This window comes from Pseudomonadota bacterium, from assembly GCA_039193195.1.
In the GTDB taxonomy this organism is placed as follows: Bacteria; Pseudomonadota; Gammaproteobacteria; order Steroidobacterales; family JBCBZW01; genus JBCBZW01.
This window is the reverse complement of sequence record JBCCWS010000003.1, coordinates 172,267-229,937: the sequence shown is the minus strand read 5'-3', so window position 1 is coordinate 229,937 and position 57,671 is coordinate 172,267. Positions and strand designations below refer to the sequence as shown.

The window sequence follows — 57,671 nt, the reverse complement described above, 5'->3', positions numbered from 1 at the left end:
CAAATAGAAACGCTGCACCAATGAAGAAGGACAGGCGAACGGAGGCAGGAACCACCCCCTCCGGGGCTTCACTGCTCACGCCGAGGAGATTCGTCAGGAGCCAGGGTGCCGCCGAGGCCAGCGTGGCTCCCACGCCGATGAACCACGCCTGCATCGCAAAGCCACGCGTGCGCTGCTCGCTCGGCAGCATGTCACCGACGAAGGCGCGAAAGGGCTCCGTGGCCACGTTGAGCGAAGCATCGAGGATCCACAGGGTCGCAGCGGCCACCCACAAGTACGGCGAGAGCGGCATGATGAGCAGGGCGAGCGTGGTGAGAATGGCGCCAGCGAGGAAGTAGGGTCGGCGGCGTCCGAGGCGCGTCCACGTGCGGTCGCTGAAATGGCCGATGATCGGTTGCACCAGTAGGCCCGTGAGGGGCCCGGCCAGCCACAGGATTGGCAAGGTTTCGATCGAGGCGCCAAGGGTCTGGAAGATCCTGCTGACGTTGGCGTTTTGCAGCGCGAACCCGATCTGAATGCCAAAGAAGCCGAAGGAGATGTTCCAAATCTGCCAAAAGCTGAGGGCGGGTTTTCGCATGGTGGAATGCTCGTCGGCGTCTTGCAAGAATTTTCAATGAATGGTGGCGCAGAAGTTCCTTCTTGTCGAGTTTCCCTTATTTTGCAGCGCGGTAAGTGGATTCTCAGTTTGCATTGAGATGTAAACCATGCGACATAGAGGGCTCTGACTACCGCGCCGAGAGGGGAGCACTATGGCCGTCACCGATCCATCGAACCCTGCCGCTGATGCGCGCGAGGAGGCCCAGCCTGGGTACGTCGGCCTGATCTGCCTGGTGGCCACCATAGGCGGCTTTCTGTTTGGGTTCGATAGCGGCGTCATCAACGGCACGGTCGATGGCCTGCGCGAGGCCTTTGCCTCGAACAGTATCGGCACCGGTTTCAACGTGGCGTCCATGCTGCTCGGCTGCGCCGCGGGCGCCTTTGGCGCGGGTCGATTGGCCGATCGTTTCGGGCGTCGCGCCATCCTGCTGGTGGCGGCCGCATGCTTCATGGTCAGTGCGTGGGGGTCTGGAGCGGCGGGGTCGTCCCTCGCGTTCGTGCTCTATCGCATCGTCGGCGGCTTGGCGGTCGGGGCTGCCAGCGTGCTGGCCCCAGCCTATATTTCCGAGGTAGCCCCAGCGCGCATCCGCGGCGGCTTGATCAGCTTGCAGCAGATCATGATCATCATCGGCCTCACGGTGGCCTTCGTAAGTAACTACGCGCTGGCGCTGGTCGCGGGTTCCTCGACCGCGGAGTTCTGGCTGGGCTTTCGCGCGTGGCAGTGGATGTACTGGGTTGAAATCCTGCCAGCTGCAGTCTTTCTGCTAGCCCTGTTGCTCATTCCGGAGAGCCCGCGTTATCTCATGCTCCGGGGCGAGCGGGAGCGCGCCCGCGGTGTGCTAGCACGCTTATTCGGTACCGGGGAAGCTGCGCGGAAAGTGACGGAGATCGAAGCTTCCCTCGCCCAGGATCATCACGCACCCACCTTAATGGATCTCATCGATCCGGCGACCCGTCGCGTGCGTACACTGGTTTGGGCCGGGATTGGTTTGGCGGCCTTCCAGCAGCTGGTCGGTATCAACGTGGTGTTCTACTACGGTGCCGTCCTGTGGCAGTCCGTGGGGTTCGCTGAGAGTGACGCCCTGCTCATCAACATCGTCTCCGGCGCGGTCAGCATCATCGCGTGCTTGCTGACTATCGCCTCGATCGATCGCATCGGACGCAAGCCCTTGCTGCTGGGAGGATCGATAGGCATGGCCGTTACCCTCGCTGGAGTCGCCATCGCGTTTGCCTCCGCTTCCGTGGACGGCGATGGTCAGCTCGCCTTGAGCGAGCGCATGGGGCTGCTGGCGCTCGTCTCGGCGAACGCTTACGTGTTCGTCTTCAATATGAGCTGGGGGCCGGTCATGTGGGTGATGCTTGGCGAGATGTTCCCGAATCAGATACGCGGCTCAGCCTTGGCCGTGAGCGGATTCGTGCAGTGGGGCACCAACTTTGCGATCACGATGACCTTTCCGATCATGTTGGCGACCATCGGCCTGGTCGGCGCTTACGGGTTCTACTGCCTGTGCGCCACGATTTCCGCCGTCTTCGTCGTGGTGTTGGTGCGCGAGACGCGGGGCAGGGAGCTGGAGGCGATGACGGGCTAGGCGCGAGGGCGTGACGCAGTCGCCACCCGGCGTGGAGCTCAGGAGCCCTGCGACGCGGCGCATCCAGCCTGTCGAAGGAGCGTCCTAATCCGGCGCCAAAGCTGGCCAACACTCTTGGAGCGGGGGCGATGCAGGTAGCTGCCATCATGACCGCCCGGGCGGTAGCGTGGATCCCATGGTCAGCTGGCGCGACGTGTTGAAGCTGCTCAAAACGCGCAGCAAGGCTCTCGAGGCCTTCGCCTGCTCGCACCGCGCATCCGCGCCCTGACGGTACCCATTGATCGGTCGCCTCGGCGACCCACCTTGCGCTGATCGCGTTAGGCTCTGCGGTTGCGGGGCCCGCGCACGGGCCTCGATTGCGAGGAGCCCGCAGTGACACCCCGAACTTCCCCCTCGAGCACGTGCTCGGCCTTTGTTGCGCTGGCGTGCGCGGCGTCCTTCGCCTGCGCCAACCCCCTGCCGGAAGCGGTAACCTACGATACGACTGTGCCCACCGGTGAACAGGTCTTTGGTTTCGAGGTGGGTGAGCGACACCTCAGCCACGACGAATTGCTTCGTTACTTCGAGGCCGTCGCGGGCGCTAGCGAGCGCGTGCAATTGGTCGAGATCGGCAGCACGCACGAGATGCGCCGTCACGTGTTGGCGATCATTTCCACGCCCGAGAACTTAGCTCGCCTGGAGGACTTACGCAGTGCCCACGTGGCCTACGCTGACGGCCTGGCCGAGACGCCAGGCCCCCTCGTGGCCTGGTTCGTCTACTCCGTGCACGGCAATGAGACCAGCGGTGCGCACGCGTCCACCTACACGGTATACCATCTGGCCGCCGCGCCGCTCGACGCGCTAGAAGTAAATCTTGGAAATACGGTGGTGATCATCGAGCCGTCGGCCAACCCTGATGGCATGCAGCGGTTCACCAGCTGGGTTAATGCTCATCGCAACCGAATCGAGGCTAGCGATCCGAATCATCGCGAGCATCGCGAAGCGTGGCCTAATGGAAGAACTAACCACTACTGGTTCGACCTGAATCGTGATTGGCTCCTGCTTCAGCACCCGGAGTCCCGGTCGCGCGTCGAGTGGTACCAGCGCTGGTTGCCGCACGTGGTTGGCGACTACCACGAGATGGGGACATCGGCCACCTACTTCTTTCAGCCGGGTGTGCCCTCGCGGAACAACCCGCTCACCTCTGCTCGCACCGTTGAACTCACGGCGCAGATCGCACGGTTTCACGCCAGGGCGCTCGATGCCTTCGCCCAACCCTATTTCACGCGGGAGGCTTTCGACGACTTCTACTACGGCAAGGGATCGACCTACCCAGACCTGCAGGGAAGTGTCGGCGTCCTGTTTGAGCAAGCGAGCGCCCGAGGCCTAGCGCAGCGCTCGCCGAACGGGACGGTTACCCTGAAGCAGGCGATTCGAAACCAGTTCGCCACGTCACGCTCCCTGCTGGCAGGTGCCCAAGCCAACCGCCAAGCCTTGGCCATCCATCAACGCAGCACGCGGCGCGATGCGCTCGCCGCTGGCAAAGCGACGGGCGGTGGTTGGGTGTTCTCGACGCCGGGTGACCCGCACCGAGGCTACTCCCTCGCACGCTTGCTCGCTGGTCATGACATCGAGGTGTTCCGTCAGGCGCAGGCACCGCAGCACGCCTTCTTGGTACCTGCGGAGCAGATTCGATTTCGCCTCGTCCAGACCTTGTTCGAACCGGTCACCGAGTTCGCGGACCCCACCTTCTACGACGTCTCTGCGTGGAACGCGGACCTCGCCTACGATATCGACGTCACGCGGGTGAGCGCGCTACCGGCCCGCGGTGAGCGAGTGCTTCGCACGAGCCCCCTCGCTCCTGGGGCGTTGCACGGCGATTCGGCAACGGCCGTCGCCTACGTGCTCGATTGGCAGCGCAGCGAGAGCCCGCCAGCGGCCGCCACCTGGTTGCGCGAGGGCTTGCGTCTGCGGGTGATGACCGAGCCATTTGGCGCTGAGGTCGACGGTCAGATGATCGCCTTCGAGCGCGGCGCCGTAGTGGCGCTAATCGGGACGCAAAGCAAGTCGAGGAAGACACTCGATGAACTCGTCGCCCAGGTCATCGATGAAGAGCGCGCCCACGTGTACGCCCTGAGCACGGGCCTGACCCCTGTGGGCCCGGACCTCGGGGGGCGCAGCACCGCCGCCATCGGCAAGGCCAAGTTGCTGCTGCTAGCGGGGCCAGGCACGTCCGCCTACGAGGTAGGGGAGATTTGGCACCTCACCGATAAGCGCCTAGGGCTGCCGACCACGCTCGTCGAGCTCGACCAACTCGAGCGCTTATCGCTACGTGCGTACTCGCACGTGCTGATGGCAGACGGCGACTACGAAGATCTTGATGCACAGGTTGGCGAGCGCTTGCGCGACTACGCGTGCGGAGGCGGCACGGTGATCGCTCAGCGTCGAGCGGCGAAGTGGTGGGCGGAGCAGCCCGTCACCCGCCTCAGAGTGAGCGAGTTGCCGCCGTCAGGGTTGCCAGCAAGCTACGGGGACCGCGCCGAAGTGCTTCAGCGCGAGCGTATCGCCGGGGCGATCTTGGCCAGTCGAGTCGACCTGACCCACCCCCTGGCCTTTGGCCTGCCGGACGAGCGGTTACCGATGTTCCACAAGGGAGAGCTGCGCTTTCGTCGCGTCGCGGATCGTTTCGCGAACGTAGCCGTGTACGACGAGGAGGCACCAGTGCTCTCGGGGTTCGTCTCCCCCGAGAACGCCAAGCGTTTGGGCGGGAGTGTGGCGGTGATCGCCGAGCCTGTGGGACGTGGTCGCCTTATCCTGTTTGCGGATGTTCCCAACTTTCGCGCTTACTTCCGCGGCTCGCAGCGCATGTACAGCAACGGGTTGTTTTTTAACTCGGCCATCGAGTTCGACCGGGCGATCGTCGACCAGGCCGAGCAGCGCTGCCGACGCGAGCAGGCCACGGATATGTCATAACGCGGATGCCCCTTCGCCTGCGACGCCTCCGTAGGGTCTCTCCCAGTCGACCGTTCATCAGGATGGGTGTGAAGAACCCGATAGAAAGGCCACTAGGCAAGAGGGACAAGGAGTCGGAATCGCGCTTGATGTCCGTCCTCCCTCAAGGATCAAGCAGGCGTGACCGGGACTTCGCCTGCGCAGTTCGTCTGGATGGTCCCCCGCGCGCTCTCATTGGCACCCCGGTCAGCCAACCTTCGCGGGCGCGCGGACCCCGGATCATCCAGGCGTTTTTTTCTCCGGTCTGGCGCTCCCCCCCGCGCCGGACCTTTTTTCCCCGCCTACTGCGGGTTCGGCGGCGTAATAGGGTCGATGTACAGCACGGGTGAGATGTGCGTGCGCCCGCCACTGTCGCGCATCAGCAGCTGCACCGGCTCGGCCACCGGGCACTTCACGTTGGCCATGGCACCGAAGTCCAAGGAATCGAGCGTTGGGAAGGGCAGCACGAATGCATCGTTACCGCACTGGAGGGTGATGTCCGTGAAGCTCTCGGCGAGCTGGGGGTCGATCTCGTAGTAGAAGGTGCCGGGGCTCATGAACTGCACGAAGCAGTTGGGGCAGGGCAGGTCGCCCGGCTGCGGGTCCACCCAAGGCACCGAGTTGATCCCGTGGTACTGCTTTGCAAGGCACGGGTTTGCGGGGATCCCTTGCAACGGGTCGTAGTGGGTAACAATGCCGTCGCAGCCCGGATCCACGAGCGTGTCGGTGATGGTGGCAAAGTCCGAGGTGGGCGCGATGTCGTCCACGCCCGTGAGTTCCAAACGGATCGGCGTGGGGCAGCTTGGGTATGACCCCGCGCAGTTGTCATCGCGCACGCACTCGATGGTGGCGCACAGGGTGACGCGCCGAACGTTGGGGACAGGGTTGGGGCAGGCGTTGGCACCGCCGCCCCGACCGTTGAGACAGAAATCCGCTTCCCGCCCGACGTCCGTGCCCGAGAGGGCGATGCGGTCCAGCAGCTGCCTGGTCGGTAGCGCGTTCTTGAAGCGCCAGGCGACGGCGGCGGCGGCGGACACGACGGCACTCGCCACGGAGGTGCCCGTGAGGGTGATGGTCGGCGTGTTGGGGATCGCCAGCGACTCCGTCGCGGCGTGATCGGCGAAAGCCACTAAGGTCGGCTCTCCGCCGTTCGGTCGCCCATTGAAGATGATCGAGTTGTCGACCCGTACGCCGCCGATGGCCACCACTAGGGGGCGGTCGTTCTGCGAGGTGAGTTGTGAAGGGAAGGCCCAAGGCGGTGTGTAGCCGCCCTGCTCGATCAGCTGTAAACGGCATTGGAGGAAGTTCGGTGCGGCCCTTTGCTCCCACGCTGCTGGGTACATGGGGCCACCGGGCTCGTTAGGGCCGCCGTGCTGATTGCCGGCCGCGGCCAAGACGAGCGCTCCGCGGCAGCTCGCATCCTGCAGGGCGGAGTAGACGGCGGCCACGGCAAGGGGCATCGCGTTGAAGCCCTGGTTGCCGCCAAAGCGCCGGTTCCAGCCAAGGGAGAGATTGAGGATGAGGTGTTGCTGTTCGCCCATCCCCCGCGGGGTCGTATCGTTCGTCCACTCCGCCACTTCGTTACGAATGGCGCGCGCGAGGTCGGTCTGGGCGCCGAACCAGCCGCCGTTGAGCCCGTTGCGGCAGGCGCTATCCTTGCTGCGCTGATCGAAGCACACGTTGCCCAAGGTCAGGCGCGTACGCACGTCCGCTGCGCAGTCGCCTGCCGCGCCGTTGCAGATCATGCGCTCGATCAGCGTGGCGAGCGTATAGCCGTGGGCTGAGGTGTATTGGGTGAACAGCTCGGGGTTGGCGCCCGAGGGCTGGGTGTCGAGCAGGGTCAGGCGTACCGAGTCGCCGTCGGCTGGGAAGCTCAGGGGATCGATCGGTTGACCGACTTCGCGCAAGAAGTGCTCACTCAGCTGGCGGAATAGGCGTGGCGGGAGTTGGCCCTCAGCTTCCGCCGATAGCGCCATCTGGTCGGGTTCGACGGCGCTGAGCGAGCCGTTGCCAAGCAGCGCCTGTAAGTTGTTGCGCAGCGTGTTGCTGAAGGGCGTGTCGTCAGGTAGCTCGTACACGCAGTAGCGGGCGAGTCCTGGGGGTGGCACGGGCAGTTCCGGATCCTCGAATAGACGTTCTTCTTCCCATCCGAACGCCGCGGGACACGGTTGTTCAGGGTTCGTGCTGATGCCGACCCAGCGCCAGAGGATGCGCGCATCGTTCGGATCGATCGGCGGGTCTTCTGGCGCCGCCAGGGCGGCTGCTGTGGTCAAACATGCGAATAATATGGCTAGGCCAGGGGCAGCCCGTCTAGCTGTCATTTGGAAGCGCATGTCGAGTCTCCTTTGCCAGTGCGTTGCTGGCCGGTGTTATTCGCTGTGTGAGCGTTGACGGTGTTCATAGGGTGATGTGTCGGAAGCTAAACCAGTCCGCTGCCGGCGCCTGGCGCGCCAGGGCGAGCTGCGCCTCGCGCAGGGACTCGCCTACGTCGGCGCCAGGGCGCCAGCGTTCGTAAAGGGCAGTGACCAGGGCGTTGGCGATGTCATCTTCTACCGGGCGAGTGGCGGCAATGACCGAGTGACTTCCCGCGGCAAGAAACGCATGGGCGATGCCGATGCCTTGGCTCACGTCGGCGTCTGCCTGCGCTCGCCCGGTCTCACAGCCAGACAGCACCACCTGCGTTGGGGCCCGGCGCAGGGCGAGGATGTCCCCCACCGTAAAGGCGGTATCGCCTGCGAGTGGTAGGGAGCTGTCCCATCCTCCGCGGCCGCCGAACATGGCGTGGCCGGCGTAGTGGAATAGGTCCGCCTGCTCCAGCGCCGCGCGCAGGCTAGGGAGGTTGGCGTCGCCGCCCAGGAGCACGTGGGGAGGCTGCGGCCGCTGCTGAGTGAGCAGGGTGGCCACCCGGTGCGCTTCCTGGCGCGCGGCCGGTAGGTCGCCGCGCGGGTCGCCGACTACGAGCGCTGCGGGCAAGGATAGCGCTGCAGGCCGCGTCGGCGAGGCGGCCGTATCGAGCGCGTAGCTCACGGGCACGTGGGCGAGCAGTGGTGCGTCGGTCCAAGGCAAGGCGTGGACGTCCAGATTGTTGAGCACGCCCGAGGTGAGTAGGCGGAGCTGCCGCGCCCCGTCGATGGCGGATGCGAACGGTTCCAGCAAGCAGGCACTCAAGAGGTCAGCGTGCCCTTGCGGATCCTCGAGGGCCTTGAGTGGGCACGCGATCTCCGTCGCCTCTAGCCCCTCGTCACTCTCGGCGAACGCGAGCCACCGCGCGTAGTCAGTGCCATCCTCGTGGGTCGAGAAGAACAACAGCTGAGTTGCTCCCGGCGGGCGCAGGCGCTTTTCGCCTGCCTCGGGCCCGGGGAGGCGGTCGAGCACGGCGAATGCGCCATCGAGGGTACGGCGTAGGTCGATCGCGAGCGTCTCGCGCGCGGCGCGCGTCGGGGCTAGCGCGTCGGCCGGCAGCATCCAGTCCTCAGCCACCTCGCCAGCCAACTGGTCGCGGGCGCGGACGTATGCGGACATGGCCGCTTGCCACTGCGCGCGCTCGTCCTCATCGAGCGCCGCAAGGCGATCCGATCGGCGCAAGCTGCGTAAGGTACGGCTGCGCGCCGCGCGGGCAACGGCATACGCCTGCCTGAGCTGTCCCTGGTCGATAAGCAAACGCAGGTAGGCGAGGGTGACCCAGCGGTGGCGGGTCAAGAAGGTCTCTCGCCCCGCATTGACCGGCACCTGCACGGTCTGCAGGGCGAGCAAGGCTTCCGCCCGAGCGTAGGCATCGAGCGCTCCTTGGAGTTCACCGAGCGTCTCCAACGCTTGCGCCCGTCCCGCTTGCGCGCGCCATTGCGCCTGGTCGTCGTAGCGTCGACGGGCGAGCGCAGCGAGGGCATCGTAGGCGCGCAGGGCAGCCTTGGGGTTATCGCGCCTCAGGGCAACCCGTCCCTGCGCATCGTGTAGCCAAAGGGCTAGCCCTGGTGCCAGATCCGGCTCGTCGCCCAGGGCGTTGAGAAGTCGAGCCGAAGCGTCGAGGTCGCCGGCGTGCAGGTAGGCGAGGCTCAGGTTGATTCGAGCGTTGGCAAGCTGCTCACGCGTCCGCTGACAGGCCGGGTCCTGGTAGGCGGCGAGCGCTTCGCGCAGAGGAGGTACCGGGTCGGGTGCTGCTTGGCGAGATTCCAGGGCGAGGAGTCGGTTCCAGCCGATGTTGTTGGCGAGCTGCGCCCGTGAGCACGAGCCCGCTTGTGAGCTCGAGCGGGAGGAAAGGGCGACCAGTAGCCGATCCGCTTCCTCGCGCCGACCGACTGCCTGCAGCTGCAGCGCCAACCACTGCTCGGCGAGCTGCTGATGGCCGTGGAGTTCGAGGCGCTTCGCCGTCGTCGCGGCACGCTGCAAGTGGGTCAGGGCGTTGCGGTAGTCGCCCACGTGGCTGGCGAGGGCGCCGGTGTAGTAGTCGAGGAGGTAGCGACCCCGTCCGCCTAGCTTGTCGAGCGCTGCGCCGCGCGGACGAATGCGCTCGAGCAGGGCGCCCGCTTGGGCAAACTCGCTGCGCTGTAGATGCAGGTAGAGGGCTACCGTCGCGCCGTCGATGAGCGCCTCCGGACGGTCCACTCGGGCGTAGTGCTCGATGGCCCGATGGAGCAGGGTCAAGGCGCCGTCGGCATCGCCTGCGGCCAAGTGTGCTTGACCGGCCCAATGGGATGCGTAGGCCTTGGCGAGGACGTTTCGCGGATGACTCTCGTCGTCGAGCAGGGGGGTAATCGCATCGATAGCCTGCTCGTGATCACGCTGCATCCGCAGTGCTCTGCCTTTGCTCAGCACGGGTTCGATCGCGCTGCCGCTAGCGATATCGAAGCGCCAGCGTGCTCGCCCCGGCGCGCTGGACCGCGTCGGCGTGAGCGTCACGGTGCCAGGCAGTCGCTGGGGCATTATCTCCAGGTACTGGCCGCCGTCGACGGTGTTTTGGGCCAAGACCTCACCGCCGACGATCTTCAGCTCCCCACTCGCGTGCGGGAGCCACAGATGCAAGGGAGTGTCCTCGCTCAGCAGGCAGATAGGGCCCGCCAGTACGCTGTCGCATCCGGTGAACAGTGGCGTCTGCCACTGGAGGTTGGTCAACGCATCGGAGGATGCGGCGGGCGGGGTGTCTTGGCGAGAGCACGCCCCTAGGGTTAGGGCGGTGACGGTGCTCAGGAGCAGGGCGATGGGCGCTGAACCTTGCATGGGCGACGTCGCTCGCTACTCGCTCAGGGTGAGGTCCAGCGCGAAGGCCTGCCAGGACTCGCCGTCGATGCCTCCGTACTCACCAATCAACCCGGTTAGCTTAGCGGCGGTGGGTAGCGCATCTTCAAGCCCAATGACGACGAAGAGTCGGGATGCGCCCGCGGGCAGGGGCAGCTGCTCGCCCACCCGGGCCTCGATGCGCACGGCGCCGCTGGGCGCGGTACGCACGAGGGCGGGATCGAGGTTCAGGGCTGTGGGGGTGGCTTGGGACGGTGACTGCAGGTACAGGCGTGTGCTCACCGCCGCCTCGGTTTGCGTGCCCGGTGTCATCAGCAGGCGTAGCTGGTTGCCGGGCGCCACCGCCACGGCGACGGGCGCAGGGCTGGTCGGCGTGATCCGTACCTCCTGGGTTGGATCTGCGCGCAGCTCAGCTGTCATACCGTCGACCTGCAGCACGTAGCTAGGCAGCGCTTGGCTGGGCGTGGGCCCGGTGAGTAGCGTGGGCAACAGCACAGCGAGCAACAGGCCTGCCGCCAAAGCGGAGGGAATCGCTACGGCAGGGCGCCAACCGCGGCGCTGCACCCTCGGCGTGAGCAGCGTGACCTTGGCGCTGGTTGTCTCCTCGCGCGCGGCGGCGGGCGCCGCCGAGCCGTCTTCGAGCGTCGCCGTCACCCGCTCGAGCAGGGTGCTTTGGCGCTCACCGCTGAACGGTGCGTAAGCCTCGACGATGCGACTCGCCTCCTCGCTGCTCTGCGCGATCGTCTCGAGCCGTGACCGCTCCTCAACAGTCAGCCGGCCCGCCGCGTGCTTCTCGAGGAGCACGTCCTCGAGGCCCAGGCGCGCCAGGTTCGACTGCCAGTCGGCATCGGCTTCGCGTCGTTGGGTCGCCAGGGAGATCAACAGATCGTCTTCTTCGTTCATGGCTGAGCGGTTGGTACTAGTGAGGTGGACTTCGCCCGCTGTCGGACGAATCTGACATGAGTTCCGCGTGGACCTGTCGGGCGGCCCGGCGCAGGCGGCTTCGCCAGGCGTAAACCGCCTCTGGTGACAGCTCCGTGGCAGCGCACACCTGGGGCGTATCCAGCTCCTGCACGTAGAGTAGCTCGAACAGATGGAAGCCCAGGGGCGTAAGGCTCTCGCGCAGGCGCCCGAGCATTCGTTCGAGAAGATCACCGGCGAGTACGCGCCGCTCCACCGCTGGGGTCGAGTCGACCGCCTCTGGCGCGTCCTCGTCGGCTTGCTGCTCGCGCCAGGGATTGCGTCGGGCACTGCGCATAGCGGAAATGGTGCGACGCTCCGTGACCAAGCCCACGTAGTTGTTCAGGGAGAGGCCGGCGTCGTCGCGCCACGCCCTCAGCACGTGAGCGTCATTGGTGAACAGCTCAACCAGTGCGTCTTGCGTGAGGTCTTCGACGTCGCGGCGCACGTCACGAGCCTGGCCGGTGCGCAGCAGGCAGCGCGCTACGCGCGCTTGCACGATGGGCGTGAGTCGGTCGAGCAGCGCCTTAAGCTGGGCACGATCGCCGGCAAGGGCGTCGTTGAGTAAGCGCGCGTCCGCTGGCGAACCGTTGGCTTGCGAGGCGTCGTTCATCCTTGATCCGTAGCGACAGTGGTACGCCAATCGTCGCACCCACGACGCAGCGGCGCTCGACACGCCCGTCAGTGCCGCCGCGTCCCGCCGCGTCGCCATTGTAGCCCCCAAGCGCCGGTGGGAGCGGCGGCGACCCGCCTCCGACTGTCGTGGATCACTCAAAAAATCCGTGAACTTCGGATTGGAGAGCAATGATGTGGGGTAGGTGCCTGTGGATGTTGTCATCGATTTCGCCTCGAGCGCCTCCGACGCGATGGCGACTCGCCCGGTGATGGTGTTCGCCCCGTGGCACCGATTTCTGACCTCACGCACTGCCGCATATCTCGCCTGTGCTGCGGGCGCAGCACGCGAACGACGCTTTACCTTGCCGAATCATCGGTGTGACACTGTCCAATCAGCGCAGGCGTTCGCCTGTGCCGATTGACAGGGAGGTCAGGGCGCGCGATTCCAGGATGGATGGGTCCGTGCCACTAATATCGATGAGGCGGGGTCGAACGTAGGGAGACGGTCGCACCTGCCTGTTTCAAGGGGACACTAGATGAATAGGACACTCGCGCGCGCGTGTGCTGTCGCACTGGGCACCACATTGATGCTGGGCGCCGGAGCAGCACTGGCGGACTACAACGAAGGCGGCGGCAACAGCGCTGGCCCTGGCACGACTAACCCACTTGCCGCTCCAGCAGTGCTGGCAACGGGGCCAGATTTGAACGCGGACGGCTACCTCAGCATTTCAGCGGATGAATACGGCTCCTGGGGCTCCTTCGAGTTCGACTTCTTGGACTTCTTCAATCCGGTGGGCTTCGATCTACAGCCGGTCGCCTTTACCTCTGGCTTCTTTTACTTCGAGCGCGACGCGGGCAAGCGCGAACTGCTCTCCACCATTCAGTCGTGGCAGGACGTGTTCGGTCCCGACGACTCGCTGACGAGCGTGATCACCTCCGCCAACGTGTCGAGCGACTCGAACGGCGACGGCGTGGATGACACCGCCGTAAGCCAGTTCGAGGTGCGCGGCGGGGGCACCCTTCTGCGCTTCGATCTAACGCAGACGGTCTCCGCGTCTGAAGGCAACCGGGCGCTCGTGCGCCAGGACTACACGATCACCAACCTCACAGACGACGCGGTCTCCTTCGAGATGGTGCGCACCTTCGATGGTGACCTGATCTGGCTGGCTGGCGATTTCGGCGACGACGAAGTGGGCACCATGGGCATCGGCGGCAACCTAGGCACCTACGTGTACCAGCAGGAAGTGGATGCCCCCGGCGACACGGCCGTGACGCTGAGCGGCACGTCGGGCGATGTCTACTACGGTGGCAAGAACGGCATCGAGCCGCCGGATGGACCGCCTGCCTTCGGCTTTGGTACTGACGTGCAGGTGTGGGATGCCTTCGGCGTTCCTGACAGCTGGCGCACCTATATCGCTGGCGTCGGCTACGAGACCAACGGCAACTCGGGTGCCTTCCCGCCCGGCTTCACCGATCCCGCGGACGGCTTCGTCGGTACGGAGTACACGGTGTCGCTGGCAGGCGGCGCGTCGGACACGATCACCGTGATCCACACCTACGGCGGCAATGAGCCGGCTGGTTGCGCCCTCAACATCGCCTTGGACCGCAACGTCGCCCGGGCGGGCTCCGTGGTGGCCTTCGACCTCGACATCATGCACAACCGCAAGGACACGGTGCGCGTGCCTTTCGAGGTAAGCCTGCAAACGGCTGACGGCCGCGTGCTGGCGTCCAAGCGTAGTCGCGCACAGGTGTATCGCTTCGGCGATCGCGTGCAGCAGCGCGGCTTCTTGGAGCTGCCGGCGATCGTGGTGCCGGGTCAGTACCGCGTGGTGGTGGGCATCAACGGTATGCAGCAGGAAATCGCTCTCGCGTCCCAGCCGCTGCGCATCATCCGCTGAGCTAAGCGGGCCTCGCTCGCTTTCGAGCCCCTCCTCGCTACCAGGCGGGGAGGGGCTCTTTCGTTGGTGCTCGTCAGTCCTGGACGATATCCACGATCTGATTCGGTGTGAGCGGCCCGCGCACGTCCCAGATGTTGCCCGCGGTCTGCGGCCCGTTGGGCCAGTCGATGGCGGCGAGTATGCGCGTGCCCGGCTCGATGTCACCGAGGCCGAAGGTCATCCAGGGACTGTCCATCGACAGGAAGCTCGAGCCTGCGTAGATCTCCCGCACCTGGATCGTGCGGTTCGGCGGTTCACCCACGATCAGCAGCACGCGCGCGCCGACCGCATCGCGGTTGGTGTCGATGCCGTTGCCCTGCAGGCGTAGGGTGATCCACGCGTTGTCGTTGACGGTCTCGTTGCGTAGCAGCACGGGCGTGCCCGTGAGCTGCGCAGAGCGTCCGTCGCCGTCCCAGCTATCGGTGGCGACCAGGATGTCCACGCGGCCGTCGTTGTCGTAGTCGGCCGCGGCGACCCCCGAGGTGTACCAGTCGGACATGTCGACGGTGGTGTCCGCGGTGTAGTCGACGAAGAGCGGCGTCGGCGGATCGTTCATCAGCAGCACGCCAGGGTTGTTTGGCCCCGTTCCCTCGAGCGGCGGCGGGCTGCCGCCAAAGAACAGGTCCGCGCGCCCGTCGAGGTCGAAGTCCTCGCCTACGGCGCCCCAGCCGAAGTAGTCCGCCGGGCTAGGGCTGGGGCCGTTCAGCTGCGTGAGCTCCGCCACGTCGTTGTAGCGTCCCTGGCGCTGGGACCAGTGGTAGAGGGCGTGGGGGCGCTGGCTGTTGCCCGTGTTGGTGATGAACCAGTCGATGCCGAGATCGCCATCGAAGTCGGCGCCCGCGATGCACATCCACGCGCTTTGCGCTTCCAGGCCCACCTCGTTGGTGATGTCGTCGAACAGCACCGTGCGGCCCACCGCGTCGATGCCGCGATTGTGGTACAGCTGCACCGGCGTTGGTCCGAAGGTCGTGAGCACGCCGTTGACCACGAACAGGTCCATGCGGCCGTCGCGATCGTAGTCGGAGAAGGCGGTGGCCAGGGCACCGTATTGGGTGTCGCCGATGATGGAGGCGTCGGTGATGTCGCGGAAGCGGATCTCGCCGTCGGCCGAGCGGTTGAGGTACAGACGACTCTTGTGCAGCTGGATCGTGGGGTCGTCATCGAAGCAGCCGTTCGGCGGGGAGCAGCCGATGCCGCGGGTGCCGCTGGCGGTGACGAAGAGGTCGAGCCGGCCGTCGCTGTCGATGTCGCCGAAGGCTGCGCTCATCGTGGTTTCAAAGCCCGTGAGGCCCACTGCCTCGTTGTCCGCTTCGACGAAGGCGTAGTCCGGCGCGCCTTGGTTGATGTATAGGCGCACGCCCGTGTCGACGGTCTGGATACCCGTGAGCGGATCTTCGCCGAGCATGCCGCCATCGCCCGTAAGGAACAGATCCTGATCGCCATCGTTGTCGATGTCCGCCGCGATGGCGCCGGAGTCGCCAGCACCGGAGGTCACGCCCTTGACGGCGGCCACATTGAGAAACGTGCCGTCGCCCTGGTTTTCGAACAGCGCGTTGTCGAAGCCGACCCGGCCCGCGACCTCGCCCGTCGCGTCCTTGCCGTTGGTGAGATAGAGGTCGAGCAGACCGTCGTTGTTGTAGTCGAACCATGCGGCACCGGCGAGGCCGTCGCCGCCGAAGCCGTAGGAGAAGTGTTGAAAACTGGTGAGCCCGGAGCTCGCCGAGGCGTCGGAGAACTGCACGCGCTCGCTCGCGTGGGGCCCTCCAAAGGCGAGTGTCGCTGCCGCGGCAACGCACCACCGTGTCGTTGTATTCATCGTTTACTGAAGACCCTAGTTAGCGGTTGAAGCACTTTATGTCTACCGCGCCGGGCGTCTCGGTGCCACGCGATCCGCCAAGCGTGAATCCAAATTATTGCCACCCTGCAATGCAGTCAATACATAACGCAAACGCACAGGTGTGCCGTATCCGCGAAAGAGCGTGTGATGCAGTGCCAGGCTAAGGAATGGATTGGGTCGAGAGCCCATTCAAGATGTCTAGATGCTGTCTCGATTCTGTTCAAGTCCCCGCACTCGAATCCCCGGTGGCATCGGTGTCATCGGGTCGAATGCCGCAACCGCACATTGCCACTGACCAGAATTCGATGCTTCGTGGGTCTTCTATTCCGTGAATTTACAGATTACATTCGGGTCACCGGCGGCATGGGAGCTACCGGACCAAACCTCAAATGAAAACTAATCGGGGATCACAATGAAGAGAATCCTTCTGGGACTAGCCGCACTGATGCTTTCCGCTGGTGCCCACGCACAAATCGGCCCGTACTGCATTACGTTCGACAACTTCTGCGACAGCATCACCATCGAGGCCGGCGAGTCCGGTGGCGCATGGGATCTGTTCTGTGACGGTGGCGCCAGCGCTGAAGGCGTGGGCGTGATCGCGCTGACGCAAAATGCTCGCGCAGTCACCTGTGGCACGCCGGGCAACTTTGCGTGTGCTGGGTTCGATGACTTCAGCTTTGTCTTCCGCGGCGGCGTGAGCGGCCTGTTCAACCTGTTCGGTCTGTCCACTGGTATTACCTACCAGAGCGATCAGCCGTACACGGTATTCCCAGGCGGCTGCGGCTTCGCTCCGGTTCGCAGCGACGCTGGGGCGTCCTGGCAGTAGAAAGAGTCTCTTACTGACGACCTGCGAAAGGGGCCTCCTTCGGGAGGCCCTTTTTTGTTTGAGCGCTAGCTTCCGCTCCTACCACCTCCAACACTCAAGCCTGCTAGACTCGACTACGCCTTTATACATAACGAAAATCGGGGTCACAACTCATGACTGCTAATAGGATTGCTAGCATTGCGCTGCTCGGTAGCGTACTTGCTAGCGCGGGCGCTCTCGCCGTGCCCGCTATCGACAGCGTTTCACCCACGGCCCAGCGCGTGCATGAGCGCATCGTGCTGCGCGGCAGTGGGTTCGGCACCTACCAACCCGGCGTCAGCCAGGTCACCTTCACCGCGGCCGGCGGTGGTGCGGTGACCGCAGGCGGTGTGCCCTACGTCTGGCGCGACGACTACATCTCCATCCGCGTGCCGGCCGGCGGCACCAACGGCCCGGTCAGCCTCGGCGGCGTGCAGGTGAGCGTGACAATGGCAGACGGCACGTCCGCGCCCGTCGCGGCGGAGATTATCAGCGCGGGCGGCGCCACCTTCGACCTGTTCGAAAAGACCCGCCTGGACGATGACTTCGACGTCTCCGGTTTCTTGGGCGACGGCAACTTCAACACCGCGCGCACCAAGGATGCGGACGTCGCAGACATCAACGGCGACGGCTACCCCGACATCATCGACAACAACTCCAACAACCAGGGCAATGGCACCCACGAGGTGCTGCGCATCAACCGCCTGGGCCTTTTCTTCACGCCGATCAACTTCGAACCGGTGAATGCCGCCGACACGGACGGTCCTTTCGTAACCACCGTGCTGCCTGGCGGTAACTTCGTTGGCGACGCGGTCTCCTACGACGCTGACTTCATCGACCTCAACAACGACGACCTGCCCGACTGGGTGCAGGCCGCAAGCCAAGCGAACACCTTTGTGCGCGTGGTGATGAACAACTTCAACGGCGTGCCGGGCCGTTTCGTCGAGGACTCGAACAACTGGTTCCCCAACCCCGACTTCCCGAGCGGGTCGCCCGATGATATCGGTCACTGGGACGTAAACTTCGACGGCTTCGTCGACGTGCTCGCGGCCTTTCGCTTCAGCACCCGTGGCCAGGTTTACATCAACGGCGGCGGCACGACTTTCAGCAATACGATTACCGCCAGTGCGCCGAGTGGCTCCATGCACGACGCGTTCTTCACGGACTTCAATGACGACGGCTTCCCGGACGTGGTGCTGGTGAACGAGAGCGGTGATGCCGCCCTGTTCCGCCACAATGGTCAGCTGCCCGTGCCCAACTTCGTATTCAACGGCTTCCTCGATGCCACGGGTTTCGCGGGCTCCGCCGGTGACTTCAATGCCGACGGTCTCGACGACATCATCATCGTCGGCTCCTTCAGCTCGGTCGTGTTCATCAACAACCCGCTCGCCCCAGGCAACTTTACCCGTCGCGTGCTGCCCGGCGCCGAGCAGTTCACCTACGACGTGGAGCTGGCGGACATCGACTTAGACGGCGACATAGACGCCATTGGCACCTCTGTGGTGACCAACCCCAACGACAACATCCGGGTCTGGGTGAACGACGGCACGGGTAACTTCACCAACGCGACGGACCCGGGCACGGGCGTGGTGTTCCCGGACAACGGCGCCTACCAGCGCATGTCCGCCGACGTGATCGACATGGACCTCGATGGGGACCTCGATATCTACATCACTGGCGCGGATGGTACTGGCGTGTTCGGCTTTGGCGCCGTGGCCAACCAGTTCTGGGAGAACCGCTCCCTCGGCCTGTCCCTGAATCCGACCGGTAACTGCCCGGGCATCGTCAACTTCGACGGCACCGGTGCCACGCCGGGCGCGCGCGTGATCCTGCTGCGCAGCGATGGCCTGCGCCCCCGCGTGTTGCCGGCGGCTAGCCCCTGTCCCGGGCTGCCCTTGGGGCTGGAGGGCATCAACGTGCTGAACGTTTTCACCGCGGATGGGAGCGGCAACTTCGGCGGCGACCTCAACGTGCCGGCGCCGAACTGCGGCAGCTTCGTGCAGGCGGTGGAGCTCGCCTCTTGCCGTGGTACCAGCGTGGACTCTCTGCCCTAGGGCCTTAGGGACATCGCGGCGGTGACGCGCGTCACCGCCGCGAGCTCTCCAGGCGCTGAGGGTCCCGCGACCTTGCTCAAGCTGGGCCGCCGCCGCGGCAAGTTCGGACGCTGCCTGCTCTGTGAACGCGAGCGCCCGCTCACGTTTCATCACCTCATTCCGCGCAAGCTCCACCGCCGGCCGTACTACCGCAAGCACTATTCGCGCGAGTTCCTAAATCTCGGGATCGATATCTGCCGTCTTTGCCACGACGGTATCCACGATCTGTACGACGAAAAGCGTTTGGCCAAGGACTTCGCTTCCCTGGATGCCCTGCGGGCGGATGAGGCAATTGTCCGCCACGTCGCTTGGGTGGCGAAGCAAAGGCAGTAAGCCTGGATGACTCACGAGTGATGCAGGCTAGGGTTCGAGCTGCGCGCGTCCCAAAAGGTCGCGTACCATCATTGCCATGATCCCCTTCGACAACACCTACGCCCGCCTGCCGGAGCACTTCTACGCGCGCCAGCCCTTACGTGGCGTGCCTGCACCGTCCATCGTGCGCCTAAACGAGCGCCTGATCAGCGCGCTCGGTACGCTCGACGGGGCCGACCTGCGTTCTCACGAGGGCGCTGCTGCCCTTGCCGGCGCCGCGCTCGCGCCGGGCGCTGAACCGCTTGCCATGGCCTACGCGGGCCATCAGTTCGGCCATTTCAATCCGCAGCTCGGCGACGGTCGCGCCGTGCTCCTCGGCGAGTTTCTGGCCAGCGACGGCACGCGCTACGACGTGCATCTAAAGGGCTCCGGGGCCACGGTCTTCTCGCGCGGCGGCGATGGCCGCTCCGCCTTAGGTCCCGTCATTCGCGAGTACGTGGTGAGCGAGTTCATGGCGGGCCTTGGAATTCCCACCACGGGCGCCCTGGCGATCGTGCGCACGGGCGATACGGTGCTTCGCCAGCAGGGGCCCGAGCCCGGCGGTGTGCTTGTGCGGGTGGCGAAGTCGCACGTGCGTATCGGCACCTTCCAGTACTTCTCGGCCCGTCAGGATCATGCGGCGCTGCGCACGCTAATGGACTACGTGATCAAGCGTCACTACCCAACGCTGGAAGATCACCCGCGGCCAGCGCTAGGGCTGTTCGAGGCCGTCTGCCAGCGCCAGGCAGAACTCATCGCCCACTGGCAGCTCGTGGGCTTCATTCACGGCGTCATGAACACGGACAACGTCTCGATTGCGGGCGAGACCATCGACTTCGGTCCCTGTGCGTTCCTCGATGCCTACGCGGCGAACAAGGTCTTTAGTTCCATCGACCATCGCGGACGCTACGCCTATTCGAATCAGCCCGTCATCGGCGCCTGGAATCTCGGTCGTCTAGCCGACACCCTGTTGCCCCTGATCGATGACGATGAGAAGCGGGCGATTGGGGCGGTAGAAGAAGTGCTGGACGGCTACGTCAGGGAGCTCGGTGCCCGCCTGGTGGCGGGATGGCGGGCCAAGCTAGGGTTGGTCCTAGAGCGGGCGGAGGATCAGGCGTTGATCAGCGATCTGCTCGAGGCCATGGAGCAGGGGCGTGCGGACTTCACGCGCACGCTTCGCGCCCTAAGCGCGCTGCCTGGAGACGCCGTGGATGGGAAGGATGATGCGCTTCGTGCGGAATTCGTGAGTGCCAAGGCCATCGACAGCTGGCTCCTGGACTGGCGAGTCCGTCTGCGTGCAGAGCCCCAGGGGGATGATTTGCGCCAGGTGGCGATGAAGCGGGTGAACCCGGCCTTCATCCCCCGCAATCACCAGGTGGAGTACGCAATCCGCGCGGCCTACGATGACCAGGACTACTCGCGGCTCGACGAGTTGCTGCAGGTGGCGCGCGACCCCTTCACTTGGCGAGATGCCCACGCACACCTCGCGCTAGCGCCTAGCCCCAGCGAGGAAGTGCGGCAGACCTTCTGCGGCACTTGAGGGCCCACTAGGCGAGGTGGGTCTCACCCTCGAAGCGGGTGTGCGTAGCGCCGCCGACCCACAGCTGATCGCCGTCGTCGGCCGTAATGTGAATGCGGCCTTCATATCCGATCGCCGTGCCCTGGCGCGCGGTGTACGGTGCCTCGAGGCGACCGCTGCCCACCAACCACTGGGCGATGGATGCGTTGAGGCTGCCTGTGACCGGGTCCTCGCGCAGGGCGCCCGTATGATCACTGAAGAACGCCCTTAGCTCGAGGGCTTCCGGTCGATCATCCGCGCAGGGCCCGACCACGCCGATATCGATGCGTGTCGGGTGGGCGTTTGCCGGTTTCAAGGCCAGCACGTCCTCGGCGGTAGGCAACAGCACGCCTGCCCAACCTGGGCCGTTGTCGCACCAGGCGGCATCGACCACGGCGTCCATCGAGATGCCTAGCACCTGCACGATCTGCGCGACCTCGGCCGGCTCCAAAGGCCCTGAGCGCTCCAGGGGTGGCGCTGCGAAACTCAGGTGACCCTTGGCCTCGCGGCGCAGCCGGACGAGGCCAGCCCCGCACTCCTGCACGATGTCACGTTCGCTCTGAGGGACGCCGCCGGCGCGCAGCCAGGCATGGGCCGTGCCCAGCGTGGGATGACCCGCGAAGGGCAGCTCCCGCTCCAGGGTGAAGATGCGCACGCGATAGTCGGCTTCGGCCACCGTGGTCGGCAGCACGAAGCAGGTTTCCGACAGGTTCAGCCAGCGGGTGATGCGCTGCATCGTGTCGGTGCTCAGCGACGCATCGGTGAACACCACTGCCACGGGGTTGCCGGCGAAAGCGCGCTCGGAGAAGACATCGACGATTTGGAAGGGCGTAGTCATCGTTTGGTGAGCCCGAGATGGTGCGAGGACAGCGGCTCCTATCATAAGGCCATATGTCCTACTGAACGGTCTTCTACAGTCGACGGCCGTGCCTTCGCCTTGCCGCATCGCGGTAGTGTTCCCTGGTCAGGCGCTACGCCGTCTGCGGAAGGTCACACCGGACCGAACGGAAGATATGTCGCTACGCGGTAGCTCGTGGTAGGGTCCCAGGCAAACCATAAGACAAGGAGTCAACTCGCAATGTTCACTCGCAACGCTCGCCCGTCGTCCCTGCTCGCCGGGCTTCTCATCGGTAGCGCGCTCGCATGGAATGCCACCGCCACCGCTTCGATAGAGCTGCTGCCCGTCGCGAGCGGCTTTAACTCGCCGGTCGCGCTCGCGAGCGCCGGCGACGAACGCCTCTTCGTGGTCGAGCAGCGCGGCAAGATCCGCCTGATCGACGCTAACGGCGACGTGCCAGCCACTGACTTTCTCGATATCGAGTCACGCGTGAAGTTCAATAACAGTGAGGAGGGCTTGTTGGGTTTGGCCTTCCACCCGAACTTCGCCGAGAACGGCTTCTTCTACGTCAACTACACGTGGGATCCGGGCCCGGGCCTGGATCGCACGCGCGTTTCGCGCTTTAGCGTCAGTGCCGCAGACCCCAACCTCGCCGACGCGAACAGCGAGCTCGTGCTGATCGAGTTCGAGCAGGACTTCTCCAACCACAACGGCGGCGATGTGAAGTTCGGCCCCGACGGCTACCTGTACATCACCTCCGGCGATGGCGGCAGCGGTGGCGATCCGAACAACCGGGCGCAAACCGTCGACACGCTGATGGGCAAGCTACTGCGCATCGACGTGGACACCCCGCCGGGCGCGGGCAACGGCCCGGACTGCACCCTCGCCGCGGGCGCCAACTACTCGATCCCGCCGTCGAACGCGTTTACCGACGGCGTTGGCGGTACCGGCTGTGACGAGATTTACGTGTTCGGCTTGCGCAATCCCTGGCGGGCTTCCTTCGATCGCGATACCGGTGATCTGTGGATCGGTGATGTCGGTCAGGATGCGTTCGAGGAGATCGACTTCATCGCGGCTGGCAGCGCCGGCGGTCTGAACTTCGGCTGGCGCTGCTTTGAAGGCAACGCGGAGTTCAACCTCAACGATTGCGATGGCACCTACGTGGCGCCGGTGTTCGATTACTCGCACGCCAACGGCAACTGCTCGGTCACGGGCGGTTTCGTCTACCGTGGTCAGGACTACCCCTCGCTTCAGGGTCAGTACTTCTTCTCCGACTTCTGCAACTCTGCAATTCGCACCCTATCAGGCCCGGTAGGTGACCTGGTGGAGACCGAAGTGCTGCCTCGCGATGTCGTCTTATTCACGACCTTCGGTGAGGATGAGCGCGGTGAGCTCTACGGAGCTGACTTCCTGTCCGGTACCGTTTTCCAAATCGCCGCTGCGCCGGGAGACCTGCCGGGTGATGTTGACGGGGACGGGGACGTCGATCGTGCAGACCTGCGCGAGATCTTCCTCGCCCTCAACAGCGTCGCTGACGGGCCGGACGATCCGCGCGATGTCGACGGCAACGGGTTCATCACCCGCCGCGACCTCATCGAGGCATTTCAGAACTGCACGCGTCCGGGCTGCGCCGTCGAGTAAACCTCGGCACGCAGCCGTCTGGGGGGTTGCCCGTCTCGCCGACGGGCGGCCTCGGCCAGCGTAGGCCTAGCGGCGTCTGGCGAGGCGCGATATTGCGCTCCTTGCCGAATCGCCGCACACTCCGACTCGTCGCACACATCAAGGAAGAAACATGCGATTCCCATCAGCACTCGCCCTTTCCCTCGGAATATTCGCTACCACGCACGCGCTCGGCGCCAATTATGACGAATCGGTGGATGGCGATTTGTCGACGGAGCCCGAGACGCCCACTTTCATCGACTTCGACGTAGGCTCGAACATCGTCACCGGAAGCGTGGTCAGTCCCGACGACACCCGCGACTTCCTCACCTTCACGATTGAGGCGGGCGAGCAGCTGGATCGCATTATCCTGCTCGACTACGTCGACCTCGATACGGGTGAGCCGGGCAACACGGGTTACATCGCGATCAGCGAGGGCATCACCAGCGAGGTTCCGGGTACGGACAACCTGGATTTCTTCCTGGGCGGTGTCCTGTTAGTACCCGATATAGGGGGCGATTTCCTCGATCTGATGGCAAACGACTCGCTCACCGGTGGGCCCTTCGAGATCCCCCTGGGCCCGGGCGACTACTCCATCGTGATCCAGCAGACGGGCGAGGACTTCACCGGGTGGAGCTTTGACTTCCAGGTGTCGGCCGTGCCACTACCGGCTGCGGCCTGGCTGTTTGGTGCGGGTCTGCTTAGCCTGCTCGGCGTAGGCCGGCGTCGCAACGCGTGAGCCAGTCCCACTGGCGGCGAGGAATCGCCGCCCAGCTGCCTTGAGCGGCGGCATCCTGCCGCCTGACCTTCCCGTAATCTAGGATTCCGATAGGGGTAGGGTGATGGTGACCCTGAGCCCGCCCTCAGGTCGATTGCCCGCGACGATGTCTCCCCCGTGCAGACGCACGCTGCGCTCTGCGATCGCAAGGCCCAGACCCCCACTGCCCGATCGCGTGCGACGCCCTTCCTCCACACGGAAGAAAGGGGCGAACAGTTGCGGCAGCACGTCGGCAGGGACGCCTGTCCCCTGATCGTCCACCGTTACGCAGACGCCGTCGGCGCTGCGCGCGATCGCGACCTCTACCGGTGATCCAGGCGGTGTGTGGCGTACCGCGTTGCGCACGACGTTCTCGAACGCGCTGGCGATTTCGCTGTCCAGCGGCATTACCAGCTGATCGGGGCTCGTTAGGAGCTGCACCTCCTTCCCCTGCGCGTGGGCTTCGAGGCTTGCATCGTCCACTACGTTCTCCAGTAGATCGACCAAATCCACGGGCTGCTTGTGCAGCTGCTGAGCGCTATCCAGCTTGGCAAAGACGAGGATGCTCGAGATGAGCTCGTCCACTCGGTTGAGCTCGTGCTCCATGCGGTCTAGTTGCGTGGCACTTGCGCTGTCGTCAACGGCGGCGCGCTGGCGAGCGATGGAGATCAGCGCAAGCAAGCGCGCTAGGGGCGAGCGAAGCTCGTGTGACACGTCGCGCATTAGGCGCTGCTGATCTAGCAGTGAGCCCTCGACCTGCTCGGTCATGCGATCGAAATCCCGCGCCAGGCTCGCGATGTCGTCCGATCGATTTCCGACCGTATGCGCCACGCGCACCGAGAGATCACCGTCGGCGACGCGGCGGCCCGCCTCACGGATGCGGCGCACGGGGAGGACAATGAAGCGGGCGAGGAGCACGGATATGAGGGCGCTCACGACCAAGGCAACGCCGAGTATGAAGTATCTGCCCCCAGGGCGTACGAGCACTTGCGCCAGGGGGAAGAGCTGGTCATCCCCAATCACGGTGTAACCGGCCAGACCTTCTGTGTTCACGTGCAGTCCCGGTGAGCTGTGCGCGCGCTCTCCCTTGTACACCTCAGCCACGCGTCGGGGCAGGGGGCGCGCGAGCACGTCCTGCCCCTGCGGGTCGATCACGTAGATGTCTAGTATTGGCGAGAGGCCGAGGCTCTGGCGCGTGAGTAGCTGCTCAACTGCGCTGCTGGGGTCCTGAGCGAGACCGGCGCTGAGATCTCGCGCCACCTGTTGCACTAGACGTGTGACGAGTCGTTGCGTGGAGGGGCTCTCATCGGTCCTTGGCGCAAAGTGCGCAGCGCTCAGGGCGATCGCCATGGTGAGCAGGAAGATGCCCCAGCTGGCGATCATGATCCGTTGGTAGAAGGCCATCAGCTGAGAACGACGTAGAGGTAGCCACGGCCGCGCACGGTTTTGATCCGTTGGCGGCCATCACTCAAGGGGCCTAGCTTCTTGCGTAGGTGACCCACATGTACATCGACGCTGCGATCGTAGGGCTGCAGGCGCCGGCCGAGGGCGTGCTTGGCGATAGCGCCCTTGTCCACCACGTCGCCGGCCTGCGCTAGGAGCGCATCTAGAACCAGGTACTCGGCGCCGGTAAGGGTGATGAGCTTCCCGTCGCGGTAGACCGAACGTGAGCCTGTCTCCACCGTGAGATCACCGATGATCGCGCGCCCCGACTCTGTCTGGCCATCGCCCGAGCTGCCCCCTCGCGTGCGGCGCAGGATCGCGCGTATGCGGGCGGCCAGCTCGCGCAGATTGCAGGGCTTGGCCAGGTAGTCGTCCGCGCCGATCTCCAGGCCCAAGATGCGATCCAGGTCATCCCCTCGTGCGGTCAGCATGATGACTGGCGTGCCGATCTGCTCGCGGATCAGCTTTAAGACCGAGAAGCCATTTTGCTTCGGCAGGCCGACGTCGAGGAGTATCACATCGAAGGTGCCGGTCAGGGCGCTGCGTGCGCCGGCTTCGCCGTCACCGCGGGCGGTGACCGCAAAGCCGCCCTCGGCAGCGAGGTACTCGTCGACGAGCTGAGCGAACTCGGCGTCGTCATCCACGAGGAGGACTTTGATCTCTTGCGTCACGGGTAGGTCGGGCAACACGTTGGGCGTCCTTTCGCTGAGTTCAGCCATGCGCTACACGGTCGGCTTTCCGCAGGTCATCGTCAACGTCGGCGATGGTCCTGCGGTGGCACCGCCAGCAATCCTGAGCGGTTCCCAGTGCACGCGCAGGGGGTTGAGACTGATGAAACCCGTGGTGACCCCGTAGTGCACCGGTTCCGTCTCCGCTTCGTAGGTGCCGAACAGTACGTCCCAGAGGATGAAGACGCCCGCGTAAGTGGCGATCGAGGTCGCGGGCGTTGCGGCCATGGTGAACGCTGTGCGCGGAAGGTGTGTTGAGCAACTTGCCCTCCAAGGCACCCAGGGGTGCGATCGCCTGGGTGTGCAGCGGGAACTGGTACAGCAGAGTGATGCCGAGGGAGAGGGCGATGCACTGCGCCGGCAGCCCTGGCACGGCAAGCGGCACGAAGTAGAGCGGCGCCAAGGCTTTGCCGAGCCAGGACAATCGCACTGCCGTGGTGAGGTTCATCCAGGCACTCGAGTGGTGCACGCGGTGGGTCGCCCGCAGCGCCAGCCAGTTCTGACTCCAGCGATGAAACCAATAGTAGGCGAAGCCCGTTGCCACGAAGGTGAGCAAAAACACGGCGCCACATGTGGGTGGCTCTGCGATGCGCCCACTGCATCAGGAAGAAGCTCCGGGCGAGGGTCAGCGGCTTCATCACAGCATTGATTGGGGCGATGGATCCACTGCAGAGAACCTCACGAGTACGATAGGCGCGGCGCTTAGTGCCCAACGCCCGCAGGCACTCCGCTAGGACAAGCGCCAGCACAATACTGCCGGAGACGAGCCTAGCAGTGCTGTCCATGACCTAGCGACTTCCTCGGACCTTGCTGCGCATCTGCGCTTGCATCTCCTCCTGCAGGCGGGCGTACTCCTGCATCTGGGCATCGCTCAGGATGCCGTCGAGTTGTTCGCGGGTGCTGCTACGAACGCCCTGCATGTCGCTGCGAAGCTTGCGCATCGTGCGAGGACTCGGTCGGCTGCGACTGCTGCCAGAGGCGCCCGGATCGATGCCGTACTTGGCGAGGACCTGCTGCTGCCGGGCGAAGCTCTCGGTGATGATCGGCTCGATCTGCACCTTCTGTTCGTCGGTCAGTTCGAGGCGCTCGGCAACGTTCGACAGCCGCTGCTGAAGTTCGTCCTGCTGGGTCTGCGTGGGTTGCGCTGAGCTGATCGCGGCCGCTAAGGCAAGGGCTAGTGTGAAGAGTAGGCGTGTCATGAGGGAGCTCCCTGGTGCATGTAACTGAGGGAGCCACGATACGGGAGCGGGCGTAAATCACCGCCAGCGAACGGAAAGAAACGTAAAGGCGTGCCTAGCCCAAGGCCTGGAGCCTGCCGGCGCCACTTCCGCTCGTGAGGCGGCGACGCAGGCTAGGGCTGCGGGGAGGGCGGCCGGAGGCACATGCTGGCGAGCTTCACTTAGCTCAAGCTTCGCCCTTACCGACCAATGCCTCGTACTCCTCCTGCTCGATCAACCCTCCCGCCTCCTCGGCTTTGCCCTGATCCTGGGTCGGTAGGGCCTCCTGGACGAAGTCGATGCGCTTCCAAGCGGGTATCGGGGTGGGTTGCCCTTCCTGCGGCACGTAGCGGGACGTCTCAACGCGCTTGTGCGGGTGAATGTAGCGCGGACAGTTCACCCAGATCTCCTCGATACTCACCTGCACCATGAACTGCGCCTCCGGAAACTCTCGTAGGATGGGAGACTCATCAACGATATGTGCACCACCTTGAACGCGCAGGCGGTGTGGCGTCTCGAAATCGATGAACAGCAAGCCCACCTTGGCGGTGCGGGCGAGATTGCCCATGGAGTAGAACATGCCGTTGCCGTCGTAGCAGGGGAAGGCGAGGGTAGCAGGATCGACGATACGCACGAAGCCTGGATTCCCTCCCTTGTAGGATACGGTCGGTCGGCCATGGGGATCGATCGTGGACAGGAAGAACATATCTCGGGTGGCGATGTAGGCCTGCTCTTGGTCGGTTAAGGCGTCATGCACGAGACCGCCTTCCATCAGGTCTGCCATGCGCCGGCTGTCGAACCGATCTTGCAGGGCGCGATGTTCATCTGCGTACAGCTTGCTCACGAGCGCCGTCTCCTCTGGTTGGTTGGGCAACACCGGACCAGCCTGATTCAAGGCAGAGTCGGCGTCAACGGGAAGGGTGGGCTGAGACTGCGATGGCATCACCGGGGGCGACTTGTGCTGTCATGGTTGCACGTTGCCGTGCTCGTGCGCCTGGGCGCCGACCCACCGTTGCACCTCGCCGCGCAGGGCGGCGAGCGGCAGAACACCGTGGCTGAGGACGGCGTCGTGGAAGGCGGGCAAGGCGAACTGCTCACCCAGGGCTTGCTCCGCTTCCTGACGCAGGGCGGTGATCTCCAGCGCGCCCGTATCGTAGGCGGTCAGTTGTCCAGGCAGTACGGCGATGCGATCGATCATGACGTCGGCCTGCTCGCCGGCGAAGCGGCCAGACTCACGGAGAAAGGCGACCGCACGCGCTCGACTCCAGCCGAACACGTGAATGCCTGGATCGACCACCATGCCGCGCGCGGGCCAGGCGCGCCGCGTGATCTTCGCGAAGACATCGTAGACACCCGCCTCCTCGGCGAGCGCCTCCGCGTAGCGTGCCCAACCCTCGAGATAGGCGGCGTTGGCGGTCATGGAGACGGCGGGGTGCAGGTGGAGACGTTCGTTGGCGGTGGCGATCTGCAGGTGATGGCCCGGCCACACCTCGTGCACCGCCAGCACCTGGGTGGAGCCTCGGGTCGCCCGCTCCCAGCCGTCTGTGGCGATGCGGAAGGTGGCTGGGATCGACACCTTTGCGCTTCGTTCGTAGCGCGAGCTCTGTCCAGAGCCCGCCAGGTATTCAGCGTAGGGCGCTACCCTCGCGTGCTGCTTCGGCAGGGATGTAAAGTAGGGGTTGATTTTATCGCGGGCAGCGCTCGCCGTCTGCCCGGCGTAGGCGATGAACTCCTCCCGTGAGCTAAATCTATTGTTCGGTGCTACGTTGTTGCGGTGGATGATCTCACCCACGTCGTTGGAGTCGTAGGCGATCGCGCCGGCGTCGATCACAGCTTGTCGATTGGCGCTTACGGCAGCTGAGCCCCGCGCGAACATCGCCTGCGCACTGATGGGTAGGGTGGTGTAGTGGCGCAGCCACGCGCCGTAGCACCGCTCGCCTTCGGGCAGGGCGTCGATGCCGAGCGTGGTGCGGGCGCGAGGGCGGTAGTGGGCCGAGAGAAAGTCGCGGTGGCGCCTTACGGCGGGCAGGATGCGATCCCTGAGCAGGGCCAGTGCTTGCGTGCGGTACGGTGCGTTCTCGCTTCGGGTTGCGAAGGCGGCGAGTGCCGAGTCTTCCGGTTTCGCGGTAAGCAGTCGGTCGAGCTGCCCGAGTACGCGATCGACCACGCTCACGGGCACGCTGTAGCCAGCGTCTAGGCCGCGGCGCAGCCAGCTCTCCTGTGCCGCGATGTAGGCAGGAAAACCCGACCACCGACGCAAGGCAGCCGAGCGATCGGCAGCACTGGCGAGGGGCTGTCCACGGGCGACCCGCGGGTACAGTGTTTGCCAGCCGCTCATGTGGTTTAGGCTCCACAGCTCACCGCGGCAGACCCGTAGGGCGCGCGCTGCGTCGAGCTGCTCGCGGAGACTCACCCAGAGCACCCACGCACTAGTAGACTCCTTCCGCAGGGCCTCGGCTTCAATCGTATCCAAGCGAGCGAGGAGGGTGTCCTCCAGCTGCCGTCCACGCGCCAAGCCCTCGGGGGAGTTGTCCGCGAGCGCGCCGTGATCGACTCGAGATTCGGCGTCCCTGCCCCCCAGTCCCAAGTAGACGAGTTCGGGTAGGGCGTCGAGCCTAGCGGCCACGTAGTCGTTGCCTATCGCAACGACTTGCGCCGCAGCAGACATGGAAGGCTCCGTGGCCTGTGTGGCACTCACAAAGGCACTGAACAGCACCAGGGCTAGCGGTGCGTGGCCTTTGAGCGGCGATGAGCCGCCGCACCGTCGCCTGACCGAGCGCGCCGTCACGATGGCGGTGACCTTCACGTGGGCTCCTGGCCCAGGGCTTGGGCCTCGTTGGCGCATAGTGGTACCAGCGCATCTCCGCGCGCAAACTCGCCCTCCCGCATCACGCGGGCGCAGATTCCGCCGTGCCCACGCACGGCGTTGTAGCCTCCCTTTCCTAGCGCCTCCTCCATGTAGGAACAGGGGGCGCAGAGGCCCGTGCCGACCAGAATCGCTGATCCTAAGCGAAACGGGCGATTGCGCAGCGCGAGCAGCTGCAGTCCACTGACACCGATATTTCGTCGCAGTAGGGCGGGGTCGATCGATGCCATCGCGCTGAGTGCGGCGATCACCGGCAGGTGTTCCCATTGAAAGAGCGTGACCGCACGCTTACCTGGGCGTTGGCGTCGGTCGCCGACCAAGCCACTCGCACCGATCGCCGCTTCGGATACGACCTCCACCGGACCCCGTCGACGCGTGCGCAAGCCGATCCACTGTACCTCGCCATGGTGTGCGTGCTGCTCCATGAGCGTCTCAATCGTGCGCATTACTGCCCGCATTGTGGCTGCCGAGTCCGAAGTGTCGTCGCCGTTCGCTGCTCGGCGCAAGTCCGCCTGGGGACGGCCCGTGCAGGCGGCTACTGGTTGTAGTAGCGGACGATCCCGCGGCGCTGCAGGGCGAGGAGCTCTGCCAGATCATCTGCGCTGAGATCCTCTCCGAACAGTGGCCCTGCCACCTCGTCACACCCGTAGCGCGTGAGCAGGGTGACTTCGTCGGAGTTGTCCACCGATGTGGCGCCGACCTTCATATCGAGGGCGTGGACGAAGCGCGCGACGGCGTTGCACATGCGCTGCCCGGATTGACTGCGCAGCTGTTGCACGAGGGCGTTCGACAGCTCCACCCCGCGAAATGGCTGGGCGGCCAAATCGGTCAAGCGAATCCGTTCGGCGCCGAACTCACGCAGCATCACCTGCACTCCGAGGCGCGCGAGGCCCACTAGCGTGGCGGCCGTGTCGCCGCGCATTACCGCCCGCTCAGGGGCCGTGACACATATCTGCTCCGGTGCGATGCCGCGCTCGCGACACTGCGCTTTGAGCAGATTCGGTAGCTCCTCGCTGAGCTGACCGATCTGGGCTTGAAAGCGGATCACCGCACTGTCGACCAGCTCATTACCCAGTACTTCCGGCACGCTCGACAGGGCGAGCTCCAGCGTCCGCTGCAACAGCAGCGCCGACAGACCGGTCGACTCGGCGAAGCTGATCAGGCGCGAGGAGCCGATCTCCCCGCGCATGGGAGACTCGAGTACGGGGCGCACCTGCACTGCGAGGATCTCCCCCGAGGCGGCATTGACCACCGGCGAATGGCGCAACTTCAGTTGCCCCTGTTCGATGGCCATGCGCAGCTCATCCTGCACGTCGAGGCGGGACAGGCTGCGTTGCGGCATGGTGTCGCTGTAAAAGGCGGGTCGCGCACGGAATTGGCCCGTGCGATCGTGCAGGGCGGCGTAGGCGTTTTGCAGCAGCACCTCCGCGTCGTTGCCGTCGCGAGGGAACAGGGAGATACCGATACCGCACTTCACCGCAAACTCGCGACCCTCCACGGCAAAGGGGGCGGCCAGGGTCTCGCTGATGCGCTCGGCTAGTGGCGTGACCTGAGAGGCGCCGGTCACCCCGGGCACCACCAGGCCGATTGCGTCGCGCGCGAGCAGGGCGATCTCGTCGCGTTCGCTCTGGTCGCGCCGGCGCCTAATGCGGGCGCCGATGCGATCGGAGGCCAGCTGCAGAATTTTCACACTTACGTCGCGGCCGAAGGAGGCGTTGATCGTGTCGAGCTGCGGAAACTCAATGACCACCATCGCCACCGAGTCCTCGCGCAGGCGCGCGTCGTTGAAACAGTCGATCGCGCGCGCGGTGAGCCAGTGGCGAGTGCGAAGGCCGGTCTCCGTGTCATGATCGACGCTGGTGCTGGCCAGGCCGACCACTGTCGCCTCTTCGCGCAGGCTGTCGGCCGCGCGGAGCACCACCAGGACCGTTGTTCGACCGTGGGCTCTGAAGCGTGCCTCGCACTCCAGATCCTGCCCGTCGGCGCCCGGCAGGGTCAGGCGCGCCGACTGTGGTCGACGTGACTTAAGCACCTTGCGAGCTTCGCGCTGGATCGCCTCGCCCGCCTCCGTCGGCCAGAAGTCCGATAGATGACGACCACATGGGCTGGCGTCGAACAGAAACCCGTCCGTGCCAGCGCACGCATCCAACACCACGCCTTGGCGATCGATGATCAACAGCGTGTCCGGCAGGCTGGTGCCCAGCATTTCCTGCAGCGTACTCATAGGCGTGCAGGGTGCGCTGTTGCGCGCCAGCGCTCAATGAACGGGCGCACAGGCTGCTCCCTCGGCTGCGCTGAGGCTGCGACAGCGCAGTCTTGGCGCCGCAAGGCCATCGTGTGAGAGGCAGCTCAGGTTGACCTGGATCACACCTAGGAGATCTCACGCCCTGTGTCCGCGAAAGTGAGAACGGGCGAATTCCGTTGCCTTCAGCACCCACGCACACTGCGTCGAAGCGGTAGCCCGCGGGGTAGGCGGGGTCCGAAACACGGACCGGGCGCGCCCCACGTTTCCTTTTCCGAGGCGCAGTTGTGAGTCGATCCCTGATAGTGGTCCTGGTAGGCCTGCTAGGCAATCTCGCCCTGGCGAGTGCCTCGCCACCGATGTACTTCGAGCATCTGTCCGTGCAGGACGGGCTCTCCCAGAGCACGGCCAACGTGGTGCAGCAGGACTCCCAAGGGTTTATCTGGATCGGCACCGAGAGCGGGCTAAACCGCTACGACGGCTACGAAGTGCGACGCTATCAGAGCCGCCGCGACGATCCCTCCAGCCTACCTAGCGACTATGTCTGGGACATCGAAGAGGACAGTGACGGCAATCTCTGGCTGGCGACGGACGGCGGTGGCGTGGTGCGTTGGGTGCGCGCCACAGACAAATTCCAATCCTTCGCAGTCGATCGCGATGGTCGCCAGTCCGGCGGGGCACTCTCCAGTGGATCGGTACGGTCGATCGCCCTCGGCGCAGACGGCAAGGTGTGGATTGGGACGCGCGGCGGCGGCTTGAACCGTCTCGATCCGGCCACCGGCAGAGTGGACATCTTTCGCGCCGGTGACCCGGGCACGGGGGCCTTGGCGAGCGATGAGGTGCGCGCGCTGCTGATCGACTCGCGCAACCGTCTGTGGGTCGGCACCGTAGAGGGGCTGCACCGCTACGACGCTAGCTCCGGTAACTTCATCCGCTACACCCATGATCCTGAGCGCGAAGAGTCTCTTAGTGATAACACGGTAGTCGCCATCGCCGAGGATAGCGCCGGCAGCCTATGGGTCGGTACCTTCGAAGGCGGGCTCAACCGGCTGGTCGAGTCGGCCCTCGGCACGGTCTCCTTTGAACACTTCAGAGCGGATCCGGAAACGCCAGGCAGTCTCTCACACAACTACGTTCGCGCGATCCAATCCGATAGCTTCGGGCGCCTTTGGGTGGGCACAGCTGATGGCCTCAACCTATTCAATGCGGCCGAAGGCACCTTCAGCACGTATCGCAATAGCAAGCTCGATTCCCACAGCCTCAACGGAAACTACATCATGGGGCTGTACGAAGACGCGGGCGGCCTACTCTGGGTGGGAACGCGCTCCGGTGGCGTCTCGCGTTGGAATCCGCGCTCGTGGTCAATGGGTCACTTCGCCGGTGGTTGGCTGGATAACTCGATCGTCACCGCGCTGGTAGCTGATCGCGACAACAAGCTGTGGATCGGCACCCTAGGCAGTGGTCTGGCGCTGCTCGACCCCGCTAGCCGCGAGCTGCGCGTCGATACGCCACAGCTCCCCCTCGGTCCGGTACTGCAGGACTCGCGCACGATGTCCCTGTTGATCGATCAGACGGAGAGCCTTTGGATTGGCACGATGACGGGCGGCGTGCATCGCTACGATCCCATCTCGGGTGAGACGGTCGTCTACAGAAACGTACCCGGGGATCCGAGCACCATAGGTGCAAACGGCATCATGTCCCTGTTTGAGGCGGCCGATGGCGGCGTCTGGGTGGGCACGCATGGTGGCGGCGTGAGCATGCTGGACAAGGCCACGGGCCGATGGCAGCAATGGCCCCACAACCCGCTCGATGACCACTCCCTGAGCGGTCCGCGCGCGAGCGTGATCACGCAAACGCCAGACGGCACGATATGGGTGGGCACAGACAACGCGGGGCTGAATCGCTTCGATCCGCAGATCCAGGGCTTCCACGTCTTTCGCAGTGACCGCAGCGATCCGAACAAGCTGCCGAGTGATGCGGTGTTCGCCCTTCACGTCACCGAGGAAGGCACCCTTTGGTTGGGCTCGGCGCAGGGCGATCTCATCGAGGTAGATTACTCCGGCGCTTCACCGGGCGACGTGGTGTTCCGCTCCGTCGAAGAGGTGGGTCTTCAGCTCAACGCTATCTACGGTATCCAGTCCGATGAGGCTGGACGCCTCTGGCTATCCACCAATAACGGCCTGATGCGGTACAACCCGCTCAATGGCGAGAGCAAGCTCTACCGTCGCAGCCATGGCCTGCAGGGCGATGAGTTCAACTTCGCCGCGCACGACCGGGGCGATAACGGCATGCTGTTCTTCGGTGGCGTCAACGGCTTGAACGCCTTCTTCCCGGATGACGTCGAGGACCCCGCGCGGCCACCGCCCGTCGTGATCACCGACATTCGCATCTTCAACCTTCCGGCTCAAACAGAGGAGCCGCCCTCGTTAGTGCGCGCCCTGACCCTCGATCATACGGAAGACATGATCTCCTTCGCCTTTGCAGCGCTCGACTTCAACGCCCCGGGTGAGAACCGCTACGAGTACCGCCTCGTGGGCTTCGATCGCGACTGGAATACGGTAGGGCCACTCAATCAAGCTACCTATACCAACCTCGATGCGGGTAGCTACGTATTCCAGGTGCGGGCGGCGAACAGCGACGGCGTGTGGAGCGGCAGTCGCTCTATCGATGTGCGCGTACTGCCAGCACCATGGGAGACGATCTGGGCGTATATCGCTTACGTCGCCACGGCCCTGCTGTTGGTGTTGGGTCTGCTCCTTTGGCAGCGCCAGCGCCACGAGCGCGAGGCGGCGATGCGCCGTCTCGAGAACTTCGATAAGTTAACGGGCTTGCCCAATCGCAAGCTGTTTACGGAGCGCCTGCAGGAGGCCATCAACGAGGCTTCCGAGCGCGATGAAGGCATGGCCGTCATCCACATCGACCTGGATAAGTTCAAGCGCATCAACGATACGCTTGGGCAGGCGGTAGGTGACAACGTCATCAAGGAGATCTCCTCGCGCCTCGCGCAGGAGGTGACCCAGTCGAGCGATGGCGTCGGTCGGCGCGAGCTCGCTCACGCGGGCGGCGATGAGTTCTTCATCTTCGTGCGTCACATGTCCGCAATGCCAGAAGCAGAGCGCCTGGCGAGCACCTTACGCACGCGCATTTGTGCGCCGGTCCAACACGGCGGTCAGGAGTTTGTAATCACCGCGAGTATCGGTATCGCCTCTTACCCCGAGCACGGCGATTCCTCCGAGCAGCTCATCGCCCAGGCGGACACAGCCACCTTCAAGGTCAAGCAGGAAGGGGGCAACGCCCACGTGCGCTACACGCGGCGCATGAATTCCCGCCAGGTACAGCGCTTCGAGCTCGAGAACGATCTACGTACGGCAATCAAGCAGGGCGAGCTGGAGATCTACTTCCAGCCGAAGTTTTCCGCGCGCACCTTCGAGATAGTGGGTGCCGAGGCGCTGCTGCGTTGGCGCCACCCAACGCGAGGATTTGTCTCGCCAGCGGAGTTTATTCCGATTGCAGAAGAGTCTGGCCTGATCGGCGATCTTGGCCATTTCGTCAGCTACGCGGCGAGCCAGCAGCAGGGCATATGGAAGCGCAACGGCTTTGAGGTCGTACCGATCGCCATCAATCTCTCAGCAGCAGAGTTCCATCGCGGCGATCCTGTGGAGACCTTGCGCTTGGCCACCGATGTGGCGGAGATCTCGCCGACACTGATCGAGGTGGAGATCACCGAGTCGATGCTGTTCCACGACCTCGGCGAGGTGGCGCGTTCCCTGGCGACCCTGCGTGAGCTTGGTTTCTCCCTGTCCGTTGACGACTTCGGGACGGGCTACTCATCGCTCGGCTACCTGCGTGACTTGCCGCTCGATGCTCTGAAGATCGATCGCCAGTTCGTGTCCGATATCGGGGAGGATGCGGTCAGCGGTCCGATCTGCGAGGCCATTATCGGCGTCGCGCACAGTCTAGGGCTGCGGGTGATCGCCGAAGGTATCGAGACGGAGGTGCAGGTGCGCGCGCTTCAGCGCTCGGGCTGCGATGAGTTCCAGGGCTTCCTGTTCGCCCGCCCGCTCACCTGTACGCAGTTCGAGTACTGGCTCCTCAATCGACGTCATCCCTTAGGCGAGCGCTACGCTCTGCCGGACTCGCCGGAACAGGTGCGCGCCAGTTAGGCAGGCGTCGAGGCGGCGCGAGCTAACTCACCAGGGCGCGCGCGAAGTGATGGCGCACCTGGCGGCGCCACCAGGCCCAGTCATGGTCCACGTCGTGGCCCCACAGGTCGGTCTCGCAGCTGATGCCCATTGAGGTGAGTAGCTCGCCTAGCGCAGCCGTGTCCTCGATGTTGCCGTCCTCCCACTTGCCCTGGCCGCACACGAGCGTCAGATGGGTGTTTTCGCGTACTGCGTCGAGGTAGCCGCCACTCATGTTGGCGACGTAGGCCATCGGGTTGTTGAAGTAGACATCTTCGTTGGTGAAGCCATCCGTAAGGCGCGTCGCGTGGTAGCGTCCGCTCATGCACAGCGCGTAGCGGAAGATGCGCGGGAACTTTAGCGCTAGGTTGGCCGCGTAGAAGGCGCCCATGCTCGTGCCGGTGACGGCGATGGGGATGTCCTCGCTCTCACAGTCCCTACGAATCAGCGGCACCAGCTCCTCGACGAGGTAGCGTTCGAAGGCCATGTGGCGACGGATCCGCCATTGCGGTGGGCCTTCTTTGCGCGTCCATGCCTCGGCCACGTTGCTCTCGGTGCAGTACAGCTTCAGGCGGCCCGCTTCTAGCCAATCGCCCAAGGTCTCGATCATGCCGCCGGCCTCCCACTCGTGGGCCATCCCCGCCGCGGAGGGAAGCACCAGCACCGGGGGGCCGAAATGGCCGTAGCGCCAAAGGTGCATCGGTCGGTCCATGTGCTTGGTGGGAACGAGGTCGTGCTTCCTAAACATGCTGAGATTCCTGAGGCGTGGGTGCTCCGGCGCGGGGCTGCGGGCCGGCTGTGACGACGACGGAGCGTAGCGTATCGCAGGCGATCCGCTCGGGGAAATGCGTGGTCTCAGCCGTGGCCCGTAAGGTCGCGGTAGCGGCGCAGATGGCGAAAGGCGGTGACGCGGTCGCCGGCCAGCTCGTAGAGGCGCGACAGGTTGAAGTGCGTATCTGCGTGGTTGGGGTCGCGCGCCAGGGCGAGCTCGTAGGCGGCAATGGCCTCGGCGTGGCGTCCTTGATCTTCGAGGGCTACCCCTAGGTTGAAGCGCGCCGTGGGGTGCTCGGGGCGTGATGCCAACGCGCGGCGGTAGCACTGCTCGGCGTCGCGCACGTCGCCCGTGTCATGCAGCAGTCGACCCAGGTTGATATTGGCGTCAGCATGTCGCGGATCCAAGGCGATCGCCTGGGCGTAGGCCACGATGGCACGGTCTGCTTCGTCCACCGACTCGAGATCGAGACCGAGGATGAACCAGTCTTCGGCGGTGGTTGCAATGTCCTCTTCAGCGGCGTCGGCGCTGGCAATCACAAGGGGAGCCGCGTCCGCCGCGAGGTCATGGACCGTGAAGTCGAACGTCACTTGCCCGGTCTCCGGTTGCCAGAGCTTGCCCTGCTCACGCACCAGCACCTGGTCGCCTTCAGCAGTGATACGAACGCCGGTCAGCGGCTGACGTGACGGTAGCCGTTGGCGAAGGGCGCGCAGGGCAGCGTGGATCCGGCGCGCAGGGACCTCGGCTTGTTCGAGTTCGCGCGCGGCGCGCAGCAGCACGATATCGCGGAAGCTGTAGCGGTACTGGCTGCTGGCCGCTTCGCGCTCGGCGTCGAGCAGTCCGGCGCGGGCGAAGCTGCGCACGCGGTCGGGAGAGATGGCGGCCAGCTGTGCCGCTTCACGGGTGGTGTATCCGCGCATGGCGATGTTGCTACTGGTCGAGGACGTTAGCTCGGCGCCGCTGGCGACTGTCATCGTGCCGGTGACCTACATGTTGGCAGTTACCTAGGCGCCGCTCCCGGCGGCCTTACGTTTGCGCGCCGTGCTGCTAGTGCTGCTGGTACTGGATTTCTTCTTCTTTTTCCCAGGAGCTTTCTTTGCCGCGGCACTCTTGCGCGCAGGTTTGCGAGCCTCCGACTCCTCGCCGTCGCGCGAGGCGATGCTCGCCTTGAGCGCTTCCATGATGTCGATGATCTTGTCATCAGCGTGCTCGGCCGGGGATACGCTGATGTCCTCGCCATCCACCTTGCGTTGGATCAGCTCCAGCATGCGCTCGCGCACCTCGTCGCGATACTTCTCGGGATCGAACTGCTCGCTGGCCGACTGCTCGATGAGCTGAATTGCCAGCTCGAGTTCGCCATCGCGAACCTCCGTCGTCTCGACCTCCAACTCCGAGAAGCGACGTAGCTCCTGCGCGTAGTGCAGCTGCTCCAGCATTAAGCCATCTTCGAAGGCCCGTACCATCACCAGGTGCTGGCGCCCGCGCGCGGCGTAGCGTGCGATGGCCGCTCGCCCAGTCTTGCGCAAGGCGGCAGCCAGCAAGCTGTACGCGCGCGCGCCGCCCTTGTCCGGGCCGAGGAAGTAGGCCTTATCCACCATCAGGTGATCGACCTGCGATGCTTCGATGAATTCCACTACGTCGATCGTCTGGTCGGCGGTGGCTTCGAGCGCCTTTAGCTCCTCCGGGGAGAACAGCACGTACTGGTCCTTGGCGAACTCGTAGCCCTTGACGATCTCGCTGCGCGGGACCAGTTCGCCGGTCTTGGCAGAGACGGTCTGGTGCTTGATGCGTGAGCCGTCCTTGCTGTGGATCTGGTTGAAACGCACCGCGTGAGTAGAGTCGACGGCGGCGAACAGCTTCACCGGAATCGAGACCAAACCGAAGGCGATGCTGGCCGAGGCCAACGCACGTGCTGCCATGGCTACCCGCTCCCTTTAGTGTTGAGCGATGATGACGGTTCGCTAGCATAGCCCCCAGGGGTTCCTCAGGCAACTCGCGTGCGCGGTAAAACAACAGAAAAACTCGCAACTTACAGAGCAAAGCGATCTGCCGATTCAACACCGGAGCCCTTCGCTGGCGGCTGGCCCGTCGCCGGCGGCAACCTGTTTGTTGTGCAGCAGCATCACGCCCGGGCCCGCCACTACGATCTGCGCTTGGAGATCGCGGGCGTGCTGGTCTCCTGGGCAGTGCCAAAGGGGCCCTCACCGAACCCGGCGACTAAGCGATTCGCGGTACAGACGGAGGATCACCCCCTCGAGTACGCCAACTTCGAAGGGGTGATTCCCGAGGGCAATTACGGGGCGGGCACGGTCATCGTGTGGGATCAGGGCCAATGGGAGCCGCTGGAGGACGTGGCGGCGGGGTTTGAGAAGGGTAAGCTGCTGTTCAACTTGCACGGCGCCAAGTTGCACGGTCGCTGGACCTTGATCAAAACCAAGCGCGCTGAGAGGGATTGGCTGCTCATCAAGGAGCGCGATCGCCACGCGCTCGACCAGGATACGGATCAGGCCTATGCCCACGATTCGGTGCTGAGCGGCCTCACGGTGGATCAGGTGGCGAGCGGTCACGATGCGGACGCCGCCCTCCTAGAGGAATTGGCGAAGGTGCCGGGGGTGAGGCGACGGCGAGTGAAGCTGTCAGCCGTGCGGCCGATGCTGGCCGAGGCGGCTAGGCCCTTTAGTGATCCCGACTGGCTGTTCGAACCGAAGTTCGATGGCTACCGCCTGCTCGCGGCTCGCGTGGACGCAGCTCACCCGGTGGTGCTGCGCTCGCGCGCAGGCAACGATCTCACGGATACCTTTCCCGAGGTGGCTTTCGCCCTGTCACGATTGCCGGTGGCGCGCTGGTTGATCGATGGCGAGGTGGTGGTGAACGACGCCCGTGGCTTGCCCTCATTCGCGCTGATGCAACAGCGGGCCAAGCGCTCTAGGCGAGCGGATGTATTGGCGGCCAGCGTGCGTATGCCGGCGATCTTCCACGCGTTTGATCTGCCCGTGCTGGGCCCCTTCGACCTGCGCACGCTCGTCTTATGCGAACGCAAGCAATGGCTGGCGCGCCTTCTGCCGCGCTGTGGCCTGGTGCGCTACACGGGCCATGTAGAGGAGGCAGGCGAAGCGCTGTACGGGCAGGCTGAGCGCTTAGATCTTGAGGGCTTGATGGCCAAGCGTGTCGACTCCCTGTATCTGAAGGGGCGCTCGGCCGATTGGCGCAAGTTGGCCGTGGAACATCGGGCGGACTGTGTAGTGCTCGGCTTCACCGACAGCGAAGGCGCCCAAAGTGGATTCGGCGCCTTGTTGCTAGGACAGTGCCAGGACGGTGAGCTGCGCTATGTTGGTCGAGTGGGCACGGGCTTCGACGGGGCACTGCGTGATCGACTGGCCGCCACCCTTAACGCTAGCGCACCGCTTGATCGCCTGCCGCGGGCAGTGCCTGCGGAGGGTGCTGCCAACTGGCATTGGCGAGCCAGCGACTTGGTGTGCGAGGTACGTCATAAGCAGTTCAGCGCTGAGGGACGCCTGCGCCAGCCAGTTTTCCTCCGTTTGCGGGACGACAAAACTGCCGAGGAGTGTGATTTCACCGGCAGTGAGGCGCTAGCAGCGTTGCCCGCATCGGGGCCGCCAGCCGCCGACCCGATCGCCGCTCAGCCATCGCAAGACGTGCAGGTGACGAATCGAGACAAGGTGTTCTGGCCTGAGCAGGGCATTACGAAGGGGCAACTCGTGAACTACTACGAGCAGGTCGCGCCGTATCTTCTACCTTACCTGATCGATAGGCCTTTGGTTTTGACGCGCTATCCCGACGGGATTGAAGGGAAGTCGTTCTTTCAGAAGGACGCGCCGGCCTACGCGCCTACCTGGCTGCGTCGCGAGACGCTGTGGAGTCAGCACGCCGAGCGAGAGATTAGCTACTTCGTGGCCGAGGACGAGCACGCCCTGCGCTGGATCATCAACCTGGGCACCATACCGCTGCATGTTTGGTCGAGTCGACTAAGCCGCTTGGCGCATCCGGACTGGAGCATCATCGATCTAGATCCCAAGGGTGCTCCGTTCGCGCACGTGCTGACCATTGCCGGGTTTCTGCGCGAGCTGTGCGCGCAAGTCCAACTCCCGGCCTTCGTGAAGACCACGGGCTCCACGGGCTTGCACATCCTGTTGCCCCTCGGGGGGCAGCTCGCCTACGAGCAGTCGCGCACTTTGGCGGAGCTGCTGGCGCGCATCACCGTCGCTTGCCTACCGAGGATTGCTACGATCACGCGCGCAGTGGAGCGGCGCCAGAACAAGGTTTACATCGATTATCTGCAGAACGGCCACGGTCGGTTACTGGTCGCGCCCTACAGCGTGCGTCCGCTCCCTGGCGCGCCCGTCTCCATGCCCCTGGCCTGGCGCGAGGTGAAAAGCGGTCTCGATTCCCAGCGCTACACCCTCGCCAATGCCTTGCGACGGCTGCGTTCCCTGCGTGCTGATCCGTGGGTCGATCTGCTGAACGAGGCACCCGACTTGCCGGCCGTGCTGCGCCGCCTTGGGGAGCGCTGGGACGCCCACGGACGCGCTTGAGAGCCGGGGCTGTGCCTGTGATACCCTCGGATTAGTTCTCGTGCACATTCACTCCATGTCCTGGCGATCACCGTTCCCGCTCATCTGCGCCCTCGCGTTGCTAGCCGCTTGCTCCAGTACCACGTCGGTGGTCATGGTCGATCGCATTCGGCCGGGCAACGGCTACGCCTTGATCGTTGTGCACACCAACTGGGAAGCCTACGAGATCGGCTTCGAACGGCTGCAGCTGTACTACGCTGCCAAGGGCGAGGGCACCGTCGGCAAGGTGCGGGTACGCCGCAGCGGCGAGTTGGAGTTGGTGGAACTTCCAGCGGGTGACTATCGGTGGCGAGAGGTGCGCCTAGGCTTGCACGGTGTGCCCCTGTCCAGTGACAGCGGCTTCCGCGTCCGCGAGGGCGCCATCACTTACCTCGGGGATTTAGAAGCAGACTACGACCGCGATACGCGCAAGCTGATCAGTCTGAGGGTGCGGGACGGCGCCGAAGCGGCGCGCGAGCGTTTCCGTGCAGCGAATGCACCGCTGCTCGAGCGCTACCCCCTGTACACCGATCAGATCATGGTGCTAGTTCCGGAGCCGGCGCTGCGCGATCCACGCGAGCAGCCTTGAGAGAGCTGATCCCGACTCGTGGGCGTCGTCTCGGTTTTGTAGTGTAGGAGTCGCCTTGTCGGCAGAGCGTTCAGCCTCGCCTACGCCCGTGCGAATCGCCATGTGGTCTGGGCCGCGCAACATCTCCACGGCTATGATGCGTGCCTTCGATGCGCGAGGGGATTGCGCCGTAAGCGATGAGCCGCTCTACGCCCACTACCTCCAGGAGACCCAGCTCGCCCACCCTGCTGCGCAGGAGGTGATCGCCTCTCAGTCGACCGATTGGCGCGAGGTGGTCGGGAGTCTCTTGGGCCCTGTGCCCGACTGCAGGGCGCTGTGGTACCAGAAGCACATGAGTCATCACCTGCTCGACGGCATCGATCGCGAATGGATCTTACAGTTGCGTAATGCCTTTCTGATCCGTTCGCCACGGGCGATGCTGGCCTCCCTGGCGCGTGTGCTGGACAAGCCCACCATCGAAGACACCGGGTTACCACAACAGATGGCGCTTTTCGAGTGGCTCACCCAGCGCACCGGTGAGGTGCCGCCGGTGATCGACAGCGAGGATGTGCTGCGGGATCCAAGCTCCGTTCTGCGTGCTTTGTGTGCACACCTTCGCATCCCGTTCACTGAGTCGATGCTGACGTGGGCGCCGGGGCCGCGCGCGAGCGATGGCGTCTGGGCGCAGCACTGGTACGGCTCCGTGACCAACAGCGCGGGTTTCAGTCCTTGGCAGGCGCGAGAGGTGCAGGTGCCGTCCGTGGTAGCACCGCTGGTGGGCCCCTGTGAGGCTCTCTTCGCGCAGCTTTACCGCCATCGTCTGCGCTGATCATGAGCAGGCACTGACCACCTGCGGGCGTCCCTTCTCGACGACAACGCGGTAGACTAGTGGGCGCGTGGCTTACCTGTCGCTAGCCGTCGACCTACCCTGCCGAGACCCATGCTGGTGAGCGCTTCCACGGACAGCCAATCTGAGATCCCTGCCATCCAGGAGGAGCAGCCCGAGCGCGGTGGTCGCCTGGGGCCCATCGTGTTCCTGCTCGGGGCCTGCTTCGTGCTAGTAGCAACACCGCTGCTGATCGCGATTATCGTGGCCGTGGTCAGCGTGACCGGCTTGTCGGATGCTGCGACGCAGGAGTTGAAAGGCACCAGCAACATTGCCGCCTTCGCACGCGACTTGGAGCGAGACGTAAATGAGCTGCGTCGTCACAGCATGCAGGCCCCGGAGGTCGCATCGGACAAGCAGGGATACGAGGATTTGTTCTCTGCTGTCACGTCTCGCCAACTAAAGATGAGCCGGACGATCCACAGACTTCTCGACCAGCCAATCGACGAGTCGCCTCGTCGCCAGTTGCACAAGCTGCTGGAGATGAGCGCGGCGCTTGTGGTCGGGTTCATCGAGCGTCCAGAGGATCCGGATCGCTTGGCCTTCATCGACCGGATGGAAGCCCTGGCCGACGACGTGATCGCCTACCCGGAAGAGAAACGCTTGCAGGTCGAGGCGAAGGTTCGCGAGCGCGCAGAGCGCACGCGCGACGTTCTGACCAAGCTGCTCATCGCCTCCATTCCCACAGCCGCGCTCCTAATCGTGCTGTTCACCTTCCTGATCTCCCAGTCGATGCGGGACATTACCGGCGCGATCAAGCAGCTGGGGGACAACCGCTTCGAGGATCGTATTAGCGTCAATGGGCCTGCCGATCTGCGCGCCCTCGGTGATGAGTTGGATGTGCTGCGTGAACGCCTGCAGCAAGCTGAGATTCAGAAGCAGCGTTTTCTGCGCCACATGTCTCATGAGCTGAAGACCCCTCTCGCAAGCTTGCTTGAGGGAACGGAGTTGTTTGTCGATGGTTCCCTCGGTCAGCTGCCCACGGCGCAGTCCGAAGTGGCAGGGATACTGCGCAGCAACGCGCAGGAACTGCGCCACCTGATCGAAAACCTGCTCGATTACAGTGCCTGGCAGTCGCACGGCAGCACCTTGCGCTGCACGGCCTTCGACCTCCAGGTATTGTGCTCGCAGGTGCTGGACCAGTACCGGCTGATGATGCGCACGCGTCGAGTGACGGTGGACCAGCGGGTGGTGCCTGTCGATCTCATGGCCGATCGCGATAAGCTGCGCACGGTCTTAAGCAACTTGTTGTCAAACGCTATCAAGTACACGCCGGAAAACGGCACGATATTCCTGCGCGCGTACCGTGCCGGCGGCCATTTGCTGTTGGACATCGCCGATTCCGGGCCCAATATTCCCGAGCCGGAGCGGGCCCACGTGTTCGAGCCGTTTTACACGGGCACACCGCCGCTGCAGGCACACCTGAAGGGAAGCGGCATCGGTCTTTCGCTGGTGCGCGAGTATGTGAGAGCCCATGGGGGCGAGGTAAACCTGGTGGATGGAATTTACCGCGGCGCGCACTTCCGGATACGGATGCCGGTACAGGCGCAGTCAGGGCCGGTGAGGTTGTCGGCATGAGTCGGGCGATGCACCCATGGTATGACGGTTGGCGGCGGCTCGCCGTGCTCCCAGTGGCCATGCTCGTGCTGATGGCACTTGGCGCTTGCGAGACCTTCGGCGAACTCGGTGGCGAACGTGTCGGCACGGCCAGTCCGGGCGCCAGCGGGGAGTGGCTGGAGCAGCCGCGTGAATATGCGACACGGATTGCCAGCGCCGAAGCCCCGACCCGCGCTCGCGAGCGGCAGCAGGCGCTCGCCGCGCTCCTGCGCGAACCTCGTGCAGACTCCGCGGTGCGCGCGCAGCTGATCTACTCCGCCGCCGTCCTCGACGTGGAGGAGGCCTATCAAGCGCGCGATGAGATCGCCTCCGCGCTGAATCAAGCTTCCACACCTTTCGCCAAGGCGGTGCTCACGAGCTTGGACCTGTCTATCGAGCAGCGCCAAAGTGCCTACCGTGAGGCGCTCGAGCAGGAAAATCTGCGCAACGTCGAGGTCCAGGAGCGCACCGAGGTGGAGCTCGAGCGCGATCGCCTCGTCCGTGAGAGGGCACGCCTGGCGCGCGCCTTGGAGGAGGCTCAGGGCAGGCTCAGGGCGCTTATGTCGATCGAAGAGCAGCTGCAGAGCGACGGTACTTAAGCCCCAAGGGTTTCGTGGATTCAGGAGCTTGGAGAGGATCACGCTTTAGCCAGCGAGCCCGTGGTAGCGTGTCACCCACGTGCCGTCGCCAGGCGGCGACGGATACCGTCCCGCCTTCCACTACGATGAACTTGGGTGCCATGAGTAATCCAACAGCCATCGCTACTCTCAAGCCCGAGCATCGCGGCCACGTCCTCTTGGTCGACGATGACCCCGGGCTCTTGCGCCTCCTGAGCATTCGTCTGGAGCAATACGGGTTCTCGGTTGAGGCTGTCAACAATGCCTCGGCGGGTCTGCAAAGCGTGCAGACGCGGCGGCCCGACGCGGTAATCACCGATCTGCGCATGGACGGCATGGACGGAATCAACCTGCTCGAGGCCTTGCAGCGCGAGCACCCGGGCTTGCCAGTGATCCTGATCACCGCCCACGGCACGATCCCCGACGCCGTGCGCGCCACCCAGAGCGGGGCGCTCGCATTTCTAACCAAACCGGTCGAGCGCACAGAATTGTTGGAGGCTCTGGATAAGGCGCTGCGGACGGGCGCCTCGCAGGCCGGCAAACCGGAAGAGCAGCAGGATTGGCGCGCCAACATCGTGACCCGCTCTGGTCGGATGGAGGAGCTGCTGGCGGAGCTCGAGCGCGTTGCGCACACCAACTCGGGTGTGCTGTTGGCGGGCGAAGAGGGCACCGGGAAGCGCTTGCTCGCCGAAGCGCTTCATCGAGCGAGCGGCCGAGAGCCGATGCCCTTCCGCGCAGTAAGCTGCTCGGCGATGAGCGAGACGATGCTCGATGTGGAGCTGTTCGGCCATGCCGACGGCGACACGGCGGCGCAGCCCGGTCAGCTGGTGGAAGCTGACGGCGGTACCGTCTTCTTGAACGACGTTGGCGAGCTCCCGCCTGCGTTGCAGGCGAAGCTATTGCGGATGTTGACCGATGGCAAGGTGCGACCGGTTGGCGCCACCCACGATGTGGAGGTGGATGTCCGCGTCGTGTGCGCCGTCTCCCAGGACCTGATGCCGGCGATCAGTGACGGCCGTTTCCGCGAAGACCTTTACTATCGCTTGAACGTGGTGCGCTTGGAGGTACCTTCCCTGGCCTCACGCCGTGAAGATGTGCCTGCTCTGGCCACCCACTTCCTGCAGCGCATCGCAGTGCGCAACGGTGAGTCGCCAAAGATGTTCTCTCCAGAGGCGATGGAGCGTCTGGTCACGGCCGACTGGCCGGGTAACGTACGCCAACTCGCCAACCTGGTGGAGCAGACGGTGGCCCTTTCCGCATCGTCCGTGATCAGCGCCAAGCTTGTGGACAAGTCTCTTGGCTCGGAGTCGCGCGGCCTTCCCCCGCTCGCTCAGGCTCGCGATGAGTTTGTGCGCAACTACCTCCTACAGCTGCTGCAGACCACGCGGGGGAACGTCAGCCAGGCGGCACGCCTTGCCCAGCGCAACCGCACCGAGTTCTACAAGCTCTTGGCGCGCCACGACATAAACCCTCAGGCCTTCAAGCGCTGATCCCCTACCCCGCGCCGCTCGTCGCGAGGCTCCCTGGAACCGCGAGGCTCCTCACGGTTCTGTCCCCGAGTCGCTGGCAGGATGTCCGCATTGGGGCGTTCGCCCCTTCATTCGCCAGCGCGCGTCTCGGAGGTGTACACATGGGATCTCACCAGCCACGCTCATTCACCGCTAGCCAGTGGGTCACCGGGCGGTTAGCCGCAGCATTGTCGGTGGCCCTGCTCGCAGGGCCGGCACTTGCCACTGCTATCGGTATGTTCGGCACGCTAGATGTGGATCACAACGGCCTCCTGCTGCCGCAGGAATTGGCTGGCCACCCGGCATTAAGCGCGCGCTTTGCCCGAGCCGATGAGAATCGTGACGGTGCGCTGTCATTGGCCGAGTTTGAGGGGCTGCTGGCAATGCCCGGGGCAACCCCGAGTCTCGAGTGACCTAGCGAAATTTCTTGGTTCACTCGCTGGTGCTGCGGGACTGGAAAACAAAAAGGCCGCCAGCGCGAACGCTGGCGGCCTTTTGCGTAGGGAGCAAGCGGGGGCGCGATGCGTCTAGCAATCGCTCCCGCAGTTGCCCCTACGACTCAGCCGTTGCGCCGCCGCCGCAGGGCGCCGAGGCCGAGCAGACCAATCCCGAACAGGGCCAGCTGGCCAGGCTCGCTCACGCGCGTCTGACGGTTGGAGAAGTCCAACCAGGACTGACGGTCGAAGTCCCACTGGGTGATCTGTCCGTTCGCGTCATACAGCGCATCGAGGTCCCATACGGGGTGGAACCACACGCCGATTGAGGCGCCGAAGCCAACGCCGCGCCAGCCGTCACCGTCGTTGGGTACTGCTGGGTTAGGGTCGTTGATCGCCGTGGCATCCAGGGAGAAACCCTGGGTGATGCCGTCGTCGATTAGGTTGGCGCTGTAGTCGCCGAGGTAGACTGCCGGGTTGAACCAGCTGTTGGCATTGTTTTGACCGTTGTAGGCATACACCGCGAGGCGATCGTTAACGAAGTCCATGTAGAAGATGGCGAGTTCGTTGACGTCAGCCGTTTTGGGATTCGGGCCATCGTTCAGGACCAGCCAGGCACCAGCCATCTGCGAGCCGTTGCGAATGCCACTATCGACACGCCAGCTCACCTGCTCACTAATCTCGTTGTACGTTGCGGTGATGCTCGAGAAGGAACCGCCCGACCCGCCGAAGGTGCCGCCATTACTCTGATAAATGAACGTCGCGCTTGCGGAGGTGGCCGCGAGCGACAGGGCTGCAATCGCAGCGCCCTTTCCAATCGTTGATAACTTCATGTTGTTTTCTCTTCCAAGTAGCATGTCGGCCCCCGATATTGCGCTCGAAGACAGAGTCCGAAGCGCTTGCCCAAGCTGGGCGTCCTTCAAGACCCTCCGAGGCGCATCCGTGGAGGCCTCCTCAATCCGTACTCACTGCATGCACTCTCTGTGCCATAGGTGATTTCTTTATTTTTTTCAGCGGGTTGGGATTAAGCGCACAGTATGTCGTAAGACAACGACAGCCGGTCTGTATAGATTCTCGACGAACGGTCGAAGGGACTATGGTTCAGCGCCGCGGGTGCCTGACCGAGCGCGTGAGGCGCGGCTCCTGGCCAGGCACTTCGGCTTGGCCGGGGACAGCCAGGACGCGTTCGAGGGCGGTGGCTGCGGCGAACAAGGCGGGCTCGCAGCCGCCGATGCCGGCCAGGGTGATCGATGGGGGTAAGCCGGAGCGTGGATCGCGGTCGGACCAGGCGGGTAAGCAAATCGTCGCGAGGTCTAGGTAGTTGCTGAGGGTCAGCGGCGTAAGCGTACGGTTCAGGCCCGGGCGCAGCGATGCCCGGTTCATGGCTGAGTGCGGCGGTGCAAGCACGCCGAGCGTGGGTAGCAGCACCAGACGGTTGGGACCGAGCAGGCTGGCGTAGCGGTCGCGGGCTTGGAGGTAGCGCTTCAACAATGCCTGGGCGCGGGCAGCGCCGCGGGGCTTGAGCATCGGCAGAGCCGTCATGACCTGAAACACCGCGCTGCTCACGGAGGCCCGGCCCCGCACGCGACGCCACGTCTCCTGTAGTTTGGAGAAGCGGCTGCCGTCAGTGCTGCTCAGCATCCGCTCGAGCATTGGCAACATCTCCACGGCGAGTACGGAGCCTACTTCCCGCGCCAACCCTTCGACATCCGCGAAGTCCATAGTGATTCGGCGCAGGCCCGCCAGCTCCAAGGCGCGCGTTGCACGTTGCCAAGCAGAGTTGATCGCTGGATCGTTCACCTCGAGCGGGAACGGATCGGGCACCACGAACTCGAGCTCCTCGAGCAGCGGCGGCAGGCCTAGCGGTCCGGCGATTACCTCGCTGATTAGGCGCGCATCGCGTACGGAGCGCGTCAACGGGCCTACACAATGCCACTCATCGAGTGTTCCGCTGACCGCGGGCCAAACGCCGCGCTTGTCGACGGCGCCCGCCACCGGTTTGTAGCCGACGATGCCGCAGAACGCCGCCGGGATCCGCAGGGACCCCAGCATGTCCGAGCCCACCGCGGCGGCCACGCACCCGGAGGCGACCAGGGCGGCATCTCCGCCGGAGGATCCACCGCACGTGCGTGCGGGATCCAAGGGGTTGTTGCTGCGCCCGTAGCGCGGATTGTCCGTTTCCCCGGCCAGGCCCAGCTCTGGTACGTTGCCGCGGGCTAGGATGATTGCGCCGGCCTCCTTAAGCCGCGTTACCACCACCGCATCGCGCGGACACTCCACGGGCACCATGCGCCGCGAGCCGGTGGTGATTTGCTCACCTCCGAGCCCGATCTGCTCCTTCACGCTGATCGGCAAGCCGCCGAGCGGGCCCGGCACGGGGCTCGCCGCTTGGGCGATCGCGCGTTCCGCCCGCACCTGGCAAGCGGCGTTGAGTCGACTCTGTTCACGGGTCAGGCGAGCGAGGTGTTCCTCTACTAGGCCGCCCGCGGTTTGCCGTCCCTCGTGCATGGACGCGAGCAGAGCCGACGCGTCCGAGAACTCGTAGGGCAGTCGCTCTTCCAGCCCTCGCACGGGGGGTAGCTCGCCCAGCGTATCTGGCGTCGGCGAGGATCCAGCGCTCCTGTCCGCGCCGGGAACTAGAAAGGGCTCATCGACGTCCGTTTCGCTAGCGGTCCGATTAGGATCGGATGACATGCATGACTCTCCTTGAGTAGCTCCGCATCGGACCGTCTCGTCTCGGTGCCGAACGCCTAGCTGGCGTCCGGTGTCGGGGGCGGATCTTGGACGAGATCGTCCATTCGCCGCGTCAGCTGCTCGATCTTGTAGCGACCGACGCTGTACACCCACGGGCCCAAGCGCGCATTCAACTCGTCGGCCTCCGCTTCGACCTGCGCAAGGGTCGCAAACTCATCACCCTCACTCGGTGCAGCGTTCTCTTCGGCCAGCGACGAGGCGTCAGTCTCGCTGGCGCTGCTCGACGGTGCAAACCGCTGGGCCTGTTCTTCGTCCACGCTCGCCGCCAGGGTGAGCCATTGGGCGTCGCCGCCATCGTAGGTCTGCACCTCCAGGATCAGGCCGTCGAAGGTGGCGTAGCGCACGTTGGTGAGCAGTTCGGAATCGTCTAGGGGAGAGCCCTCGGCCGCCGAGCTGACCTCTTCCAGGCGCAGGGTGGCGAGGGTGGATCCGATCGGGTTGGCGATGGCGTCGTAGCGTAGCTCCTTCCCCTCGGGCACGTCGAGCACGTCATAGCCTATCTCCTGCGGGCTCGCCTTCTCGATACGGACCACTTCGCCATCGGCGTGGGTGATCGTGGCCGATTGAATTCGTTCGCCAGGCACATCGAGAATGATCGGGTCGATCCAGCTAAGCGTATCCGCTTGGGCGGAGATGCTGCCGCTGACAAGCCAGGTCGGTGCCTCGTTCCCGCGCCTCACGTAGGTGGCGCTGCCCCGACGAGCACCGTTGCCGATGCTAACCTCCTGCGCTTCATCGAAGGCATCGCTAGTGATAGTCACCGTGGTCGGCGAGGCAAGCCCGAGGGCGGCGTAGTTTTCCGGATCGCTCGTTTTCTCCTCCAGCACGGTTGCCTCGGCGAGAGTCAGCAATAGCTCTCGTACGCGACCGACCTGGGCGGCGTAGCCATCGCGCTCGCGTATGGACCAGCCCGTCTCTCCGCGATCGAGGGTAATCTCCTGATCACCAGCGTTCAGCCGTATGCTATCGATATTATTCACTGCGGGTTTTAGCGCCGGTAGTAAGGGCCCATCGAGGCGGCTCGCTCCGCTGCCGCCCGCGCCCGCGTCGTCGTGACCTTTCAGCAGCAGCGCACCTGCGAGCGCCGCCGCGGCGATAGCGCCCATTACGATCAGTTGATTGGTTTTCATCGCCTACGCCTCCTTGGGTCTGCGACCGGTGAACCAGGCGCTGCCGACAGCAAAGAGGATGATCAGCAGGGGCACCAGTGCGATGTTGGTGATCTTCAAGACTGTGCCGAGTTGCTCGATGTCCTTGTCGAGTTCGCGTCGCACGCGTCGAAGCTCTTGGCGGATCTCGAGCTTGCGAGCCTGAAAACGCTCTATCTCTTCGCGCTGCTCGTCGGAAAGTATGAGCAGGTTGTCTGCATCAGTGCGAGAGCTTTGCAGTTCCGTGAGGCGAGACTCGGTCTCTTCCAGTTCCTTTTGTAGCTGCTGCTCCGTATCGCGGAAGCGCAGGGCGGCCTCGCGGCGCAGATCTTCGACCCGCTGGAAAGGGCGCACGAAGCTGGCGCGGCCGCGCACGCCAATCAGATCGCTGCTGCCCGTCAGATTATCGAGAGTGTTGATCACGAATGCGCCGTTGCTGGCGAGCTCCTCAAGCAGGCGTTCCCCGAACAGGCGCTGCACACGCACCCAGAGCTGATCCGCGAGCAGATCCACATCTCCCACTAGGACCAGGTTGACCGGACCGTTGGAGTTCGCGCGATGAGCCGGCACTGCAGGCGCTGCCTCCAGGTCGTCGGCCACGGGTGCGGCGGCAGGGGCACCTTCTGCGAAGGCGCTCGGCAGCTCACCGCTCACGCGTACGGCGATGGGCCAGCGCTCGCCGCTCGGCTCAAAGCCGTCCTGCAGCTCGGCCGGGTCGATGGTTACCTTGAAGCGCTGCACGGGCGCGAGCGCCGACTCGGGCGTACTCACCACCAGCGGCTGCAGCTCCAGAGGTGAGTCTTGCGCAAGACCGAAGTAGCCAGCAACGAGGAAGTTCATGCTCGTAAGGCCGCTGGTGACGACGTCCTGTTGGGTGAGGCTGTCGCCGCTCAGGCCGATCAGACCAAGGTGGGAGACTGCCCCACGGCCGCTGCGCGCGGGCACCTGCAGAGCGGCGCCGGCATCCAGAATCCCCTGCTCAACACTGAACTCGATGCCCCATGCGTCGAACAGGGTCGCCAGGTTGGAGGAGCGATCCGCCATCATCGCCGCTGTCGGGTCGTTCGGGTCTGTGTCGATCTGCTCGAACTGCGAGAAGGGGTCGACGAAGATCATCGCGCGACCGCCCGCCATTACGAACTGGTCGATGGCGTAGAGCGTCTGCTCAGACAGGGACTTGGGGTGCACCACGAGGAGTACGTCGATCTCCTCCTCGATCGCATCGAGGCCATCTTCGAGATTGCGCACCTCGAACAGCTGCTGGATCTGGGTGGAGACTGCCCAGGGTTCGCGCATGCGGTTGGTCAAGGGATCGAAGCCGGACTGCAGAGGCATGCTGCTCAGCAGCCCCACGACGGGCTTCTCCGGGTTGTCGAGCGTGTAGATCAGACGCGCTAAATCGTACTCCAGGAACTCCTCCTTCGCTGGATCGAAGAACGGGATGATTTCTTCGTCGTCCACGGAGTTGGTCGCGGCGAGGCCGAAGAAGATGCCATCCTCCGCGCCGCGCACAGGCACGCCGGGCAGGCCGAAGCGCGAGGCCTCATCTTCTTCCTCCGAGAAGGGCTGCGGGTCGATCACCTGCAGGTTCAACTTGCCGCGAGAGATCGCAACGAATTCCTCCAGCGTCTCGCGCACGCGACGCGAGTAGGCGCGCCACTGAGGGAGATCCTCCGTGGCCCGATCGGAGAAGAAGTAGTAGAGGTTGATCGGCTCATCGATGTCGCCGAGCACGGCTCGGGTGCCGTCCGACAGGGTGTACAGCTGGTTCTCAGTGAGATCCAGGCGCACGCCGCGAAACAGGGTATTGGTGAGCATCACGGCCGCAATGAACAGGACGGCGATGATGGCGAGGGCGCTCAGGCCGAGCGCTTTGGTACGGTTCGTATCCATCGTTTTCAGGTCCTTGCGCCGTTACTCGGCCTTGTTGCCGTCGAGCACGATGGCGTTCGCCACCAGCCAGGCACTGATCAGAAACGCGTAGTACAGCAAGTCCCGCAGGTCGATCACGCCCTTACGAATGGACTCGAAATGGGTCCAGAGGCTGAGGCCTGCCACCGTGTCGACGAGGCTCTGGGGCAGCACCGCGCTAATCGGCTCGAGCACCAGGGGGATGCCGCTCACCAGGAACAGGAAGCACACCACCACGGTGATGATGAAGGCGATCACCTGGTTGCGCGTAATCGCGGAGATGCAGGTGCCAATGGCGAGGAAGCCGCCGGCCATCAGCAAGCTGCCGATGTAGGCAGCGAAGATCACGCCGTTGTCTGGATCGCCGAGGTAGTTGACGGTGATCCAAATCGGGAAGGTTAGGGCTAGGGCGATGCCGGTGAACAGCCACGCGGCGAGGAACTTACCCAGCACGGCATCCATCAACGTGACCGGTAAGGTCATCAACAGTTCGATGCTGCCGCTCTTGCGTTCCTCGGCCCACAGGCGCATGGAGATCGCTGGAACCAAAAACAGGTAAAGCCAGGGGTGGTAGAAGAAGAACGCCTCCAGCGTCGCGCTCCCACCCTCGTAGAAGTTACCGAAGTAGAACGTAAACATGCCGGCAAGCATGAGAAAGATCACGATGAAGACGTAGGCGACGGGGGTGGAGAAGTAGCTCGCCAGCTCCCGGCGCAGGATGATGCCGACGTTGCGCAGGCTGATCTGACTCATGACAGGGCCCCCTGTGCTTCTCGCGTGGTGACGGTGCGGAACACCTCGTCGAGGCGACCTGACTCGAGCTTGAGCTCCGCCACGGGCCAGCCCGCCTCGGCGGCCATGGCGCTGATTTGCGTAAGCGCCGTGCTGCTGCCATCGGAGAGGGCAGTTAGGCGTCGGTCGCGCGCGTCCTGCTCGACGGCACTGACGCCGTCGAGGGCTTCGATGCGCCGGGCCGCGTCCGCCATATCCGTCTCGGCGGAGAAGCGAACGCTCACCGCATTGTGATAGCGCGAGCGGGTTTCGAGGTTGGCCGGAGTGTCGTCGGCCAAGATGCGCCCACGCGCGATGATGATCGCGCGATTACACAGGGCATCCACCTCTTCGAGGATATGGGTGGAGATGATGACCAGCTTGTCTGCGGCCATATCGTGGATGAGGGAGCGCACCTCGTGCTTCTGGTTTGGGTCAAGACCATCCGTAGGTTCATCCAGAATGAGGACGGCCGGGTCGTGGATGATCGCTTGGGCTAGACCGACGCGGCGCTTGAAACCCTTCGATAGGGTGTCGATCCGCTGATGCAGCACGCGATCAAGGTGCAGGCGAGAGACAGTCTCCGCCATCCGCTGGCGGCGTTGGTCACCGCTTAGGCCCCGCACGTCGGCGATGAACTCGAGGAAGGAAGCGGGGGTCATCTCGCCGTAGCTTGGCGCGCCCTCGGGCAGGTAGCCGATCGCGCGCTTGGCCTCGACCGGAGCCTCCGTAACGTCGAAGCCGCACACCCGCGCCGTGCCCGAGGTCGGTGCGAGAAAACCCGACAGGATCTTCATGGTTGTGGACTTCCCGGCGCCGTTCGGGCCTAGGAAGCCGAGCACTTCGCCAGGTCGGACCTGGAAGCTCAGCTCGTCGACGGCCGTCAGGTCGCCGTAGCGTTTGGTTAGCTGCTCTGTCTCAATCATCGCCAGCCGCTCCAATAGGGTTCGGTTTCGCTTGTTCTCTACGTACGTCTACACTCGCCGGCGGACACCACGCGGCGAGGCGTGGGCCGGGAGCGGTTGAAGTTCATGCGAGCTCGCAGCAGCGGGGGCGTGGGAAGCTGCCGGGGGTGGGCAGCTCCGACGGGCCTTCGGATTGCGGCCGCCGAGCGGGGCGTAGTTCTACCACGCCCCGCTCAGATTTCAAGGGGTCGAGCCAGGTAATCCCCTGATTAGGACTAGCTTATCGCGAGGTTGCTCAGAGTTTCTCGATCAAGCAGTCGGCAAACGCGCTGCACTTGACCTCTTTCGCTCCCTCCATCAATCGGGCGAAGTCGTAGGTCACTGAGCCGCTGGCGATGGTGGCGTCCATGGCCGCGATGATGCGGTCGGCCGCCTCGGTCCAGCCCATGTAGCGCAGCATCATCTCTCCGGAGAGCACCAAAGACCCGGGGTTGACCTTATCCTGGTTCGCGTACTTCGGCGCCGTGCCATGGGTGGCCTCGAACACGGCGTGGCCCGTGTCGTAGTTGATGTTGCCCCCTGGCGCGATGCCGATGCCGCCCACCTGCGCGGCCAGGGCGTCCGACAGGTAGTCGCCGTTGAGGTTGAGCGTGGCGATGACGTCGAACTCGCGTGGGCGCGTAAGCACCTGTTGCAAGGTGATGTCGGCGATCGCGTCCTTGACCAAAATGCGCCCGTCGGTCAGAGCAGCATCCTGCTCATCGTTAGCTGCCGGTTGACCCTTCTCCTGCAGCGTGCGCTCCCACTGACTCCACGTGTAGGTCTCCTGCGGGAACTCTTTCTCGGCCAACTCGTAGCCCCAGTTCCGGAATGCCCCTTCCGTGAACTTCATGATATTGCCTTTGTGCACGAAGGTGACGCTCTTGCGCTTGTTGGCGATGGCGTACTGGATCGCAGCGCGCACCAGGCGACCCGTGCCCTGGGGTGAGACCGGCTTGATGCCGATGCCGACCTTCTCGGGGAAGCGGATCTTGCCAAACTCGCGCGGGAAGTGTTCCTTCAGCATCGCGAGGAACTTCTGGTTTGTGTCGCTCCCTGCCTCGAACTCGATCCCGGCGTAAATGTCCTCCGTGTTCTCGCGGAAGATGACCATGTCCACTTCCTGCGGGGCACGCACGGGCGAGGGTACGCCCTCGAACCAGCGCACGGGGCGCAGGCAAACGTAGAGGTCGAGTAGCTGACGTAGGGCCACGTTCAACGAGCGGATTCCACCGCCGACCGGTGTGGTCAGGGGGCCCTTGATCGACACCAGGTACTCGCGGCAGGCCTCCACGGTCGCCTCAGGCAGCCAGCTGCCGGTTTGGTTGAAGGCTTTCTCGCCGGCCAGGATCTCCATCCAGTGTATCTGGCGCGATTCGCCGTAGGCCGCCTTCACAGCCTCATCGAGCACGCGCACGGTGGCTCGCCAGATGTCGGGGCCGGTGCCATCGCCTTCGATGAAGGGGACGATTGGGTTGTCCGGCACGGATAGGGTGCCGTCGACGATGGTGATGCGCGCGCCGCCGGCGGGCGGCGTCGGGCTCGAATGGTCAGTCATGACTGCCTCGTGTGGTGGTTGTCGTCGTGCCTGCCAGCAGAATCAAGTGCTGGCGCCTGAGCCGTCAGGGCGGCGGGTGTAGCGTTCTGGTCGCGGTTGTTCGATCGGTTCGTAGATCAGCGTGGGGCGATCGCCTGCCCGCGAGAACAAGTGTTCGGCGCGCATCTTCTCGAGCGCTTCGTCTCGTGCCTGCTCGCTGGCGTACCAGCGGTACATCAGGTTGTCGTTACCAAGAATGTTCACAAACGAATCGGTTACCGGCAGACGCATGCGGATACCATAGACCTGGTCGCCAGCCGTGCGAATGCGACCGGGATCGGTGTTTTCAGATGAACTCATGTGCCGGGTGTCCGATGGGGTTTACACGGGCGCGCGGAGCGAGCGAGTGGCGCGCAGGGCCGAAGATCGGGCAAGCTCCGCTTAGCGGCGCAAATTGTGTCACAAATCCGAGGGCGACTGGGCCGGCGTAGGAGGAACATCTCCCTGCGATGTTCGCGTGGCCGCTCAGTGGGTCGGGAGAAAGGACGTGTCGAACGCTAGTGCAAGCAAGATCGAGGGAGAGCCGAGGGGGCGTACCAAGATCTACCTCATCGACGACCACCAGGGCGTGCGGGCGGGCCTGCGAGGGCTGCTGGACAACGTCGATGATATGGAGGTCGTGGGTGAGGCCGGCGACGGCACCTACGCGCTGCAGCGCATCGTCGACGATCTTCCCGAGGTGGTGATCACCGACCTGAGCATGGACGGCATGGACGGTCTGGAGGCCATCGCTGCCCTCAAGTCGCTCCCGAGCGCGCCGAGCGTGGTCGTCTGGTCCATGTACCACAAGCCCGAACAGGTGCGCCGCGCCGTGTTGGCCGGTGCCGATGGCTACGTCGCCAAGGGCGATGAGTTTCGTCACGTCGTGCAGGCGGTGCGCTCGGTGATTCAGGGGCAGCAGTACTTCTCCGCGGCCGTGCGCGACTGGGAGCGCTCGGTGGGCGATGAGCGTTTGGAGAGCCTCACGCCGCGCCAGCGGGAGATCCTCCAGCTCATCGCGGAGGGTCATCGCACGCGGCAGATCGCCGAAATGCTCGGGGTGGCCGCGAAGACTGTGGACACGCACCGGACCCAGCTCAT

The 57,671-nt window shown here is 64.5% G+C and carries 44 protein-coding genes (2 of these 44 only partly in view); 18 read left to right on the top strand and 26 right to left on the bottom strand.

From position 1 onward, the window contains the following. Positions 1–577, bottom strand: the 5' portion of a protein-coding gene (locus AAGA68_05325; protein MEM9384461.1) for an MFS transporter. It extends 953 nt beyond the left edge of the window; 577 of the gene's 1,530 nt are visible here — the first part of the coding sequence; the start codon lies at positions 575–577; its stop codon lies off the left edge, out of view. 172 nt (positions 578–749) lie between these two features. Here AAGA68_05325 and AAGA68_05320 point away from each other — a divergent pair, with 172 nt between their 5' ends. Together AAGA68_05320 and AAGA68_05315 are read left to right on the top strand one after the other, a co-directional pair. Next, positions 750–2,186, top strand: coding sequence for a sugar porter family MFS transporter (locus AAGA68_05320; protein MEM9384460.1), 1,437 nt, complete (start codon positions 750–752; stop codon positions 2,184–2,186). 372 nt (positions 2,187–2,558) lie between these two features. Further along, a complete protein-coding gene (locus tag AAGA68_05315; protein MEM9384459.1) occupies positions 2,559–5,138 on the top strand; it encodes a M14 family zinc carboxypeptidase in 2,580 nt (859 codons plus the stop codon). Between the two features lie 320 nt (positions 5,139–5,458). On the opposite strand, the gene AAGA68_05310 is transcribed toward AAGA68_05315, so the two are convergent. The 4 genes from AAGA68_05310 to AAGA68_05295 all read right to left on the bottom strand — a co-directional run bounded on the left by AAGA68_05310 (position 5,459) and on the right by AAGA68_05295 (position 11,961). After that, positions 5,459–7,429 (bottom strand): S8/S53 family peptidase, encoded by a 1,971-nt coding sequence (locus AAGA68_05310; GenBank protein ID MEM9384458.1) that lies wholly within the window; start codon positions 7,427–7,429, stop codon positions 5,459–5,461. 124 nt (positions 7,430–7,553) lie between these two features. Further along, positions 7,554–10,370: a CHAT domain-containing protein gene (locus tag AAGA68_05305; GenBank protein ID MEM9384457.1), complete on the bottom strand. Its 2,817-nt coding sequence runs from the start codon at positions 10,368–10,370 to the stop codon at positions 7,554–7,556. 15 nt (positions 10,371–10,385) lie between these two features. Further along, complete coding sequence (locus AAGA68_05300) at positions 10,386–11,291, bottom strand: hypothetical protein (protein ID MEM9384456.1); 906 nt, start codon at positions 11,289–11,291, stop codon at positions 10,386–10,388. Between the two features lie 16 nt (positions 11,292–11,307). Beyond that, positions 11,308–11,961 carry a hypothetical protein gene (locus AAGA68_05295; GenBank protein MEM9384455.1) on the bottom strand — a complete coding sequence of 218 codons (654 nt, stop codon included), beginning with the start codon at positions 11,959–11,961 and terminating at the stop codon, positions 11,308–11,310. A gap of 538 nt (positions 11,962–12,499) precedes the next feature. Between AAGA68_05295 and AAGA68_05290 the strand changes: the two genes are divergently transcribed. Next, positions 12,500–13,861, top strand: a complete 1,362-nt coding sequence (locus AAGA68_05290; GenBank protein ID MEM9384454.1) for a hypothetical protein — start codon at positions 12,500–12,502, stop codon at positions 13,859–13,861. A gap of 73 nt (positions 13,862–13,934) precedes the next feature. Here AAGA68_05290 and AAGA68_05285 read toward each other — a convergent pair whose 3' ends face one another. Then, positions 13,935–15,716, bottom strand: a complete 1,782-nt coding sequence (locus AAGA68_05285; GenBank protein ID MEM9384453.1) for a CRTAC1 family protein — start codon at positions 15,714–15,716, stop codon at positions 13,935–13,937. A gap of 433 nt (positions 15,717–16,149) precedes the next feature. On the opposite strand from AAGA68_05285, the gene AAGA68_05280 reads away from it, so the two are divergent. The 4 genes from AAGA68_05280 (at position 16,150) to AAGA68_05265 (ending at position 20,565) form a co-directional block, all read left to right on the top strand. Beyond that, a complete protein-coding gene (locus AAGA68_05280; protein MEM9384452.1) occupies positions 16,150–16,563 on the top strand; it encodes a hypothetical protein in 414 nt (137 codons plus the stop codon). Positions 16,564–16,715: 152 nt separating this feature from the next. Continuing rightward, a complete protein-coding gene (locus AAGA68_05275) occupies positions 16,716–18,635 on the top strand; it encodes a VCBS repeat-containing protein (protein MEM9384451.1) in 1,920 nt (639 codons plus the stop codon). Between the two features lie 21 nt (positions 18,636–18,656). Next, positions 18,657–19,007 (top strand): hypothetical protein, encoded by a 351-nt coding sequence (locus AAGA68_05270; GenBank protein ID MEM9384450.1) that lies wholly within the window; start codon positions 18,657–18,659, stop codon positions 19,005–19,007. Between the two features lie 76 nt (positions 19,008–19,083). Beyond that, on the top strand, positions 19,084–20,565 hold the full coding sequence (locus tag AAGA68_05265; protein ID MEM9384449.1) for a YdiU family protein: 1,482 nt from the start codon (positions 19,084–19,086) through the stop codon (positions 20,563–20,565). Positions 20,566–20,572: 7 nt separating this feature from the next. Here AAGA68_05265 and AAGA68_05260 read toward each other — a convergent pair whose 3' ends face one another. After that, positions 20,573–21,421 (bottom strand): PhzF family phenazine biosynthesis protein, encoded by an 849-nt coding sequence (locus AAGA68_05260; protein ID MEM9384448.1) that lies wholly within the window; start codon positions 21,419–21,421, stop codon positions 20,573–20,575. A 240-nt stretch (positions 21,422–21,661) separates the two neighbouring features. On the opposite strand from AAGA68_05260, the gene AAGA68_05255 reads away from it, so the two are divergent. After that, positions 21,662–23,062 (top strand): PQQ-dependent sugar dehydrogenase, encoded by a 1,401-nt coding sequence (locus AAGA68_05255; protein MEM9384447.1) that lies wholly within the window; start codon positions 21,662–21,664, stop codon positions 23,060–23,062. Positions 23,063–23,213: 151 nt separating this feature from the next. Further along, positions 23,214–23,819: a VPLPA-CTERM sorting domain-containing protein gene (locus AAGA68_05250; protein MEM9384446.1), complete on the top strand. Its 606-nt coding sequence runs from the start codon at positions 23,214–23,216 to the stop codon at positions 23,817–23,819. A 78-nt stretch (positions 23,820–23,897) separates the two neighbouring features. Here AAGA68_05250 and AAGA68_05245 read toward each other — a convergent pair whose 3' ends face one another. The 8 genes from AAGA68_05245 to AAGA68_05210 form a co-directional block, all read right to left on the bottom strand. Next, positions 23,898–25,241 (bottom strand): ATP-binding protein, encoded by a 1,344-nt coding sequence (locus AAGA68_05245; GenBank protein ID MEM9384445.1) that lies wholly within the window; start codon positions 25,239–25,241, stop codon positions 23,898–23,900. Beyond that, positions 25,241–25,999: a response regulator transcription factor gene (locus AAGA68_05240; GenBank protein MEM9384444.1), complete on the bottom strand. Its 759-nt coding sequence runs from the start codon at positions 25,997–25,999 to the stop codon at positions 25,241–25,243. Before AAGA68_05240 ends, AAGA68_05245 begins: the two co-directional genes overlap by 1 nt. A gap of 3 nt (positions 26,000–26,002) precedes the next feature. After that, positions 26,003–26,236: a hypothetical protein gene (locus AAGA68_05235; protein ID MEM9384443.1), complete on the bottom strand. Its 234-nt coding sequence runs from the start codon at positions 26,234–26,236 to the stop codon at positions 26,003–26,005. Between the two features lie 560 nt (positions 26,237–26,796). Then, complete coding sequence (locus tag AAGA68_05230; protein ID MEM9384442.1) at positions 26,797–27,207, bottom strand: hypothetical protein; 411 nt, start codon at positions 27,205–27,207, stop codon at positions 26,797–26,799. 205 nt (positions 27,208–27,412) lie between these two features. Further along, the gene (locus AAGA68_05225) at positions 27,413–28,069 is read right to left on the bottom strand and encodes a pyridoxamine 5'-phosphate oxidase family protein (GenBank protein ID MEM9384441.1); all 657 of its coding nucleotides are present in this window, start codon (positions 28,067–28,069) and stop codon (positions 27,413–27,415) included. A 120-nt stretch (positions 28,070–28,189) separates the two neighbouring features. Beyond that, on the bottom strand, positions 28,190–30,031 hold the full coding sequence (locus AAGA68_05220; protein ID MEM9384440.1) for a DUF885 domain-containing protein: 1,842 nt from the start codon (positions 30,029–30,031) through the stop codon (positions 28,190–28,192). After that, a complete protein-coding gene (locus AAGA68_05215; GenBank protein ID MEM9384439.1) occupies positions 30,028–30,537 on the bottom strand; it encodes an MOSC domain-containing protein in 510 nt (169 codons plus the stop codon). Before AAGA68_05215 ends, AAGA68_05220 begins: the two co-directional genes overlap by 4 nt. Before the next feature lie 89 nt (positions 30,538–30,626). After that, positions 30,627–32,315, bottom strand: a complete 1,689-nt coding sequence (locus tag AAGA68_05210; protein ID MEM9384438.1) for an EAL domain-containing protein — start codon at positions 32,313–32,315, stop codon at positions 30,627–30,629. Between the two features lie 305 nt (positions 32,316–32,620). Here AAGA68_05210 and AAGA68_05205 point away from each other — a divergent pair, with 305 nt between their 5' ends. After that, positions 32,621–36,496, top strand: coding sequence for an EAL domain-containing protein (locus tag AAGA68_05205; GenBank protein ID MEM9384437.1), 3,876 nt, complete (start codon positions 32,621–32,623; stop codon positions 36,494–36,496). A 22-nt stretch (positions 36,497–36,518) separates the two neighbouring features. Here the strand turns inward: AAGA68_05205 and AAGA68_05200 are convergent, their stop codons facing one another. From AAGA68_05200 to AAGA68_05190, 3 genes are all read right to left on the bottom strand, one after another. Beyond that, positions 36,519–37,262: an alpha/beta hydrolase-fold protein gene (locus AAGA68_05200; protein MEM9384436.1), complete on the bottom strand. Its 744-nt coding sequence runs from the start codon at positions 37,260–37,262 to the stop codon at positions 36,519–36,521. A 107-nt stretch (positions 37,263–37,369) separates the two neighbouring features. Next, complete coding sequence (locus AAGA68_05195) at positions 37,370–38,260, bottom strand: tetratricopeptide repeat protein (GenBank protein MEM9384435.1); 891 nt, start codon at positions 38,258–38,260, stop codon at positions 37,370–37,372. A gap of 30 nt (positions 38,261–38,290) precedes the next feature. Next, entirely contained in the window at positions 38,291–39,205 is a 915-nt protein-coding gene (locus AAGA68_05190; GenBank protein ID MEM9384434.1) for a Ku protein, read from the bottom strand. A gap of 78 nt (positions 39,206–39,283) precedes the next feature. Between AAGA68_05190 and ligD the strand changes: the two genes are divergently transcribed. The 7 genes from ligD (at position 39,284) to AAGA68_05155 (ending at position 47,445) form a co-directional block, all read left to right on the top strand. Continuing rightward, the gene (ligD, locus tag AAGA68_05185) at positions 39,284–41,839 is read left to right on the top strand and encodes a DNA ligase D (GenBank protein ID MEM9384433.1); all 2,556 of its coding nucleotides are present in this window, start codon (positions 39,284–39,286) and stop codon (positions 41,837–41,839) included. Between the two features lie 40 nt (positions 41,840–41,879). Then, the gene (locus AAGA68_05180; GenBank protein ID MEM9384432.1) at positions 41,880–42,446 is read left to right on the top strand and encodes a hypothetical protein; all 567 of its coding nucleotides are present in this window, start codon (positions 41,880–41,882) and stop codon (positions 42,444–42,446) included. Positions 42,447–42,501: 55 nt separating this feature from the next. Beyond that, complete coding sequence (locus AAGA68_05175; protein ID MEM9384431.1) at positions 42,502–43,254, top strand: HAD family hydrolase; 753 nt, start codon at positions 42,502–42,504, stop codon at positions 43,252–43,254. A gap of 117 nt (positions 43,255–43,371) precedes the next feature. Continuing rightward, positions 43,372–44,889 (top strand): HAMP domain-containing sensor histidine kinase, encoded by a 1,518-nt coding sequence (locus tag AAGA68_05170; protein MEM9384430.1) that lies wholly within the window; start codon positions 43,372–43,374, stop codon positions 44,887–44,889. 8 nt (positions 44,890–44,897) lie between these two features. Next, complete coding sequence (locus AAGA68_05165; protein ID MEM9384429.1) at positions 44,898–45,506, top strand: hypothetical protein; 609 nt, start codon at positions 44,898–44,900, stop codon at positions 45,504–45,506. A 140-nt stretch (positions 45,507–45,646) separates the two neighbouring features. After that, positions 45,647–47,014: a sigma 54-interacting transcriptional regulator gene (locus AAGA68_05160; protein ID MEM9384428.1), complete on the top strand. Its 1,368-nt coding sequence runs from the start codon at positions 45,647–45,649 to the stop codon at positions 47,012–47,014. Positions 47,015–47,154: 140 nt separating this feature from the next. Then, on the top strand, positions 47,155–47,445 hold the full coding sequence (locus AAGA68_05155) for a hypothetical protein (protein ID MEM9384427.1): 291 nt from the start codon (positions 47,155–47,157) through the stop codon (positions 47,443–47,445). Positions 47,446–47,591: 146 nt separating this feature from the next. Here AAGA68_05155 and AAGA68_05150 read toward each other — a convergent pair whose 3' ends face one another. The 8 genes from AAGA68_05150 to AAGA68_05115 form a co-directional block, all read right to left on the bottom strand. After that, entirely contained in the window at positions 47,592–48,299 is a 708-nt protein-coding gene (locus tag AAGA68_05150; protein MEM9384426.1) for a PEP-CTERM sorting domain-containing protein, read from the bottom strand. Between the two features lie 268 nt (positions 48,300–48,567). Further along, positions 48,568–50,160 (bottom strand): amidase, encoded by a 1,593-nt coding sequence (locus tag AAGA68_05145; GenBank protein MEM9384425.1) that lies wholly within the window; start codon positions 50,158–50,160, stop codon positions 48,568–48,570. Between the two features lie 56 nt (positions 50,161–50,216). Further along, positions 50,217–51,350, bottom strand: coding sequence for a DUF4340 domain-containing protein (locus AAGA68_05140; protein ID MEM9384424.1), 1,134 nt, complete (start codon positions 51,348–51,350; stop codon positions 50,217–50,219). Between the two features lie 3 nt (positions 51,351–51,353). Further along, positions 51,354–53,261: a Gldg family protein gene (locus AAGA68_05135; protein MEM9384423.1), complete on the bottom strand. Its 1,908-nt coding sequence runs from the start codon at positions 53,259–53,261 to the stop codon at positions 51,354–51,356. Between the two features lie 21 nt (positions 53,262–53,282). Continuing rightward, entirely contained in the window at positions 53,283–54,017 is a 735-nt protein-coding gene (locus AAGA68_05130; GenBank protein MEM9384422.1) for an ABC transporter permease subunit, read from the bottom strand. 11 nt (positions 54,018–54,028) lie between these two features. Beyond that, entirely contained in the window at positions 54,029–54,976 is a 948-nt protein-coding gene (locus tag AAGA68_05125; GenBank protein ID MEM9384421.1) for an ATP-binding cassette domain-containing protein, read from the bottom strand. Between the two features lie 274 nt (positions 54,977–55,250). Next, positions 55,251–56,552 (bottom strand): NADP-dependent isocitrate dehydrogenase, encoded by a 1,302-nt coding sequence (icd, locus tag AAGA68_05120; GenBank protein ID MEM9384420.1) that lies wholly within the window; start codon positions 56,550–56,552, stop codon positions 55,251–55,253. A gap of 42 nt (positions 56,553–56,594) precedes the next feature. After that, on the bottom strand, positions 56,595–56,891 hold the full coding sequence (locus tag AAGA68_05115) for a hypothetical protein (GenBank protein MEM9384419.1): 297 nt from the start codon (positions 56,889–56,891) through the stop codon (positions 56,595–56,597). Positions 56,892–57,078: 187 nt separating this feature from the next. Here AAGA68_05115 and AAGA68_05110 point away from each other — a divergent pair, with 187 nt between their 5' ends. Next, positions 57,079–57,671 carry the 5' portion of a response regulator transcription factor gene (locus tag AAGA68_05110; GenBank protein ID MEM9384418.1) on the top strand. 91 nt of this gene lie beyond the right edge of the window, so only the first 593 of its 684 coding nucleotides appear in the window; its start codon is at positions 57,079–57,081; its stop codon lies beyond the right edge, outside the window.

What these genes read in the sequence shown, in the direction of transcription:
- AAGA68_05320 (MEM9384460.1), top strand. Translation starts at nt 750, where the DNA reads ATGGCCGTCACCGATCCATCGAACCCTGCCGCTGATGCGCGCGAGGAG.
- AAGA68_05305 (MEM9384457.1), bottom strand. Translation starts at nt 10,370, where the DNA reads ATGCAAGGTTCAGCGCCCATCGCCCTGCTCCTGAGCACCGTCACCGCC.
- AAGA68_05300 (MEM9384456.1), bottom strand. Translation starts at nt 11,291, where the DNA reads ATGAACGAAGAAGACGATCTGTTGATCTCCCTGGCGACCCAACGACGC.
- AAGA68_05295 (MEM9384455.1), bottom strand. Translation starts at nt 11,961, where the DNA reads ATGAACGACGCCTCGCAAGCCAACGGTTCGCCAGCGGACGCGCGCTTA.
- AAGA68_05290 (MEM9384454.1), top strand. Translation starts at nt 12,500, where the DNA reads ATGAATAGGACACTCGCGCGCGCGTGTGCTGTCGCACTGGGCACCACA.
- AAGA68_05285 (MEM9384453.1), bottom strand. Translation starts at nt 15,716, where the DNA reads ATGAATACAACGACACGGTGGTGCGTTGCCGCGGCAGCGACACTCGCC.
- AAGA68_05280 (MEM9384452.1), top strand. Translation starts at nt 16,150, where the DNA reads ATGAAGAGAATCCTTCTGGGACTAGCCGCACTGATGCTTTCCGCTGGT.
- AAGA68_05275 (MEM9384451.1), top strand. Translation starts at nt 16,716, where the DNA reads ATGACTGCTAATAGGATTGCTAGCATTGCGCTGCTCGGTAGCGTACTT.
- AAGA68_05265 (MEM9384449.1), top strand. Translation starts at nt 19,084, where the DNA reads ATGATCCCCTTCGACAACACCTACGCCCGCCTGCCGGAGCACTTCTAC.
- AAGA68_05260 (MEM9384448.1), bottom strand. Translation starts at nt 21,421, where the DNA reads ATGACTACGCCCTTCCAAATCGTCGATGTCTTCTCCGAGCGCGCTTTC.
- AAGA68_05255 (MEM9384447.1), top strand. Translation starts at nt 21,662, where the DNA reads ATGTTCACTCGCAACGCTCGCCCGTCGTCCCTGCTCGCCGGGCTTCTC.
- AAGA68_05250 (MEM9384446.1), top strand. Translation starts at nt 23,214, where the DNA reads ATGCGATTCCCATCAGCACTCGCCCTTTCCCTCGGAATATTCGCTACC.
- AAGA68_05245 (MEM9384445.1), bottom strand. Translation starts at nt 25,241, where the DNA reads ATGGCCTTCTACCAACGGATCATGATCGCCAGCTGGGGCATCTTCCTG.
- AAGA68_05240 (MEM9384444.1), bottom strand. Translation starts at nt 25,999, where the DNA reads ATGGCTGAACTCAGCGAAAGGACGCCCAACGTGTTGCCCGACCTACCC.
- AAGA68_05235 (MEM9384443.1), bottom strand. Translation starts at nt 26,236, where the DNA reads ATGGCCGCAACGCCCGCGACCTCGATCGCCACTTACGCGGGCGTCTTC.
- AAGA68_05230 (MEM9384442.1), bottom strand. Translation starts at nt 27,207, where the DNA reads ATGACACGCCTACTCTTCACACTAGCCCTTGCCTTAGCGGCCGCGATC.
- AAGA68_05215 (MEM9384439.1), bottom strand. Translation starts at nt 30,537, where the DNA reads ATGCGCACGATTGAGACGCTCATGGAGCAGCACGCACACCATGGCGAG.
- AAGA68_05210 (MEM9384438.1), bottom strand. Translation starts at nt 32,315, where the DNA reads ATGAGTACGCTGCAGGAAATGCTGGGCACCAGCCTGCCGGACACGCTG.
- AAGA68_05200 (MEM9384436.1), bottom strand. Translation starts at nt 37,262, where the DNA reads ATGTTTAGGAAGCACGACCTCGTTCCCACCAAGCACATGGACCGACCG.
- AAGA68_05195 (MEM9384435.1), bottom strand. Translation starts at nt 38,260, where the DNA reads ATGACAGTCGCCAGCGGCGCCGAGCTAACGTCCTCGACCAGTAGCAAC.
- AAGA68_05190 (MEM9384434.1), bottom strand. Translation starts at nt 39,205, where the DNA reads ATGGCAGCACGTGCGTTGGCCTCGGCCAGCATCGCCTTCGGTTTGGTC.
- AAGA68_05165 (MEM9384429.1), top strand. Translation starts at nt 44,898, where the DNA reads ATGCACCCATGGTATGACGGTTGGCGGCGGCTCGCCGTGCTCCCAGTG.
- AAGA68_05160 (MEM9384428.1), top strand. Translation starts at nt 45,647, where the DNA reads ATGAGTAATCCAACAGCCATCGCTACTCTCAAGCCCGAGCATCGCGGC.
- AAGA68_05155 (MEM9384427.1), top strand. Translation starts at nt 47,155, where the DNA reads ATGGGATCTCACCAGCCACGCTCATTCACCGCTAGCCAGTGGGTCACC.
- AAGA68_05150 (MEM9384426.1), bottom strand. Translation starts at nt 48,299, where the DNA reads ATGAAGTTATCAACGATTGGAAAGGGCGCTGCGATTGCAGCCCTGTCG.
- AAGA68_05145 (MEM9384425.1), bottom strand. Translation starts at nt 50,160, where the DNA reads ATGTCATCCGATCCTAATCGGACCGCTAGCGAAACGGACGTCGATGAG.
- AAGA68_05140 (MEM9384424.1), bottom strand. Translation starts at nt 51,350, where the DNA reads ATGAAAACCAATCAACTGATCGTAATGGGCGCTATCGCCGCGGCGGCG.
- AAGA68_05135 (MEM9384423.1), bottom strand. Translation starts at nt 53,261, where the DNA reads ATGGATACGAACCGTACCAAAGCGCTCGGCCTGAGCGCCCTCGCCATC.
- AAGA68_05125 (MEM9384421.1), bottom strand. Translation starts at nt 54,976, where the DNA reads ATGATTGAGACAGAGCAGCTAACCAAACGCTACGGCGACCTGACGGCC.
- icd (MEM9384420.1), bottom strand. Translation starts at nt 56,552, where the DNA reads ATGACTGACCATTCGAGCCCGACGCCGCCCGCCGGCGGCGCGCGCATC.
- AAGA68_05115 (MEM9384419.1), bottom strand. Translation starts at nt 56,891, where the DNA reads ATGAGTTCATCTGAAAACACCGATCCCGGTCGCATTCGCACGGCTGGC.